Source organism: Corallococcus terminator (genome assembly GCF_049194865.1).
GTDB classification, from domain to species: domain Bacteria; phylum Myxococcota; class Myxococcia; order Myxococcales; family Myxococcaceae; genus Myxococcus; species Myxococcus terminator_A.
Genome location: NZ_JBLZWL010000136.1, coordinates 169,576 through 226,409, shown reverse-complemented (window position 1 = coordinate 226,409; position 56,834 = coordinate 169,576). Strand labels below are relative to the sequence as shown.

Annotated in this window: 49 protein-coding genes (2 of these 49 only partly in view); 25 read left to right on the top strand and 24 right to left on the bottom strand. The window is 69.2% G+C overall.

The features are described 5' to 3' along the window. Both ACN469_RS40700 and ACN469_RS40695 read right to left on the bottom strand, forming a co-directional pair. Positions 1–1,804: the 5' portion of a glutamine amidotransferase gene (locus tag ACN469_RS40700; protein ID WP_498777294.1), read on the bottom strand. It extends 476 nt beyond the left edge of the window; the window shows 1,804 of its 2,280 coding nt (coding positions 1–1,804); its start codon is at positions 1,802–1,804; its stop codon lies off the left edge, out of view. Between the two features lie 27 nt (positions 1,805–1,831). Further along, complete coding sequence (locus ACN469_RS40695) at positions 1,832–2,590, bottom strand: DUF4159 domain-containing protein (protein WP_498777293.1); 759 nt, start codon at positions 2,588–2,590, stop codon at positions 1,832–1,834. Between the two features lie 57 nt (positions 2,591–2,647). Here ACN469_RS40695 and ACN469_RS40690 point away from each other — a divergent pair, with 57 nt between their 5' ends. From ACN469_RS40690 to ACN469_RS40675, 4 genes are all read left to right on the top strand, one after another. Continuing rightward, positions 2,648–2,911 carry a molecular chaperone DnaJ gene (locus ACN469_RS40690; RefSeq protein WP_498777291.1) on the top strand — a complete coding sequence of 88 codons (264 nt, stop codon included), beginning with the start codon at positions 2,648–2,650 and terminating at the stop codon, positions 2,909–2,911. Between the two features lie 73 nt (positions 2,912–2,984). After that, positions 2,985–3,695: a hypothetical protein gene (locus ACN469_RS40685; RefSeq protein ID WP_498777289.1), complete on the top strand. Its 711-nt coding sequence runs from the start codon at positions 2,985–2,987 to the stop codon at positions 3,693–3,695. A gap of 94 nt (positions 3,696–3,789) precedes the next feature. Then, the gene (locus ACN469_RS40680) at positions 3,790–5,247 is read left to right on the top strand and encodes a DUF6250 domain-containing protein (RefSeq protein ID WP_498777287.1); all 1,458 of its coding nucleotides are present in this window, start codon (positions 3,790–3,792) and stop codon (positions 5,245–5,247) included. Between the two features lie 20 nt (positions 5,248–5,267). Further along, positions 5,268–6,836: a beta-ketoacyl synthase N-terminal-like domain-containing protein gene (locus ACN469_RS40675; protein WP_498777286.1), complete on the top strand. Its 1,569-nt coding sequence runs from the start codon at positions 5,268–5,270 to the stop codon at positions 6,834–6,836. A gap of 7 nt (positions 6,837–6,843) precedes the next feature. On the opposite strand, the gene ACN469_RS40670 is transcribed toward ACN469_RS40675, so the two are convergent. Further along, complete coding sequence (locus tag ACN469_RS40670) at positions 6,844–7,452, bottom strand: hypothetical protein (protein WP_498777284.1); 609 nt, start codon at positions 7,450–7,452, stop codon at positions 6,844–6,846. A 36-nt stretch (positions 7,453–7,488) separates the two neighbouring features. Continuing rightward, positions 7,489–8,601, bottom strand: a complete 1,113-nt coding sequence (locus ACN469_RS40665) for an RNA polymerase factor sigma-32 (RefSeq protein ID WP_498777282.1) — start codon at positions 8,599–8,601, stop codon at positions 7,489–7,491. A 68-nt stretch (positions 8,602–8,669) separates the two neighbouring features. On the opposite strand from ACN469_RS40665, the gene ACN469_RS40660 reads away from it, so the two are divergent. Then, positions 8,670–11,114, top strand: coding sequence for a DEAD/DEAH box helicase (locus ACN469_RS40660; protein WP_498777280.1), 2,445 nt, complete (start codon positions 8,670–8,672; stop codon positions 11,112–11,114). Between the two features lie 51 nt (positions 11,115–11,165). Here the strand turns inward: ACN469_RS40660 and ACN469_RS40655 are convergent, their stop codons facing one another. Then, positions 11,166–11,663 (bottom strand): helix-turn-helix domain-containing protein, encoded by a 498-nt coding sequence (locus tag ACN469_RS40655; RefSeq protein ID WP_498777278.1) that lies wholly within the window; start codon positions 11,661–11,663, stop codon positions 11,166–11,168. A 96-nt stretch (positions 11,664–11,759) separates the two neighbouring features. Between ACN469_RS40655 and ACN469_RS40650 the strand changes: the two genes are divergently transcribed. The 4 genes from ACN469_RS40650 (at position 11,760) to ACN469_RS40635 (ending at position 21,324) form a co-directional block, all read left to right on the top strand. Beyond that, complete coding sequence (locus ACN469_RS40650; RefSeq protein ID WP_498777276.1) at positions 11,760–12,989, top strand: Glu/Leu/Phe/Val family dehydrogenase; 1,230 nt, start codon at positions 11,760–11,762, stop codon at positions 12,987–12,989. An 11-nt stretch (positions 12,990–13,000) separates the two neighbouring features. Next, positions 13,001–14,335, top strand: coding sequence for a threonine ammonia-lyase (gene ilvA, locus ACN469_RS40645; protein ID WP_498777274.1), 1,335 nt, complete (start codon positions 13,001–13,003; stop codon positions 14,333–14,335). A gap of 45 nt (positions 14,336–14,380) precedes the next feature. Beyond that, entirely contained in the window at positions 14,381–15,805 is a 1,425-nt protein-coding gene (locus tag ACN469_RS40640) for a peptidase MA family metallohydrolase (protein WP_498777272.1), read from the top strand. Between the two features lie 140 nt (positions 15,806–15,945). After that, complete coding sequence (locus tag ACN469_RS40635; RefSeq protein WP_498777270.1) at positions 15,946–21,324, top strand: DUF6982 domain-containing protein; 5,379 nt, start codon at positions 15,946–15,948, stop codon at positions 21,322–21,324. A 101-nt stretch (positions 21,325–21,425) separates the two neighbouring features. On the opposite strand, the gene ACN469_RS40630 is transcribed toward ACN469_RS40635, so the two are convergent. Then, positions 21,426–22,046: a YceI family protein gene (locus ACN469_RS40630; protein WP_498777268.1), complete on the bottom strand. Its 621-nt coding sequence runs from the start codon at positions 22,044–22,046 to the stop codon at positions 21,426–21,428. Positions 22,047–22,075: 29 nt separating this feature from the next. Further along, complete coding sequence (locus tag ACN469_RS40625) at positions 22,076–22,945, bottom strand: dioxygenase family protein (RefSeq protein ID WP_498777266.1); 870 nt, start codon at positions 22,943–22,945, stop codon at positions 22,076–22,078. Between the two features lie 143 nt (positions 22,946–23,088). Between ACN469_RS40625 and ACN469_RS40620 the strand changes: the two genes are divergently transcribed. Continuing rightward, positions 23,089–24,729: a sigma 54-interacting transcriptional regulator gene (locus ACN469_RS40620; RefSeq protein WP_498777264.1), complete on the top strand. Its 1,641-nt coding sequence runs from the start codon at positions 23,089–23,091 to the stop codon at positions 24,727–24,729. A gap of 15 nt (positions 24,730–24,744) precedes the next feature. Here ACN469_RS40620 and ACN469_RS40615 read toward each other — a convergent pair whose 3' ends face one another. The 7 genes from ACN469_RS40615 to ACN469_RS40585 form a co-directional block, all read right to left on the bottom strand. Continuing rightward, a complete protein-coding gene (locus ACN469_RS40615; RefSeq protein ID WP_498777262.1) occupies positions 24,745–25,485 on the bottom strand; it encodes a DUF1751 domain-containing protein in 741 nt (246 codons plus the stop codon). Between the two features lie 144 nt (positions 25,486–25,629). After that, positions 25,630–25,830: a hypothetical protein gene (locus tag ACN469_RS40610; protein WP_498777260.1), complete on the bottom strand. Its 201-nt coding sequence runs from the start codon at positions 25,828–25,830 to the stop codon at positions 25,630–25,632. A 229-nt stretch (positions 25,831–26,059) separates the two neighbouring features. Next, complete coding sequence (locus ACN469_RS40605; protein ID WP_498777332.1) at positions 26,060–26,275, bottom strand: hypothetical protein; 216 nt, start codon at positions 26,273–26,275, stop codon at positions 26,060–26,062. 32 nt (positions 26,276–26,307) lie between these two features. Further along, positions 26,308–27,504 carry an acetyl-CoA C-acetyltransferase gene (locus tag ACN469_RS40600; protein WP_498777258.1) on the bottom strand — a complete coding sequence of 399 codons (1,197 nt, stop codon included), beginning with the start codon at positions 27,502–27,504 and terminating at the stop codon, positions 26,308–26,310. A 65-nt stretch (positions 27,505–27,569) separates the two neighbouring features. Further along, positions 27,570–28,217 (bottom strand): hypothetical protein, encoded by a 648-nt coding sequence (locus ACN469_RS40595; RefSeq protein ID WP_498777256.1) that lies wholly within the window; start codon positions 28,215–28,217, stop codon positions 27,570–27,572. Positions 28,218–28,304: 87 nt separating this feature from the next. Further along, the gene (locus ACN469_RS40590; RefSeq protein ID WP_498777254.1) at positions 28,305–28,961 is read right to left on the bottom strand and encodes a 2-hydroxychromene-2-carboxylate isomerase; all 657 of its coding nucleotides are present in this window, start codon (positions 28,959–28,961) and stop codon (positions 28,305–28,307) included. Positions 28,962–29,146: 185 nt separating this feature from the next. Next, complete coding sequence (locus tag ACN469_RS40585; RefSeq protein WP_498777330.1) at positions 29,147–32,722, bottom strand: protein kinase domain-containing protein; 3,576 nt, start codon at positions 32,720–32,722, stop codon at positions 29,147–29,149. Positions 32,723–33,146: 424 nt separating this feature from the next. On the opposite strand from ACN469_RS40585, the gene ACN469_RS40580 reads away from it, so the two are divergent. Further along, positions 33,147–33,563, top strand: coding sequence for a response regulator (locus ACN469_RS40580; protein WP_498777252.1), 417 nt, complete (start codon positions 33,147–33,149; stop codon positions 33,561–33,563). 6 nt (positions 33,564–33,569) lie between these two features. On the opposite strand, the gene uraH is transcribed toward ACN469_RS40580, so the two are convergent. Genes uraH through ACN469_RS40555 form a run of 5 tightly spaced genes read right to left on the bottom strand, consistent with a single transcriptional unit; the run spans position 33,570 to position 38,270 of the window. Beyond that, positions 33,570–33,914, bottom strand: coding sequence for a hydroxyisourate hydrolase (gene uraH / locus ACN469_RS40575; RefSeq protein ID WP_498777250.1), 345 nt, complete (start codon positions 33,912–33,914; stop codon positions 33,570–33,572). Beyond that, complete coding sequence (uraD, locus tag ACN469_RS40570; protein ID WP_498777248.1) at positions 33,911–34,420, bottom strand: 2-oxo-4-hydroxy-4-carboxy-5-ureidoimidazoline decarboxylase; 510 nt, start codon at positions 34,418–34,420, stop codon at positions 33,911–33,913. The genes uraH and uraD overlap by 4 nt, the downstream gene beginning before the upstream one ends. Then, complete coding sequence (alc, locus tag ACN469_RS40565) at positions 34,417–35,439, bottom strand: allantoicase (RefSeq protein ID WP_498777246.1); 1,023 nt, start codon at positions 35,437–35,439, stop codon at positions 34,417–34,419. Before alc ends, uraD begins: the two co-directional genes overlap by 4 nt. Positions 35,440–35,460: 21 nt before the next feature. Further along, positions 35,461–36,828 (bottom strand): allantoinase AllB, encoded by a 1,368-nt coding sequence (allB, locus tag ACN469_RS40560; protein WP_498777244.1) that lies wholly within the window; start codon positions 36,826–36,828, stop codon positions 35,461–35,463. After that, positions 36,825–38,270, bottom strand: a complete 1,446-nt coding sequence (locus ACN469_RS40555; RefSeq protein ID WP_498777242.1) for an FAD/NAD(P)-binding protein — start codon at positions 38,268–38,270, stop codon at positions 36,825–36,827. The genes allB and ACN469_RS40555 overlap by 4 nt, the downstream gene beginning before the upstream one ends. A 211-nt stretch (positions 38,271–38,481) precedes the next feature. Here ACN469_RS40555 and pruA point away from each other — a divergent pair, with 211 nt between their 5' ends. Beyond that, entirely contained in the window at positions 38,482–40,137 is a 1,656-nt protein-coding gene (pruA, locus tag ACN469_RS40550) for an L-glutamate gamma-semialdehyde dehydrogenase (RefSeq protein ID WP_498777240.1), read from the top strand. Between the two features lie 6 nt (positions 40,138–40,143). Next, positions 40,144–40,992, top strand: coding sequence for an aldose epimerase family protein (locus ACN469_RS40545; protein ID WP_498777238.1), 849 nt, complete (start codon positions 40,144–40,146; stop codon positions 40,990–40,992). A 27-nt stretch (positions 40,993–41,019) separates the two neighbouring features. On the opposite strand, the gene ACN469_RS40540 is transcribed toward ACN469_RS40545, so the two are convergent. Both ACN469_RS40540 and ACN469_RS40535 read right to left on the bottom strand, forming a co-directional pair. Further along, positions 41,020–41,862 (bottom strand): alpha/beta fold hydrolase, encoded by an 843-nt coding sequence (locus ACN469_RS40540; RefSeq protein WP_498777236.1) that lies wholly within the window; start codon positions 41,860–41,862, stop codon positions 41,020–41,022. Between the two features lie 46 nt (positions 41,863–41,908). Next, the gene (locus ACN469_RS40535; protein ID WP_498777234.1) at positions 41,909–42,841 is read right to left on the bottom strand and encodes a LysR family transcriptional regulator; all 933 of its coding nucleotides are present in this window, start codon (positions 42,839–42,841) and stop codon (positions 41,909–41,911) included. Positions 42,842–42,922: 81 nt separating this feature from the next. Here ACN469_RS40535 and ACN469_RS40530 point away from each other — a divergent pair, with 81 nt between their 5' ends. The 10 genes from ACN469_RS40530 (at position 42,923) to ACN469_RS40485 (ending at position 52,087) form a co-directional block, all read left to right on the top strand. Then, positions 42,923–44,158 (top strand): acyl-CoA dehydrogenase family protein, encoded by a 1,236-nt coding sequence (locus ACN469_RS40530; RefSeq protein ID WP_498777328.1) that lies wholly within the window; start codon positions 42,923–42,925, stop codon positions 44,156–44,158. Positions 44,159–44,164: 6 nt separating this feature from the next. Further along, positions 44,165–45,250 (top strand): phosphotransferase family protein, encoded by a 1,086-nt coding sequence (locus ACN469_RS40525; RefSeq protein WP_498777232.1) that lies wholly within the window; start codon positions 44,165–44,167, stop codon positions 45,248–45,250. After that, on the top strand, positions 45,250–45,942 hold the full coding sequence (locus ACN469_RS40520) for a histidine phosphatase family protein (protein WP_498777230.1): 693 nt from the start codon (positions 45,250–45,252) through the stop codon (positions 45,940–45,942). Before ACN469_RS40525 ends, ACN469_RS40520 begins: the two co-directional genes overlap by 1 nt. Positions 45,943–45,953: 11 nt before the next feature. Continuing rightward, on the top strand, positions 45,954–46,700 hold the full coding sequence (locus ACN469_RS40515; RefSeq protein WP_498777228.1) for an SDR family oxidoreductase: 747 nt from the start codon (positions 45,954–45,956) through the stop codon (positions 46,698–46,700). Between the two features lie 128 nt (positions 46,701–46,828). Next, the gene (locus ACN469_RS40510; RefSeq protein WP_498777226.1) at positions 46,829–48,130 is read left to right on the top strand and encodes a TIGR02270 family protein; all 1,302 of its coding nucleotides are present in this window, start codon (positions 46,829–46,831) and stop codon (positions 48,128–48,130) included. 16 nt (positions 48,131–48,146) lie between these two features. Continuing rightward, the gene (locus tag ACN469_RS40505; protein ID WP_498777224.1) at positions 48,147–48,611 is read left to right on the top strand and encodes a DUF4150 domain-containing protein; all 465 of its coding nucleotides are present in this window, start codon (positions 48,147–48,149) and stop codon (positions 48,609–48,611) included. Positions 48,612–48,645: 34 nt separating this feature from the next. Further along, a complete protein-coding gene (locus ACN469_RS40500) occupies positions 48,646–49,584 on the top strand; it encodes a hypothetical protein (RefSeq protein WP_498777222.1) in 939 nt (312 codons plus the stop codon). Further along, positions 49,581–50,180 (top strand): imm11 family protein, encoded by a 600-nt coding sequence (locus ACN469_RS40495; protein ID WP_498777220.1) that lies wholly within the window; start codon positions 49,581–49,583, stop codon positions 50,178–50,180. Before ACN469_RS40500 ends, ACN469_RS40495 begins: the two co-directional genes overlap by 4 nt. Then, a complete protein-coding gene (locus ACN469_RS40490) occupies positions 50,177–50,965 on the top strand; it encodes an Imm49 family immunity protein (RefSeq protein WP_498777218.1) in 789 nt (262 codons plus the stop codon). Before ACN469_RS40495 ends, ACN469_RS40490 begins: the two co-directional genes overlap by 4 nt. Positions 50,966–50,974: 9 nt before the next feature. Next, the gene (locus tag ACN469_RS40485) at positions 50,975–52,087 is read left to right on the top strand and encodes a hypothetical protein (RefSeq protein WP_498777216.1); all 1,113 of its coding nucleotides are present in this window, start codon (positions 50,975–50,977) and stop codon (positions 52,085–52,087) included. A gap of 9 nt (positions 52,088–52,096) precedes the next feature. Here ACN469_RS40485 and ACN469_RS40480 read toward each other — a convergent pair whose 3' ends face one another. Further along, positions 52,097–52,975 carry a bifunctional transcriptional activator/DNA repair enzyme AdaA gene (locus ACN469_RS40480; RefSeq protein ID WP_498777214.1) on the bottom strand — a complete coding sequence of 293 codons (879 nt, stop codon included), beginning with the start codon at positions 52,973–52,975 and terminating at the stop codon, positions 52,097–52,099. 165 nt (positions 52,976–53,140) lie between these two features. On the opposite strand from ACN469_RS40480, the gene ACN469_RS40475 reads away from it, so the two are divergent. Then, positions 53,141–53,773: a glutathione S-transferase family protein gene (locus ACN469_RS40475; protein ID WP_498777213.1), complete on the top strand. Its 633-nt coding sequence runs from the start codon at positions 53,141–53,143 to the stop codon at positions 53,771–53,773. 397 nt (positions 53,774–54,170) lie between these two features. Further along, a complete protein-coding gene (locus ACN469_RS40470) occupies positions 54,171–55,484 on the top strand; it encodes an alpha/beta fold hydrolase (RefSeq protein ID WP_498777212.1) in 1,314 nt (437 codons plus the stop codon). A 10-nt stretch (positions 55,485–55,494) separates the two neighbouring features. Here the strand turns inward: ACN469_RS40470 and ACN469_RS40465 are convergent, their stop codons facing one another. Then, positions 55,495–56,586 carry a potassium channel family protein gene (locus tag ACN469_RS40465; protein ID WP_498777211.1) on the bottom strand — a complete coding sequence of 364 codons (1,092 nt, stop codon included), beginning with the start codon at positions 56,584–56,586 and terminating at the stop codon, positions 55,495–55,497. A gap of 11 nt (positions 56,587–56,597) precedes the next feature. After that, positions 56,598–56,834, bottom strand: the 3' end of a protein-coding gene (gene tatC, locus ACN469_RS40460) for a twin-arginine translocase subunit TatC (RefSeq protein ID WP_498777209.1). 969 nt of this gene lie beyond the right edge of the window; only the last 237 of its 1,206 coding nucleotides appear in the window; its start codon lies off the right edge, out of view — the gene reads right to left on this strand; the stop codon is at positions 56,598–56,600.

Below are 56,834 nucleotides of genomic sequence, written 5' to 3'. Positions count from 1 at the left end.
CCTGCACCACCACGGCCACCGGGCGCCCCGGCTCCACCGATGGCGGGTCCGCCGTCACCTTCAACGTCGTCAGGTCCGGGTCTCTCACCAGCCACCGCAGCGCATTGCCCCAGAAGCGGTCATACGCGCGGCTGGGCGAGCCATCCCGGTGCGCGGCGAAGGCCCAGTACCACGACGCATCCGTGGCCATCACGAGCGCCCGGCCCCGGCCGTAGTCCCAGACGGCCACGAGCGGCGCGTTCTTCCCGTTCGCCGTGAGATGCGGATGCTCCAGCAACACGGTGGCGCCAGGGCGCGCATACGTGAGGTTGGCGCCCGGAATCGGCGGCAGCTCGCCCCACGCGGCCTCGGTGCTGGAGGCGCCGGAGCCGATGGCCGTCACCGGGTGGCGCAGGCCCTCCGGCGTCAGGCGCGCGGTGAAGGGCTCCACGTTGGCGGGGCCCGCGGCGGCCACGGGCAAGGCCTCCATCAGCGTGGGCATGGTGGCGCGGCCCTCACCCAGCACGCTGTCGCCGCCAATCATCACGAAGGCGCCGCCGTTGTGGATGTAGCGCTCCAGGTTGCGCTCGTACTCGGCGATGGAGAGCGACGGGTCCGCGTGCCCGAAGTTCTGGAAGATGACGACGTCGAAGGTGTCCAGCTTCGTGTCGAAAATCTCCTCCATGGGGAATGGGATGAGGGACAGCTCGCGCTCGTTCACCACGCCCGGGTCATCCGACAGCGTGCGCAGGATGTAGAACGAGATGAGGTCCACGTTGGCGTCCTGCTTCAGCAGGCCGCGAAGGTAGCGCTCGTCCCAGGACGGCCGGCCCACCACCAGCAGCACGCGCACGCGGTCCCGGATGACCTTCAGCGTGAAGGAGCGGCTGTTGTTGTCCGCCACCGCCTCGTCCGGGAAGGTGGGCACCGTCACCGTGTAGACGAAGCGACCCGTCTGGTCCGGCGTGAAGGTGAAGGACACCGGCTTCACGTCGTCGTTGGTCTCCAGGCGCACCGTCTTGCTCGCCACCGTCTTGCCCTCCTGGCTGAGCACGACGGGGATCTCCTTGCCCCGGAAGCCGCGGCCATGAATCTCCGCCTCCACGGTGAGCGAGTTGCGCACGAAGGCGAAGTCATCCACCTTCAGTCCCTCAATCGCCAGGTCCTTCAGCGCCTCCTGGCCCACGGTGAAGGTGGAGACGGGCACGCCCAGGTCCGCCAGCGCCGCGCGCGCACGGCCCACCACGCCCGCCTTCAGCTCCGTGTTGTCCGCGCCGTCGCTGAACAGCAGCACGCCGGACAGCTTGCGAGCGCCCTGCCCCGCGCCCGCCGCCGCACGCAGCGCGGCCAGCAAGTCGGTGGAGCCCGCGCGAGGCGGCTCCTTGGCCAGCGACGCGGGCGTCACCGGCGCCAGCTCCGGGTCGAACCCGTACATCTCCACCGTGAAGCGGTCCTGCAGTCCCGCGAGCGCCGGCGCGGCCTTCTCCAGGAACGTGGCCACCTCCGCGGCGCGCGTGGGGCCTCCGGGCTCCGACGGGAAACCCATGGACGCGGAGCGGTCCACCAGCACCGCGACGCGGTTCTTCATCCGCGCCACCTGTAGATGCCGGATGCCGGGCTCCAGCAGGAAGAAGAGCGCGGCCACGCCCGCGCCCACGCGCAGCGCCCACAACAGGACGCGACGTCCACGCGAGGGCTCGCGCCGCACGCCCCAGGCGGCCAGCGCCACTCCCAAGAGCAGCCCGAGCGCGAGGAACACCAGCGCCCACGAAGGCAGGGGAGAGAGGCTGACGAGCTTCCAGGCGTTGAAGGTGGGGGAATTCATCCAGGCTCTTGGCGTACCGCCGCTGCTTCAGCGCCGCTTGTTGAGGATGAGCTGCAGGTGGACGGCGTCGTCCTTGTAGTCCAGGCAGAGGGCGTACATGCAGACGTTGATGCCCAGCCGCACCGCCAGCTCCCGCTGCGGCTCGCCGCCGGGGCTCACGTCGAACTCGTAGTCCCCGGACTCGTTGCGGCTCCAGGCCCCGGCCACGTCGTTCTGCGAGTAGAGCACCGCCGCGCGCTTGCCCAGGTTGGCCGCCATCATGTGCGGCTTGTTGAGCAGCCGGCCCGGCGCCGCGTCCAGCAGGAAGAAGGACTTGTACACCACGTGTCCGGAGGGCACCTCCGCCAGCGGGCTCTGCGGCAGCACGCGCGCCATCTCCCGACGGAAGCTGGCGTCGAAGCCGTCCCCGTCGCTGCCGTCGTTGGCGTCCGCCAGCATGAAGCCGCCGTACGTCAGGTAGCGCCGCAGGTTGGCGACCTCCGCGTCGTTGAGCGGGGGAAAACCTCCGTCCCCGCCGAAGTAGAGGAAGGGGTACTCGAAGAGGTCGGGGCTGCTCAACGCGAAGGGCCGAGCGTCCGGCACCACTTCGACGGAGGTGCGCCGCTGCAGCTCCCAGGCGATTCGCCGCAGGCCGGACAGCCGCGCGTCCCACCGGCCCCCGTGCTTCGCCACCGCGGGGATGAAGCGATTCTTCTCGCCGAACGCATGCGCACGCCCCGCCAGCAGCGGAGCAAGCGCGGCGGAGCCGAGCAGGAGATTTCGACGGGTCAGACGCCGCGCGGACATAGAGCGCATCTATATACCGTCGACGGGTGCTCGCATTCCCCGGTATAGAGCCGGCCCATGGCAAAAGGCGGACAGACGCCCGAGCAGCCCGGCTCCCCCGAGGTCCGGGCGGCCTGGGCTCGCAAGGAGGCGGGGGACGTCGCCGGAGCACGGCGCGACGCCGAGCGTCTGCTGGCGGGCACTCCCACCCCCGAGGACCGGGCCGAGGCCGAGGAGCTGCTGCGCCGCACCTCCACCCCGAAGGCCCTCTACGGCTTCGCCCTGCTCGCCGCCGCCGTCTTTGTCGTCCTGCTGCTATTGGCCTTGACCCGCTACGCTTAAGCTACGCCGTCGGCGCCCTCGCGCCCCTTCGGGGGACAACGTCGGGTGCGCCGCAATGCAAGGAGTTGGAGCCATGGAAGGCCTCCTCCAGGCCCTCAAGGCCTATCAGGAGCTCAACCCGTCGGGCTGGGTCGGCATCTACCGCCTGCTGCCCATGTGGGCGGGCATCGTCTGCTGTGTCACCGGGGTGACGCTGCTGCTGGTGGGCGGAGGCCCCCGGGTGTTCCGGGTGCTGGCCGGGCCCATCGGCGCGCTCCTGGGGCTGGTGTGGACGGGCGCCGTCACCACGAAGCTGGGCCTGCCGGACCTGGACCCGCGCGCGCCCTCCATCGTCGCGGCGGTGCTCCTGGCGCTGGGCTTCCTCTTCCCTCCCGCAATCACCTTCGTGGGCCTGGGCGTGCCGCTGGGCCTGTTGGCCGGGCAGATCGCCGGGCCGCAGGACTTCCTGCTCGGCTTCGCGCCGGGGTTCATCATCGGCGGGCTGGTGGGCGCGCTGTTGCACCGGGTGGTCAGCGCGGTGGTGGCCTCCGCGGTGGGCGGGTGGGTGCTCGTCATCGGCGCGCTGGCGGCGCTGCACCAGTTCGGCGGGCTGGTGGCCGCCGTGGCCAGCAGGCCCTGGGGCGTCATCATCGCCGCCGGACTGTTCGCCATCGCCGGCGCCGTCTATCAGCTCGCCATGCGCTCCTCGCCCGAAGAGGCGGAGAAGCAGCGCGCGGAGAAGGAGCGCCTCAAGCTCCGGCAGGCGGAGCAGCGGGCGCTCGAGAAACGTTGGGGGGTCAAGTAGACGACCTCCTCCGGGAGCCGGCCGCGCTTTACCTCCAGCGTCGTGGCGCGTACATTCCGCCGCCTTTCCCCCTCAGAAAACCCCCAAAGGATTGATGGGCCAGGTCAGGCGCAAGGAGTCGGAGAAGAAGCAGGAGTCCTCCTCGGAGCCCGCCCCCCGGCAGGAGCCTGGCGCTAGCAGCGCCTGGGTGAAGCCGGAGGGGATGTCGCGCCGAGGCTGGGCCGTGCTCGCCGCGCTGATTCTGGTCATCCAGTTCCCGCTCATCCACTACGCCCTGTTCCGCGGTGACGCGGACGTGACGGCGACAGTGCCCTACACCCAGGACTTCGCGGACCCGGGCGTGGTGAAGCGGGACTTCTTCTCAGCGGGTGGCTACTGGCGGGTGATTCAGGGCGAGCTCCTGGCGCCGGGCGTGAAGAACAACCCGCTGTGGCTCCAGGCGCCGCTGCCGGACGACGTGGCCATCGAGTTCGACGTGCGCTCGGAGCTGCCCGAGGGTGACATCCGGGTGGAGGTCTTCGGCAACGGCGTGGACCCCAGCTCCGGGTACATCCTGGTGCAGGGCGGGTTCAACAACTCCATGTCCGTGCTCGGCCGGCTCGACATGGGCGCCCCCAACCTCGACTCGCTCAAGCGCCGCGCGGCGCGCAAGGCCGGGGCCCAGGGCGACAAGGCGGACGAGGCGGCCGGTGACATCGCCACCGTGTTCAAGGACGACACCCGTGTCCGCGTGGAAGCGCGCGGCACGCCGGTGCAGGCCGGCCGCACGTACCACTGGCGCATCGAGCGCCGCGGCACGCTGTTGCGCTGGAGCATCGACGGAGAGCCCTTCCTGGAGTTCGATGACCCGCTTCCCCTCAAGGGCAAGGGGCATGACCGGCTGGGCCTGTCCGGCTTCGAGTCGCAGATCTTCTACGACAACCTGCGCGTGGACTCGCCGGACCGGCTGCCCGCCCGCGTCGCCCCCGCCGCGCCCGTGATTCCCCCTGGCCCGTACGCGGATGACTTCAACCGCGACACGCTGGGAGACGCGTGGAACGTCACCAACCCCTCCGCCACGAAGCTGGTGGACGGCGCGCTGGTGGTGGAGATGCTCCACAACCGCCCGGTGTGGCTGAAGCGGCCCATCCCCCGCGACGCGACGATTGAGTTCGACGCGTGGACGGACAGCGCGGACGGCGACATCAAAATCGAGGCGTGGGGTGACGGTCGCTCCTTCTACGCCGGAGACCTGCGCCTGCAGTACACGGCGACGGGCTACGTGTTCATCTTCGGCGGCTGGCGCAACACGCAGTCCGCCATCGCCCGCCTCAGCGAGCACACGCCAGACCGGGTGACGCGCGACGGAGCCTCCGTGGTGCCCGGCAAGCGCCACCACTTCAAGCTCACCCGGCGCGCGGGCACCCTCTCCTGGGAGCTGGACGGGCAGCCCTTCCTCACCCTCCAGGACGCCTCGCCCCTGGAAGGGCCGCGCAATCAGTACTTCGGCTTCTCCGGCTGGAAGAGCCGGGTCCACTTCGACAATTTGAAGATCGCGCCGCTCGCCCCCTAGCGGCCAAGGAAAGTCACACCGTGCGCAGAGTTGGCATCTTCGGCTGGGGCGTCGTCGCCCCCCGGTCCAGGAACATCGAGGCGTTCGAGAGGAACCTCACGTCCTCCGAGAGCTGGCTGTCCCCTTTCAACGGCTTCGGGCCGGACAACTTCCTCGTCGGCACGCCCGACTTCCAGCTGTCCGACTACAAGCCCTGGATTGACGAGCGCTTCCCGGCCAACCGCTTCTCGCAGTTGGAGCGGAAGATGGGCCAGCCGACGCAGTTCGCCATCGGCGCGTTCATCCAGTCGCTCGCGCAGAACCCCGGGCTGGAGCAGGAGCTGCAGGCCCTGGGGCCCCGCGCGCACGTCTACGTGGGCACGGGCCTGGGCGACCTGCCCACCATCCAGTCCATCTCGTTGGATTTGTACCGCGCCCAGCGCCGGTGGGACCGCTTCTGGTCCGCGCCGGAGCGCAACGCGGTGCTGCGCAAGTGGCTGGAGACGCGCGAGCCCCTGACGGGCCTGCCGCCGGAGCCGTCGTCGGTGGAAGAGGGCATCCGCGACGAGGCCGAGGACGCGTGGTGGCACTTCTGGACGGGCCACTCCACGGAGCTGCGCGAGTATCTGTCGGAGCTGCGCGAAATCGAAGCCATCGGCGTGCCGGACGGCGCCGACGTGGAGTCCGCGAAGCTGGCCGTCATCAAGGAGAAGCGCACCCGCAACGCCCGGCTGCAGAAGAAGTGGATGTCGCCGGAGCCGCCCTGGAACGCCGTCTCCTCCAACGTGCTGTGGAACATCCACAACACGCCCGCCTCGCAGATTTCGATGCTGGGGCAAATCACCGGCATGACGTTCGCGCCCGTCGCCGCGTGCTCGTCCTTCGGCTACGGGCTGAAGCTGGCCATGAACTCGCTGCAGTTGGGCGAGGCGAAGGCCGTGGTCATGGGCATGACGGACGCGGCGCCCAACCCGCTCGTCGTGGGCGGCTTCTACAACGCCCGCGTCATCTCCGCCGACGCCGCCATCTCCAAGCCCCTCACCGCGCTGCGCGGCACGCACATCGCGGGAGGCGCGGTGGTCTGGGTGCTGGGCGACTACGACTACTTCACGTCCAAGGGCTTCAAGCCGCTGGGCATGGAGCCCGTCTCCGTGGGCGTCACCGCGGACGCGGACCACATCATCACGCCGTCCAAGGAAGGCCCCACGCTGGCCATCCGCGAGGCGCTGGCCGCCGCGGGTTGCTCGGCTTCCGACGTGGGGAGCTGGGATTTGCACGCCACCGCCACGCCGGGTGACTACCTGGAGGTGCAGAACCTGCGGGACGTGCTGCCCGAGTCGGTGCTCATCACCGCGCGCAAGGGCACGTTCGGCCACGGCATGTCCGCGGGCGGCGGCTGGGAGCTGACCGCGCAGTACCTGGGCTACGGACGCGGGCAGGTGTTCCCCACCCCGCTGAAGAAGACGGAGCTCAACCAGCAGATTTCGCGCGTCCACGGCCGCTTCGTGTTCGACGAGGCCGTGGCGGCGCCCGCCGGCTGCGCGGGCAAGCTGTCCATGGGCGTGGGCGGCATCAACGCCTGCATCATCTCCCGCCCCTGGAAGAAGTAGCGCGGGCTCAGGGGTGGGCGCTCACCGCGTCCGCCTCCAGCTTCGCGGCCGAGGTCGGGTCGATTCGCTGGAGCAACAGCAGCTCCAGCTCCAAGTCCCGCGCGTAGCTCTGCTGCGTGGGCAGCATGCCGCTGGTGGTGGAGTCCAGACGGGCCTGGGCCTGCTCCTCCTGGGCGCGCTGCGAGCCGCCGGTGGCGATGCGCTGGTCCACGTTGCCCACGCCAATGGACTGGGACACCCGGTTGCCCCGCATCACCCGGAGGATGGCGCCTCCGTTGGCGAGCGTGAGGCCCTCCACCAGGAAGCGCGAGGACGAGGTGGGCCCCAGCGTGCCGCCCCCGGCGTCACGCCACTCCGTCTCCAGCACGAACTGGCCCTGCGTCTCCTTCCAGGAGTAGCCCTGCTCCTTGAGCAGCGCCTTCACCTCCGGCCAGAGGTCCGGCAGCGTCCGGGCGTAGACGTGGTCCGCGGCCTTGTCGCGCAGGTAGTTCTGCCGGAGTGAGCGAGCACAACCGGCGAGCGTCAGCAGCGCGGCGGCGACGAGGCACACGCTCGAGGCGCGGAAGAAGCGGCCCATGAACAACCCCCAGGTGGAAGCAGTGGCGAGCGGGAGCATACCGCTCCCCGCTCCCGCCGCGCGCTCCCGCCCCCGTCAGCCCTTGGGGGTGGCCACCAAATCGAAGTCGGGGATGTGTTCCCGCATGAACTCGCGCATCCGCTGGATGAGCGCCGCCTCGATTTGCCGCGCGCGCTCCCGGCTGACGCCGTACTTGTCGCCGATGTCCTGGAGCGTCAGCGGCTCGTCGGAGGTGAGCCGGTTCTCGAAGATGAAGCGCTCCTTGCCCTCCAGCGTCCGGGAGAACTCGGAGAGCTTCTCGCGGAAGAGGGCCTTGAGCTGCTCGGCGCCCAGCCGCTCGTCGGCGGGGATGGCGCCCGAGGGCAGGTAGCGGTCCGCGCGCGTGCCCCGCGAGCCCTCGTCGTCCCCGCCCAGCGGCGCGTCGATGGACAGCTCGTCATGGCCGAGCCGCTGGTCCATCTCCACCACGTCCTGCTCGGTGACGTTGAGCCGCTCCGCCAGCAGCTTGGGGCTGGCCTCGAAGCCCTGGGCCACGAGCTTGTCCTGCTCCTGGCGCAGCTTGAAGAAGAGCTTCCGCTGGGCCTCGGTCGTCCCCAGCTTCACCATCTTCCAGTTGTCCATGATGTAGCGAAGGATGTACGCCCGAATCCACCAGGCCGCGTAGCTGCTCAGCTTCACGCCCCGCTCCGGGTCGTACTTCTTCACCGCCTGCATCAACCCGATGTTCCCCTCCTGGACCAGGTCCAACAGGGAAAGCGGGTTGCGGTGGTACTCGTGGGCCAGCTTCACCACCAGCCGCAGGTTGGAGGCCACCAGCCGGTAGGCGGTGCGCACATCGCCCGTGTCGCGGTAGTGGCGCGACAGCTCCAGCTCCTCCTCGCGCGTCAGCAGGGGGTGGCGATGCACCTCCGCCATGTAGGCCTGGAGGGGGTCCCGGTTGGAGAGCGCTGCTTCGCTCGACTTGACGAGGGCCCGGGCCGGCACGGGCCTGGAGACCTCCACCTCGGGCTCCGCCTCGGCCAGCTCCGCCTCGTCCGGCTCCAAGGAATCCGGGTCTGGCGCTGTCTGGGCCCCTGGTTCCTCCACCTCCGCCTCGACGACCTCCGCCTGGGCGGGCGCGCTGCCCGCCGCCCGCTTCGCACGGGGCCGGGAAGCCGCTCCTTTGGTTCTTTTCCCTCCACTCGCCATGGGCGCTCCATACCCCAAAGTGCCGCGATTGTTGCCAGAGGGTAATGCAGGGGCTATGCCCCTGCTTGATGAGCGACATCCAAGAGCCCACCGAGCCGGGCACCCCGGCCACCGACGAAGCACCGACGCGTCCCGCCGAATACATCGCGGACATCGGCTTCGACGAAATGAATCTGTCCGAGCCCCTCCGCCGCGCGCTGGCGGAGCGCGGCTACACCCATCCCACCCCTGTCCAGGCCCGGGCGTTCCGGCCTGTGATGGAGGGCAAGGACCTGATTGTCCGCAGCAAGACTGGCACTGGCAAGACGGCCGCGTTCGGCCTGCCGTTGTTGGAGAAGATTCCCGCGGACGAGAAGCGCGTGCGCGCCCTCATCCTCTGCCCCACGCGCGAGCTGGCGATGCAGGTGGCGGACGAGCTGAGGTCCCTGGGCAAGAACAAGGGCGTGAAGGTGGCGGCCATCTACGGCGGCGCCTCCATGAAGCAGCAGGAGGACGCGTTCGAGGAGGGCACGCCCATCATCGTCGGCACGCCCGGCCGCGTGTTCGACCACATCAACCGGGGCAACCTGAAGCTGGACGGGTGCGACCACGCGGTGCTGGACGAAGCCGACGAGATGCTCAACCAGGGCTTCTACGAGGAAGTCACCCGCATCCTCGACCGTCTTCCGAAGGCCCGCCAGGTGCTGCTCTTCAGCGCCACCGTGCCCACGGACATCCAGAACCTCATCGCCCGGTACACGACGAACGCGGAGACGCTGCTGTTGTCCGGCGACGTCTTCACGGTGGAGCACATCCACCACGTCCGCTACGACGTGTCGGACGCCTTCCCCAAGCCGCGCAACCTCATCTACATCCTGGAGAAGGAGGAGCCGCCCAACGCCATCATCTTCTGCAACACGCGGGATGACACGGCGCTGGTGACGGCGGTGCTCAACCGCAACGGCTTCGACGCGGAGCTGCTCAACGGAGACCTGCCGCAGAAGGAGCGCGAGCGGGTGATGGGCAAGGTGAAGCGCGGCGAGGTGGCCTTCATGGTCGCCACGGATATCGCGGCGCGCGGCATCGACATCTCCGGCCTCGAGTACGTCATCAACTACTCGCTGCCCGAGGACCCGGCCGTGTACCTGCACCGCGTCGGCCGCACCGGCCGCATCGGCAACAAGGGCACCGCCATCAACCTCTTCTCCGGGCGCGAGCTGGCGACGTACACAGTGCTGGAGAAGAAGTACGGCATCAAGTTCGAGCGGCAGGAGATGCCCGCGCCCGAGGAGGCGATGCGTCTTTGGACGGAGCGCCACGTGCGCGAAATCCAGGAGGCCTCCGGCTCCTCCATCTTCGAGGGCTTCCTGCCCCTGGCCGCGCAGCTGAAGAACAAGCCGAACGCGGACGACCTGGTCGCCTTCCTGCTCAAGTACTTCTTCAGCCGCATGCGCATGGAGAAGGCCCAGCAGGCCCAGGAGACCGAGGGCCGCGAGCCCGTTCCCGCGCGCAAGACCGAGAGCCGGAGCGAGGGCCGTGGACGCGGGCGCGACGAGAAGCGCGAGCGGGGCGGTGAGCGTCGCGAGCGGAGTGGTGAGGACCGGCGTGAGCGGGGCGAGAAGCCCATGGCCCGCCCGGAGCACCCGGACCGCGAGCGCCGTCCGCGTCGTGACGAGCCCCGTCGGGAGCGGGACCTGGGCGCGAGCCGAGGCGCCGCGGCGCTGGAGGCGGGCCCTGGCGAGGTGAAGCTGTGGGTCAACCTGGGAACGGCGGACGGCCTGGGGCCGGGCAGCATCGCCACGGCCCTGGAAGACGCCGGCGCGCCGCTGGGGAAGATGGTGCGCGCGGAGCTGCGCCCCACCTTCGCGTACGTCTTCGTCGCGGAGGACGACTCCCCGGGGTTCGAGACGCTCAACGGCAAGCAGCACGGCACCAAGACGCTGCGCGTGGAGAAGAGCAAGCCGCGCACCGAGCGCGAGCCCGGCACCCGCCCGCCCCCGTCCCCCGACGCGGGCCCCGGCGAGGTGAAGCTGTGGACCAACCTGGGCAGCGATGACGGCATGGACGAGGCGAAGCTGCCCGCCGCGCTGGAGGCCGCGGGTGCGCCCGCCGGCAAGGTGCTCAAGGCGCTCCTGCGTCCCACCTACGGCTACGCCTACGTGTCGGAAGAGGATGCTCCGGCGTTCGAGGCGCTCAACGGCAAGCTGCACGGCGACAAGCCGCTGAAGCTGGAGCGGCACCGTCCGCGCGGCTCGCGCGAGGAGCGTCGTCCCCGCAGCGAGGCGCTGCCGGACCTGCCGGGCCAGGTGCGCCTGTGGGTGGGCCTGGGCAGGCAAGATGGCCTGGATGAGGCGGGCGTCACCGCCGCGCTCGAGGCCGCCGGCGCTCCCGCTGGCAAGGTGGTGCGGATGGACCTGCGCCCCACCTACGCGTACGTCTTCGTCACGGACGAGGACGCCGCCGGGTTCGAGACCACGCACGGCAAGCAGCACGGTGAGCGCACGCTGAAGGTCGAGCGCGCTCGCAAGAAGTAAATCAGGGGGTGCTCCCCGGGAGGCGCGTGCTTCCCGGGGGCCCGCTTCCGCTCAGGTGCCCGACTGTTGCGCGGCCTTCCTGCGTCGGGCCCGGTGGTAGTGGGCGGTGCACAGGCCTCGGGCCAGCACCGGCCGCTCGCAGGTGGGCTCACCGCAGCGCGGGGGCTCCGGCCTGTGGGGCCTCGCCGCGAGCGGGCCCGCGCTGAACATCATCTCCGCCACTTCCAGCAGCCGGTCCACGTCCTGGCGCGACAGCCGACGGGCCCGGACGAAGCCCTCCAAGCGGTGGGCGCCCGCGTCGTCCACGTCATCCAGCCGGAGCAGCTCCCACAAGGGCAGCTCCAGCGCGACGGCCACCTGGAGGAGCGTCTCGTAGCTGGGGCCGCGCTCGCCGCGCTCCAGCAGTGACGCGAAGGACACGGAGATGCCACACCGGGCGGCGAAGTCCTCCTGGGTGAGGCCCCGGCGTTCTCGAAGCGCGCGAATTCTCCGGGCCAGGCCCTGCAGGTGTCCGTTCACCGTGGAAGCATCCGCAGGGCCGGGAGACATGGCAGTTTCCTATGGTAGCGCACCCCTTCTGTTAAGGTCTTTCGCGCGGGGCGGGACCTCTTGGACCCACCGCAGCCACCAGGAGCACTGCGAAACATGAGCGCCGTCGAGGGTACCAACTACTTCTTCCGCAAGGCCGCGCGGATCATGGACGTGGGCACCCCCATCGAAACGCTGCTCGCCACGCCGCTGCGCGAGGTGAAGGTCCAGGTCTCCATCGAGATGGACTCCGGCGAGATTCGCACCTTCCTCGGGTACCGGATTCAGCACGACAACAGCCGGGGCCCCATGAAGGGCGGCCTGCGCTACCACCCGGGCCTGGACCAGGACGAGGCCGCGTCACTCGCGTCGCTGATGACGTGGAAGACGGCCGTGGTGAACGTCCCCTACGGCGGCGCCAAGGGCGGCATCGCCTGCGACCCGTCCCAGCTCAGCATCAAGGAGCTGGAGCGGCTGACGCGAAAGTTCGTCGACCAGATTCAAGACGTCATCGGCCCCACGCGTGACATCCCCGCGCCCGACATCAACACCAATCCCCAGGTGATGGCGTGGATCATGGACCAGTACTCGCGCTACCACGGCCACTCGCCCGCCGTCGTCACGGGCAAGCCGCTGGAGCTGTACGGCTCCAAGGGCCGCGAGGCGGCCACCGGGCGGGGCCTGCTGTACGTGTGCCGCGAAATCCTGCGTGACTTGGGCCTGCCGGTGAAGGGCACGCGCTTCGCGATTCAGGGCTTCGGCAACGTGGGCAGCCACACCGCGCAGCTCCTCTGGGAGGACGGTGGCGTGGTGGTGGCGGTGTCGGACGTGCTGGGCGGCGTGCGCAACCCGCAGGGCCTGGACGTCCCCTCCCTCTTCGAGCACGTCAAGCGCACCGGCACGGTGACGGGCTTCGGCGGCGGCACGGCGTGCAGCAACGAGGACGTGCTCGCGGCGGACTGCGAGGTGCTCATCCCCGCGGCGATTGGCCACGTGCTCACCCGTGACAACGCGAACGCGGTGCGCGCGCGCCTCATCATCGAAGGCGCCAACGGCCCCACCCAGCCGGAGGCGGACGAGGTCTTCGAGAAGCGCGGCATCTTCGTGGTGCCGGACGTGCTCGCCAGCTCCGGTGGCGTCACGGTGAGCTACTTCGAGTGGGTGCAGAACCTCCAGCACCTGTCCTGGGAAGAGGACCGCGTCAACGCGGAGCTGGAGAAGACGATGAAGGAGGCCTACGAGCGCGTGGCGCAGATTGCCCGCTCGAGGAAGGTCTCCATGCGGACGGCGGCCTACATCCTCGCCATCGGCCGGGTGGGCAAGGCCACCGTGCTGCGCGGCATCTGACGCGCTCGGGCGTGCCCGTCCGGGTGGCTGCCGGGCGAGCCTGCCGCATCGCGGCAACCCGGGAGGGCGGGCACCGAGGCGCCGACTGTCCCTTCCGCCCGGGGCGCGCTTCCGCTACACGCGCGCCCATGGTCACCCTCCAGGACATCCTCGCCGCGCGGGAGCGTCTGCGCGACGCCATCCGCCCCACGCCCTGCCCCGCCTCGGACTACTTCACCGAGCGGACGGAGTGCGCGGCGGTGTACTTCAAGCTGGAGAACCTCCAGCGCACGGGCGCCTTCAAGGAGCGCGGCGCGCTCAACAAGCTGCTGACGCTGACGGAGGAGGAGAAGAAGCGCGGGGTCATCGCCGCGTCCGCCGGCAACCACGCGCAGGGCCTCGCCTACCACGCGCGTCGGCTGGGGGTGAAGGCCACCATCGTCATGCCGGAGCGCACGCCGCTCATCAAGGTGTCGCGCACGCGGGATGACTATGGCGCGCGGGTGGTGCTCAAGGGCGCCAACTACGACGAGGCCTACGCGGAGGCGCTGCGAATCCAGCAGGAGGAAGGGCTCGTCTTCGTGCACCCGTTCAATGACGTGCATGTCATCGCGGGCCAGGGGACGCTGGGGTTGGAGCTCCTGGAGCAGTGGCCGGACGTGGAGGTGGTGCTGGTGCCCATTGGCGGAGGCGGGCTCATCTCCGGCGTGGCGTGCGCGCTGAAGGAGAGCAAGCCGGGCATCATCGTTGTGGGCGTGCAGACGTCGACCATCGACAGCATGAAGGCGTCCATTGAAGCGGGGAAGCTGGTGGAGCTGCCCGCGGCGGGGACCACCATCGCGGATGGCATCGCCGTGAAGAAGGTGGGGGAGCTCACCTTCCCCATGGTGCGCAAGTACGTGGACGCGGTGGTGTCGGTGGACGAGGAGGAGATCGCCGCCGCCATCCTCACGCTGCTGGAGCAGGAGAAGAGCGTGGTGGAGGGCGCGGGCGCGGTGGGCGTGGCGGCGGTGCTCAACGGCCACGTCCCGCAGGCGAAGGGCAAGCGCACCGCCATCATCCTGAGCGGCGGCAACATCGACATGAACGTCATCAGCCGCATCATCGAGCGCGGCCTGGTGAAGGCCGGTCGCCTGGTCCAGCTCGAGGTGCGGCTGCCGGACCGGCCTGGGATGCTCGCGCGGCTGACGTCGCGCATCGCGGACCTGCGAGCCAACGTGGTGGACCTCCACCACGAGCGCGCCTTCTCCAAGGCGGGGCTGGGCGAGGCCATGGTGGAAGTGACGCTGGAGACGACGGGCCCTGCCCACATCCGCGAGCTGGAGCAAGCCCTGGAGGAGCTTGGCTGGCAGGTGGCCCGCAAGTAGCGGGGGTCTTGCGCGAACGCGGCGGGGCTCGGCCATACTGGGGGCATGCGTTCCCTGTTCGTCGCGCTCCTGCTCGCCGCCTCGCCGCAAACGCCCGCCCAGAAGGCGAAAGAGCTCTCCGGCCAGAAAGCCTGGGAGGAGCTGTACCTGGCCTTCTCTTCCGGCGACGCGAAGGCGGTTCCCGACGAGCAGCGGGCCACGGTGTCCGGCGCGCTCGCCAAGGGCTGCCAGGCGCTGCTGACGGACGACACGGTGATGGCGTACTCCATGGGGGAGCGCGCCGTCCTGTATGAAGAGTCCGCACCGGCCCTGCGCTGCCTGGCGACCGCCGCGCGAAAGACGGAGCAGCGCGCCGCGGCCGAGGCCACCCTGGTGAAGGGCGTGACGCGCTTCCCGAAGGACGGTGCCTTCCCGCTGGAGCTCGGCAAGCTGCTGCTGGAGGAGCAGGACTTCGTGGGCGCTCAGGCGGCGTTCGAGAAGGTTCCTCCCCGCGCGAAGGAGTCGGCCGAGGCCAAGAAACTGCTCCAGAAGGCCCGCCAGCAGACACTTCAGGAAGACTCGGCCCGGTCCGAGGCCACGCGCATCTCCCGGCGCCTCGGAAACGCTCCCTCGCAGACACGTCCCGCGAGCGCGATGGGTGGAGACGAGGCCTCCGTGGTGTCACTCGAGACGCGACCGGGGATGAGCTTCCGGGGGCCCAAGCTCGGCTTCGAGTCCGGGGTGGACTCCCGGGGCATGCGGGTGCGCGCCAACAGCCGGTTCATCATCAGCTACTTCAACAATGATCGCGACTTCGGCGAGCGCGCTGACTACGAGGGCCGCATCGTCGAGATACTCAACGATTCCTACCACTTCACCCGAGGCGTGCTGGGCGAGGCGCGGGAGTCCGCCGTGTCCGTGGTGCTCTACACCGGCGAGGAGTTCGGCAGGATATTCGGTATCCCCGTGGCGATGGCGGTGGCTGGCAGGTATGCCCAGAACTCCATCGCCATCAACCATGCCAAGCAGCTGACACGGCAGACCAAGGCGACCATCGTCCACGAATACGTCCACGCCACGGTCGCCGACATCTGCGGCGGGGGCGACGGCGACATGATCCACCTGCCCATCTGGTTCAACGAAGGGCTGGCCATGTTCGTGGAGTGGAAGTACCTGGATGTCCCTGGCCCCAACCTGGAGATGGTGGATCAGATGCGGACGATGCTCGCCTCCCCAGCCGGTGGGCTCATCAGCGTCAAGGAGATGATGGTCGTCGCTCCGATCAGCACCCCCGACCCCCCCATCGCCTATGCCGTCTCCGGACTCGCGGTCCAGGAGCTGATGCGCCGGGAGGGCGCCCACCGCCTGCTGACCCTCACTCGGGATGTGTGCAAGCGAGGGGTGTCGTTCGAGAAGGCGCTGCGGACCCACTATGGAATGACCCTGGGGGAGCTCGATTTGGAGATCGAGAAGGTCGTCCGCAAGGGGTAGCTGCCGGGCAAGCTTGGTCCATTTGGTTTACCCCTCCCCGGGAGTCTCCTACACTCGCAGCCCCCCCATTTGCGCTGCGACGGTAACCGGGCAGTCCGCCGTCCGCAGCAAGGTGACGGATGTCGGACACGCGTGCGGCAATGAGAGAATTTCGCTTCCTCGACGAGAAGCGGAAGCTGGGCAGCCTGTCTCCCGTGGAGGAGGCGCGCTGGGGTGAGCTGCGTGGCCTCCTCGGCGTCCAGGACACCCCCGCGTCCGACGCTTCCACCTGGCAGCAGCCGGAGGCGGCCCCTCAGGGCTACTACGGCGCTGATGGCCAGTGGTACGCCTACCCCGCCGGCTATGACGCCCAGCAGCCCCAGGGCTACTACGGCGACGACGGCCAGTGGTACGCCTACCCCGCCGGCTACGACGCTCAGCAGCCCCAGGGCTACTACGGCGACGACGGCCAGTGGTACGCCTACCCCGCCGGCTACGACCCGAATCAGGCCTACGACCCGAATCAGGCCTATGCGCAGCAGGGCCATGATCCAAACCAGGCCTATGCCCAGCAGGGCTACGACCCGAACCAGGCCTATGCCCAGCAGGGCTACGACCCGAACCAGGCCTATGCCCAGCAGGGCTACGACCCGAACCAGGCCTATGCCCAGCAGGGCTACGACCCGAATCAGGCCTATGCCCAGCAGCAGGGCTACGACCCGAATCAGGCCTATGCCCAGCAGCAGGGCTACGACCCGAACCAGGCCTGGCCCGCGGCGACTCCGGAAGCCCCGGTCGCCGACCCCGCGCAGCAGGCCTATTACGCGGGCTACGAGGAGCCGGCCCAGGCGCCCTACACCCCGCCTCCGGCCGCGGAGCCGGAGAACCTGGCCCTCAGCACGGATGACATCGACATCCCCGCCCTGAGCGAGCCCGCGCCGTGGATGGCCCCGAGCCCCACGCCCCCCGCTGGCGCTTCCCCCGTGGCCACGTCCGAGTCCTCCTCGTTCGAGGACGTGCTGGAGGTCTCGGAGACGGATGTCTCCACCACGGAGGCGTACGAAGACGCCACCGCGCTCCAGGACGAGACTTCGTCAACGAGCCCCCCGGAAGATTTCGAACAGGGCGCGGCACAGCAGTTGAGCGCGGAAGAAGACTTCGGAGAGCTCGACACGCACGTGGAGCCCGAGGCCGCGCGGCATGAGCCGGAGACCTCGCTCGAGTCGTCCTTCGCGGACCTCTCGCTGGAGGTCGAAACGGCCTCCGACGATTCAGTCTCCGCCGTGCTCGAAGCCCAGACGTCCGAGGAGGCCACCCTCACGGCCTCCGAGTCCGAAGTGGAAGTCCCTTCTTCGGAAGTCGAGCTGCTCGACGCGACCGCCGACAGCGAGCCGATGCTGGCCGAGGACCACTCGCCCACGTCGCTCGATGCGGCCTGGGACTCCGCGCCGCTGGCCGTGGACCCGCTGGAGTCGTCCGCGACGGACCTCGCTGACGCGAATGATGTCATCGACGTCGGCGCGATGGAGAGCGCCGAGCCCATGTCGCTTGAAGCGAGCGATGTGACGGAGGTGCCTTCGACGGGCGACGGTGCCGCGCACGACGCGGTCGCGGAACCGGACTTCACCGAAGCGGACACAGGCACGCTGAGCGACGCGGCCTACGAGTCGTCCGAAGAGCCGAGCGCGGGCGACTCCGCCTTCGCGACCCAGGAGGCGGACCCCCACTCCGTCGGCGCGGAAATCTCGCTCGATGCGTCCGACATGGTCGAGCCCGCGTCGGCGGCGGAGTTCACGGAGACGGCACCGGAGGCATATGCCGAGGAGCTGTCGCTCGACGCCACGGAGACGCCCTCCAGCGGTTGGGAGTCCACGGCGGCAGCGGACTCCGACGTCACCGCGTCGCCTACCTCCGAGGAGCTCGCTCTTGACGCCAGTGAGGTGAGCGCTGACGCCACGTCCGAGAGCTTCCACTCCGGCGAGTCGGCGGGCGCCGAGGTGTCGGTCCTGGAGATGGAGTCCGCTCCCGAGGGGAGCTTGAGCGCCGAACCGCTCGAGGAGACTGCGGTTCACGACGAGCCGCCCACCTTCGAGGTGGGAGACCTGGGCGTGGAGGCGGAAGCCGCGTCTTCGGTGGAGTCGCCTTTCAGCGTGGAGACCGTGCCTTCGCTGGAGCTGCGCTCCGTGCAGGTCGGGCCTGATCTCCAGGCCGACACGATTGAGGTCGACACCCACGCGGCGTCCTCCTTCACGGGGACGTCGTTCGGTGACACGGCTTCAACCGATGGATTCGACCTGAGCGGCAGTCCCGAGGAGGCCGTACCGCTCGCGACCGCGGGCGAGTTCCTGGAGCCCGCGCAGTACTCGACTTCGAACGAGCGAGGCCTGGACCTTCCGGCCGACACTTCCGAGGGCGAGTGGGACGCGCAGTCGGGTGAGCTGGAGCCCCTCGCGAGCAGTGCGAGCCTCGCTTCGGAGCCGGCCGCGCCCGTCGAGTCGCAGCCTGAGTGGGCTTCCACGGAGGTCACGTCGGAGTGGAACGAGACGGCCGCCGAGTCCCCCACGCCGGGCTCCGATGTCATCGAGCTTCAGCCCGAGTGGGCAGCGGCCTCCACCGAGGCCGCGCCAGACAACGCCGAGCCGGCGTGGGCGGCGACGACGGAGCACGCGCCCGAGGCCGCCCAGTCGGAGTGGTCCGCGGCCGCGCCGCAAGCCGAGTGGACCCCGGAGTCCACGGGCGAAGCCGCGCAGCCCGAGTGGTCCACGTCGACGAGTGACGCGAGCATCTCCGCGCAGCTCGAGTGGCCCACGACGGAGACTCCCGGCGAACACGCGGCCTCGGCGGAAGCACAGACCGAGTGGACAGCCACCGCGGAGATTGCACCCGACGCGGTGCAGACCGAATGGTCCGCGTCCACGGTGGACACCGCTGCACAGCCCGAATGGGCGACCACCGAGGAGCTTCCCGCCGACGCGGTCCAGGCTGAGTGGTCCGCGGGCGAAGCCGCCCCCGCGCAACCTGAGTGGGGCGCCTCCGAAGAACTCCCTGCTGACGCCGTCCAGGCCGAGTGGTCCGCATCCACCGGTGACGCAGCCACCACCACGGAGTGGGCTGCCACGACGGAAGAGATTGCTCCCGACGCCGTCCAGACTGAATGGTCGGCCACATCCACGAGTGACGGAGCCACCGCCGCGCAGCCCGAATGGGCCGCGATGGAGGAGCTAGCGCCAGACGCGGTCCAAGCGGAGTGGTCCACTGAGTCCACGGCCACCGCCCCTCAGCCCGAGTGGGCAGCGACCGAAGAGCTCGCACCCGACGCCGTGCAGACGGAGTGGTCCGCGTCCACGACGGACGCCGCTGCCACTCCTGCGCAGCCCGAATGGGCGACCACCGAGGAGCTTCCCGCCGACGCGGTCCAGGCTGAGTGGTCGGCAACCTCGGATGATGCGGCGACCGGCACCGCTGCACAGCCCGAGTGGGCAGCCACCGAGGAACTCCCCGCCGACGCTGTCCAGGCCGAGTGGTCCACGGGCGAAGCCGCCCCCGCACAGCCCGAATGGGCCGCCACCGAGGAACTCCCCGCCGACGCCGTCCAGGCCGAGTGGTCCACGGGCGAAGCCGCCCCCGCGCAGCCCGAGTGGGCCGCCTCCGAAGAACTCCCCGCCGACGCCGTCCAGGCCGAGTGGTCCACGGGCGAAGCCGCCCCCGCGCAGCCCGAGTGGGCCGCCGCCGAGGAACTCCCCGCCGACGCCGTCCAGGCCGAATGGTCCGCATCCACCGTCGACGCAGCGACCGACACCGCCGCGCAGCCTGAGTGGGCCGCCACCGAGGAGCTTCCCGCCGACGCCGTCCAGGCCGAGTGGGCCACCACTCCGGACGAAGCCGCCACCGCCACCGCTCAGCCCGAATGGGCGGCGACGGAAGAGGTTGCTCCCGACGCCGTCCAGGCCGAGTGGGCCACCTCCGAGGAACTCCCCGCCGACGCCGTCCAGGCCGAGTGGTCGACGGACGAAGCTGCCACCGCGCAGCCCGAATGGGCCGCCACCGAGGAACTCCCCGCCGACGCCGTCCAGACCGAGTGGTCGACGAGCGAAGCCGCCACCGCGCAGCCCGAATGGGCCGCCACCGAGGAACTCCCCGCCGACGCCGTCCAGACCGCGTGGTCGACGAGCGAAGCCGCCACCGCGCAGCCCGAGTGGTCCGCGACGACGGAAGAGCTTGCCCCCGAAGCCGCGCAGCCCGAGTGGTCCGCGACGACGGAAGAGCCTGCCCCCGAAGCCGTGCAGGCCGAGTGGTCCTCCCCCACGGAGACAGTAGCCACCGCGCAGCCTGAGTGGGCCGCCACCGAGGAACTCCCCGCCGACGCCGCCCAGGCCGAGTGGTCCTCCTCCACGGCCGAGCAGGCCGCCGCTCCCGAGTGGGGCGCGCCCGCCAACACGCAGACGGAGTCCACCTGGGACACGGCCGAAGCGGCGCCCGCCGAGCCGCAACCCGAGTGGGTGCCCGAGGAGCCCGAGCCCACCGCCGAGTGGTCCGAGCAGCAGCCCGCCGCCCAGACCGAGTGGAGCGCGTCTTCCGACTCCGCCACGGCCACGTGGGACGGTGAGCCCACGGCCCACCACGAGGAAGCCGCGCCCCAGCAGGGCGAGTGGAGCGAAGCGCCCGTCGACGTGGAGCCCATGGTCGAGCTGTCCTCCGAGGACTCCCTCCCCGCCGAGCCCGTCCAGACCGAGGACGTGTCCTGGTCCGAGGAGTCCCCCACCCCGCCGAGCGCCCCCTGGCAGGCCCAGGACAATCAGCCGTTCGGCGCCACGGTGACCGACTTCTCCACCGCCGAGCCCGAGTTCGACTCCACGCCCGCGCCGTTCGAGACGGAGGAAGTCCCCGTCGAGCTCGAGCAGGAGCAGGAGCTGGCGGAAATCGAGCTGGTGGAAGAGGCCGTCGAGCCTCCGGAAGTCTCATCTCCGCTCGCCGCCACCGCCGTGGCCGCCGCCGCGATGAGCGCCGCGCTCAGGAGCCCCGCTCCCGCGGCCCACCCGAGCCCCTACTCGGCCACCGCACGCGCCCCGCTGGCAACGCCGTCCCTGGCCGAGCGCCCGCAGTCGCTCGCCGCATCACGGGAGCCGCTCTTCGCGGTCGTCCCGCCGATGCACTCCGACTCCATCACCTCGTTCATCGAGGGTGAGCATCGCGTCATCATCCACACCGTCGAGGGACAGGTGAAGCGCGGCACCATCCGCGACGCGGACCTGCTCGACGAGGTCATCTCCCTGGAGCAGCAGAGCGGCTACGCGCCGGAGCAGATTCCCGGCAAGCGCGTGAAGGCCATCTTCTTCATGCTCGCCGCAGGTGCACGTCAGCCGCAGGCCGAGGGTCAGAAGATTCGCGTCACCTTCAACGACGGACGCCAGGTCGCCGGCTTCTCGCAGGACTTCAAGGGGACGACGCCCGGCTTCTTCGTCATCCCCGCGGACCAGCGCACCAACACCGCCCGCATCTTCATCTACCGCTCCAGCGTGCAGGCCGTCGCCGAAGGCTGAGCCACGAGAGCAGGGCCCTCAAAGCCCGCCTGAAACGAAAGAGGGGCCCCCACCACCGTGGGAGCCCCTCTTTCATTCAGCGTCGATGAACGAACCGACGATTACTTCTTCGCCGGGGCAGGAGCCGCGGCGTCGGCCTTCTTGGTCAGGGCCAGGTCCAGGTTCACGGTGACTTCCTCACCGACCGCCACGCCGCCCGTCTCCAGCGCCTGGTTGTACGCGAGGCCGAAGTCCTTGCGGTTCAGCTTGGTGGTGGCCTCCACGCCCGTGCGGGTGTTGCCCCAGGGGTCCTTCGACTCCTTCGACGGGCCCGTGACGTCCAGGACGACGGGCTTGGTGACGCCGTGCATGGTCAGGTTGCCGGTGACCTTCAGCTTGCCCTCGCCCGCCTTCTCCACCTTCGTCGACTTGAAGGTGATGGTGGGGAACTTCGCCGTGTCGAAGAAGTCCGGCGCCTTCAGGTGCTCGTCGCGCTTGGCGTTGTTCGTGTTGATGGTCGTCGCGTCGATGGTCGCCTCGACGGTGGACTTGGTGACGTCCTTGTCGTCCAGGTTGACGGCGCCCTTCACGTTGCCGAACGAGCCCTTCACGTTCGTCACCATCATGTGCTTCACGGAAAACTCGGCGCCGGAGTGGGCCGAGTCAATCTCCCACGTGGTCGCCATGGCGAGGGACGGCAGGGCCACCAGCAGGGCAATCGCGCTCTTCAGGGTCGTCTTCATAGGGGTGTGCTCCTCGATGAACTACGGGTTCAGGCGCGCAGCGCGAAGCTGCGCATGGACAAGGTTCCGTGATGGAAGCCCTCGAAAACTGAAGTGAGACGGTCTTCGGGGAGGGCAGCTCCGAGGACGAAGTACAGCGGCAACAAATGCTCGGCTCTCGGATGCGCGAGCTGCGCATTCGGTGCATCCAACCATGACTGGAGGCCCACGAAGTCCCGCGCCTCCAGCTTCTGCGCCACCCAGGTGTCGAAGGCCTGTGCCCACGGCTCCGGGGACGCATCCTTCTGATGGAAATTCACGCGGCGCAGGTTGTGGACGATGCCACCACTTCCCATCAACAGCACGCCTTGCGCGCGCAAGGGGCGCAACGCCTCGCCCATCTTCACCACGTCCGCCGCGCTCGCGCCCAGCGGCATCGACACCTGCACCACCGGCAACGTTGCCTGTGGAAACGTATGAAGCAGCGGTACCCACGCACCGTGGTCCAACCCGCGCTCCGAATCCGCGACGGCCTTCAGCCCCGCCGCGCCCAGCCGGGCCACCACGTCGGAGGCCACGTCCGGCGCACCCGGCGCCGCGTACCTCAACCGGTACAACGCGTCCGGGAAGCCGAAGAAGTCGTAGACGAGCGGAGGCTTCGCGCTCGCGGTGACGCGCACCTCGCCGGGCGTCTCCCAGTGCGCGGACACCACGACGATGGCCCGCGCCGTCGCCGCGCCGTCGCCAAAGGTCTTCAGCGCGCGCGGATACGCGTCCGCGTCCAGCGCCACCATGGGCGAGCCGTGCGACACGAAGAGCGCCGGAGCCCGCCCGCCCTTCGAGCCAGCGCCCAGGACGCCCGACACGCCGGCCGCCGCCGCGCCCTGCAAGACCTCCCGCCTGTCCAGTCCGTCTCCCATGATGGACGCCTTCTACTGCAACCCCAGGACCAGGGCCCAGCTCATTCCAACCCCTTGAAATGACGACCTCCCAACATCCTTTCGTGCACGGGGCCTCTCAAAACGATAGAGAGAGACATCACTTTGGAAGGGAGCAGGACACGGTGCCGGGGCCATTCGACGCGTTGGAGCTGGGGGAGCTGCTGTCCTTCGAGCCGGGGGGCGGACTCATCCACTTCGCGGGGCAGCGGGTGCTGCTCATGGACCCGGTGGCGCTGGGGCTGTTGCGCAAGGAGTTGGTGAATCTGATGGGGATGACGGCCGCGCGCGGCATCTTCACGCGGCTGGGCTACGCGCACGGCTGGCGCACGGCGGAGGCGATGAAGGGCGCGGTGCCGTGGAAGGACGAGTCGCTGTGGCGTCGCGCGGGCGGGCGGCTGCACACGCTTCAGGGCCAGGTGCGGGTGGAGCGGGTGGAGCGAAAGCCCGAGGAGGGCCCTGAGCCCTTCGCCGAGGCGCAGTGGCGCGACTCGTATGAAGCCGAGCAGCACCTGCTGCACCTGGGGCGCGCGGACCATCCGGTGTGCTGGAGCCTCACCGGCTTCGCCTCCGGCTACATGAGCTACGTCAACGGGCGGGAAATCTACTGCACGGAGATTCGCTGCGTGGGACAGGGGGACGCGGCGTGCCACATCGTCGGCCGTCCCTCCGAGGAGTGGAGCACCGAGTGCAAGGAGGTGCTGCGCTTCTACGAGACGCAGTGCATGGAGGGCGTGCTGGGTCAGGTGACGGACGCGCTGAAGCAGGCGGAGCGCAAGCTGCGCGCGAAGCGACAGTCCCTGGCGCGCGCGGGCGTGACGGAGGACCCCGCGGGTATGGTGGCGCGCGCGGAGGCCATGCTGCGCGTCATCAACCTGGGGCGCCGCGCGGCGAAAGTCGACTCCACGGTGCTCGTCACCGGTGAGAGCGGCGTGGGCAAGGAGCGCATCGCCCGCCTCATCCACGACGAGTCCACGCGCGCGCACAAGGCCTTCATCGCCGTCAACTGCGCGGCCGTCACGGAGAGCCTGCTGGAGAGCGAGCTGTTCGGCCACGCGCGCGGCGCCTTCACCGGCGCGACGCATGACAGGCCCGGACTCTTCGAGGCGGCGCACGGCGGCACCCTCTTCCTCGACGAGGTGGGCGAGGTACCGGCGTCCATGCAGGCCAAGCTGTTGCGCGCGCTTCAGGAGAAGGAAGTCCGGCGCGTGGGCGAGAACACCAGCCGCAAGGTGGACGTGCGCGTGGTGGCCGCCACCAACCGCGACTTGAGCGAGGAGGTGCGCACGGGCCGCTTCCGCCAGGACCTCTACTACCGCCTGCGCGTCATCGAGCTGCGCATCCCCCCGCTGCGCGAGCGGCGCGAGGACATCCTCCCCCTGGCCCGGCTGCTGCTCGCCGAGGCAGCGGAGCGTCTGGGCCGCAAGGTGTCAGGACTCGCCCCCGACGCGGCGGACCAGCTCCTGCGCTACGAGTGGCCGGGCAACGTGCGCGAGCTGGGCAACGCGCTGGAGCGGGCGGTGGCCTTGTGTGAAGGCCCCCGAGTGGAGCGGGATGACCTGCCGGAGGAAGTGCGCGCCGCGCCGCCCAGCCTCATCCCCGCCGGCAACCCGCGCCGGCTGGAGGACATGGAGAAGGACTACATCCTCGCGGTGCTGGCGCAGAACTCGGGCAACCGGGCGCGCACCGCCGAGCAGCTCGACATCGGCGTGGCCACGCTCTACCGGAAGCTGAAGCAGTACGGCCACCCGGAGGCGGCCCACTAGACGCGCGGCAGCGCCTCAGTTGAGGAACTGGTCCCTGTCCGGCCGGTCCTTGTTCTTGGGCACCACGTTCAAGTGCTTGGACCTACCCTTCAGCTGGCGCTGCAGGCGCCAGTGCTGCAGGTGCAGCATCAACCGCTTGGGGCTGGCGCCGCGCACGTAGGCGAACACCAGCACCAGCGCGATGACGTGCGGCAGCTGACTGGCCAGGCCCGCCGTGAGGATGCGCAGCACGACGAAGCCCGCGCCAATGCCGGCGAACGCGTTGCCCGACAGGGGGATGCCCCAGAAGTTCGTCTGCCCGCGCCCCATCGACAGGCCGTAGGCGACCCACAGCACCGAGCCCATCACCCAGCCGCCCTGGTAGCCCATGGGCAGCGGCATGAAGAGGCCCACCACGCCGAGCACGTAGCCCGCGAGCGCCGTGCACCCCACCGCGACGAGCAAGAGCCGCTTCGAGCCCCAGGAGCTCTCCAGCGAGCCGCCGATGCTCCACAGCAGCAGCGCCCCGAAGAGGATGCTGATGGGCTCGCTCTCGATGAAGGCGTAGGTGAAGGGCTGCCAGAGGAAGAGGCTGCCGAAGACGGTGTTGGGCGACAGCAGCAGCAAGATGCTCCGCGTGGAGCCCTGGTAGCCCAGCAGCAGGTACAGCACGGACCCCGCGACCAGCCCCACCGCCAGCTTGGACGACATGGACTCCAGACCGGGCAGGCCAAAACCGCCCCCTCCGCCCCTGCCGCCGAACCGCATCGGTCGCATTCAATCCTCCACTACGGGCTCAACAGCCGACCAAAGGTGGTGGAACCCTCGTCGCTTCGCAACCCCAAACGACGAAGGGCGCCCCACCCGGTCCCGGGAGAGAGCGCCCTCGCACATCGACTCCGCGCGTTGCTGGCCGACGAATCAGGCCTTCGCGCGGTAGAAAAGCGTGATGGTCAGACAGTGGAACTCCTTGTCCGAGGACTGGGTCACCACCTTGTCCACCAAGTCGACGTTGTTCAAATTCTCCTTGAGCCACTTGGTGATGTTCTCACCCATGTTCTCGCGATCACGCGCGAGCGTGGTGGAGAACACCTTGACTCCCGTGAAGCTCGTAACGCCCATTCCAACCCTCGGTCTCAAATCTCAAGCTGAGATTCTGGACGTTTACCCTGAGACGATTCCGCTATCAAGAAACGGGCCCGATTTACCGGCCTCGGGCGAGTCCAGGCCACCCAGGCCCGGTCCCACGTCCAGGGGCACATCTCCCACAGTTGCGCAGCCAACACCCGCGTGCCGCGGGCCAGGGGCCCTCGCGCCCACTGACGCAAGGCCCCAGGCGCCACGCCGCCGCTCACCGCCCCGCGGTGGCCCTGCGGCCCTGACAGGACACCTCGTCCTTGCAGGCCGGGCCAATGCCTTCCGGGTGGGCGGTGAGCGGCGTCTTGTCGCTCTCCTCCACGCCGCACACCACGCACTTGCGCTTGCGGTTGCGACGCTCCGCGCGGCGCTGCTCGGCGATGGCCTTGGCCCGCTCGCGGGCCGTCTTCGCGTCCACCTCGTTGCTCATCTCGCGTCCCGGTTGGAAGTCGTGTGCAGGCATCAGAGCGCCTCGACCAGCACCGCGATGCCCTGGCCGCCGCCAATGCAGGCGGAGCCGATACCATAGCGTCCACCGCGCCGCTTGAGCTCATAGACGAGCGTGGTGGTGATGCGCGCGCCGGAGGCGCCCAGCGGGTGGCCCACGGCGATGGCGCCGCCGTTGACGTTGGTCTGCTCGCGCGGCAGGCCCAGCTCCTTCTCCACCGCCAGGTACTGCGGCGCGAAGGCCTCGTTCACCTCGAACAGGTCCACGTCGGACAGCTTCGCCTGCGCGCGCTCCAGCAGCTGGCGGATGGCGGGCGCGGGGCCGATGCCCATGATTTTCGGGTCACACCCGGACACGCCCCAGTTCACCAGCCGGGCGATGGGCTTCAGGCCGTGCTTCTCCACGAAGCCGCGCGTGGCCATCACCATGCTGCCCGCGCCGTCGCAGATGCCGCTGGCGGCGCCCGCGTGCACCACGCCGTCCTTCTTGAAGACCTTGGGCAGCTTGCGCAGCCCCTCCACCGTCGTCTCCGGACGGTTGTGCTCGTCCTTGGCGAAGACGGTGTCGCCCTTCTTGCCCTTGAGCGTGACGGGCGCGATTTCGTCCTGGAAGCGGCCCGCCTCCTGCGCGGCGGCGAAGCGCTTCTGGGTGAGCACCGCGTACTCGTCCACCTGCTCCTGCGTGAGCGAGTAGTCCACCGCGAGCTGCTCGGCCGTCATCGCCATGGGCTGGCCGGTGTAGCTGTCCGTCAGCGCAGTCCAGAGCATGTCCTCCAGGCTGCCCTTGCCCAGCGGCAGGCCCCAGCGCGCGCCCCGGATGACGTGGGGCGCCTGGCTCATGGACTCGGTGCCGCCGGCGAGCACGCAGCTCGCCTGCTCGGTGAGCATCAGCTCCGCGGCGGTGGTGAAGGCCTGGAAGCCGGAGCCACACAGCCGGTTGACGCCCAGGGCGGGCACGGAGATGGGGACACCCGTCCGCAGGCCCACGTGGCGGGGCAGGTAGATGGCATCCGCGCTCGTCTGCACCACGTTGCCGTACACGACGTGCTGCACCAACTCCGGCGACACCTTCGCCTGGGCGAAGGCGGCCTTCGCCGATTCCACGGCGAGGTCGGTGGCGCTGAGGTCCTTGAGGCTGCCGCCGTAGGTCCCGAACGGGGTGCGCTTGCCGGAAAGAAAGAAGATTTCCTCGGTCTTGGACACGCTCTTCATGGTGCTCGTCTACCTACTCTCAAGGGGCGCGCGGTGCACGCGCGCAGTGACGGAATGGCGGGGTTTCAGGACGCGCGCCGCCCCAGGAAGGCGCTGGCGACGATGGCAAGCGCCATCACCGTCCACAACAGCCCTTGCAGGTTCTGCCGGCGTATCTCCTTCCGGCCGAGCCCGCGGTACCAGGAACGCCCGGCCTCCACCCGGCCTTCCCAGGAGAAGTCCCCGGCCGGGGTGACGCCCTCCATGCGGCGCAGGTGGGCGCGCAGCAGGCGCTCAGGCGAAGCGTCCGCCAGTGAACCGCTGCGGTACACCCCTGGGACGTCCAGGGCGGGGCGGCGATAACCGGCGGTGATGACGAAGCCTTCCGGCGCCAGGGGGGTGAGGAAGTAGAGCCGGGGCTCGCCGTCAGCCGCCTGGTAGATGGTGGCGAAGACCCGCTCGACGGGGTGGGCCCAGTCATAGGAGAGCGTCGCGCGCTGGAGGCGTGGCTTCTCCTCGTGACTGCCGAGCGCCACGAAACCCACTCCCTGGAGTTCGATGGCCAGCTGGGCCAGCTCCAAGGGGATGTCCATCTGGTCCGCCGGGGCCTCCGGCTCGACGCGGACGCTGTGGGGGAACAGGAAGAGGATGGCGCGCCAGAAGTTGAGCGCCAGCAGGACGATGGCGAGCACGAGGCCAGCGACGACGATGCCCAGCTCGGCGAGAACGTTCATGCGGTGAGCACCTGGGAATGTGGCGGGCGACCGGCGGCCCATCCACCCCAGGCACCCTAGCGGAAACCGGCGCTCCCAGGGCCCCCTTCAGCGTCGGGACGCGGTGGCCGGCAAGTCCTTCCACCGGGCCAGGTCCACGGCCGCCAGCGGGTCCTCACCCCGGAGGAAGCGCTCCAGGTGACCCAGCGAGTCCACGCCGAAGAACAGCTCCCCGTCCGCGAAGATGGTGGGCACGCCGAACGCGCCCGCGGCGATGGCCTCCTCCGTGTTGCGGCGCAGGCGGTCCTTGATGTCCTGCCGCTGGGCGGCGGCGAGCAGTGAGGGCGCGTCCAGCCCGGCGGCCTGGATGGCCACGGCCACCTGCTCGGGCGTCTCGGCGCCCTTCCCGCCTCCCCAGACCTCCGCGTAGAGGGCGGACACCAGCCGGCCGCGCGCCTCCAGGTCGTCCACCGCGGCCGTCACGCGCAGGGGGAGCAGCGGGACGAAGGGGTGCGTGGGGGGGGGCCCGAAGGGCACGCCCAGCTCGTGAGCGATGCGGAAGGTGTGCTTGAAGACGTAGCCGCGCTTGGCGGGGACCTCGGCGGGGCCGATGTTGCCGGTGGCGTTGAGCACGCCCGCGAGCAGCACCGGCACGGGCTCCACGACACGGCCGTGGCGCGCGGCGAGCGCGGGCATCCGCGTCCACGCGAGATAGGCGTAGGGAGACAGATAATCGAAACAGAAGCGCAGGGGTGCGAGGGCCATGGGCCGCAGTCTAGCGCCCTCAAGCGCCACGTTCGTGGTGGAGCCTCGCGGACGAAGGGACCGACCGCCCAGGAGCACCGCGGGGGCCCCGCCCACCTCGCCTCGGCGACCACCGAGGACTCCTCGTCGAGCGCCTTGCCGGGTGCCTGTTCCGCCGAGGTGCCGCGCCCCGTCGAGGGCACCTCTCAGGCGCTCTGCCGGGACTCCGCGCTGCGCTGGAGCGCGCCCCGCAGCGACGTCGCCTGCGCCAGGAGATTCGACGCACGCGCCTCGGTGAAGGCCGTCTCCGCCGCTCCCAGCTCGACCACCGCCGCCTCGGCCGAGGAGGCCCGCTCCGCGAGCGCCAGGTGCACCAGCCCCGCCTGCAACACGTTGCCCGTCAGCTCCGCCAGCGCGAGCGCGCGACGCAGGTGCACGAGCCCCGCTTCGCCGGGCAGCAGCGAAGCCAGTGCGCGACGCGCCAGCATCTCATCCCAGGGATTCGCCAGCACCGGGTCCACCGCGCGGGAGAGCGCCAGCTGCGCCGCCTCGTGCGCGGCCTCCAGATGTCCCTGCTCCCGCTCGAAGCGGGACTGGTACACGCACAGCAGCGTCTCCATCCGGATGCCGCCCTCGCGCGCCGCCGCCAGGGCCCGGGGCAGGGACTGCCGCGCCGCCGCCGCGTCCTCGAACAACACGTCCCGACACGCCTGATACGTCTGCACGTGGCACTGCAGCCACCGGTCCTCCGGGAGCACCCGCGCCAGCGACTCCGCGCGCGCCACCACGGCGGCCACGTGCTCGTGCTCGCCGCGCTCCAGGTAGTAGGGCGGCGTGAAGATGGCCAGGTTGCGCTCCATCAGCCGGGGGTTGCCCAGCCTGCGCACCAGGTCCGTCTTCTCGGTGAAGGCCGGGACGAAGGCCGCGCCGTCCCCCGTGAAGGCCGCGCGAGTCACCACCGAGAACAGGTGGAACGCGCGCACGTCGGTGAAGCCGTGGGCCTCCGCCACCGCGTAGCCATCCCGCGTCGCCTGGGCATCCAGCGGCTCGCCGCGCAGCGCCAGGTTCATGTTCATCATGTAGCCGCCCATGCCCAGCGCCCAGGCCAGGCGTCGCGGCAGTCGGCCCATCACCTCGCGCATCCCGCGCAGCCGGGAGAGCTGCTCGAACTGCGCCTCCACCACGCCCGCCGAGCGGCCCGTGTACGCGCTGAGCACCGCCGGAGCCAGCAACGTGCCCGCCCGGTACGGCGACACCTCGGGCTGCTCCTCGCGCACGCGCTCCAGCAACACGTCCAGGTCCTTCGTCCGCCCGACGATGGCCATCGCCATGGCCTGGAGGATGCGCAGCTCCGCCTGCTTCCAGAAGATGTCCTCGGGCGACGACTGCGCGTCCGCCGCGCGCTCGCGGAACAGCTCCCGCAGCCGCGCGGGCCTCTCGTCCTCCGGCGCCGCGCACGCCGCGTCCAGCTGCGCCAGCGCAATCCTGCGGCCCTCGGCCAGGTCCACCGTGGCCGCCCAGTGCGCGAAGAGCTTTTCCGAGAAGGCCAGGGAGCTGGGCGGGTCGCTCGCGTAGCCCACCTCCACCAGCGTCACCCAGATGCGCAGCAGCAGCCTGTCACGGCCAGGGAAGTCCGGCGCGGCCTCCAGCAGCGTCGACGCCTCCTTCAACAGCAGCGTCGCCTCCAGCAGCGCCTGCGCCTCCATGGCCGCGCGGCCCGCGTCCAGCAACGGGCCAATGGCCAGCTCCGGCTCCGACGAGCGCAGGTAGTGCCAGCCCACCGTGCGCGACAGGTCCGGCCGCTGGTAGTAGAGCGTCTGGAGCGCCAGCGCCACCCGCGCATGCGCCGCCCGCCGCTCGTCGTCCTGCGTGCTGTCGTAGATGGCCTGGTGCACGGTGTCGTGCGTGAAGACGTACCGGCCCTCCTCCTCCTGGAGGAACTGTCGCTCGACGATGCCGTCCAGCACGGCGAACAGCTCCGACTCCGGCAGCTCCGCCAGCGCCCGCACCATGGGCAGCTCCAGGCTCCGCCCCGCCGGCGCCAACCTGCGCAGGAGCGACACCTGCTCCACCGGCGCGGACGACAGTCGCTCGAGCACCGCGGCATGGATGCTCTCTGGCAAAGGCCGCGTGTCCAGCCCCTCCTCCGCCGTCCACCGACCGCCCACGCGCGTCAGCGCGCCCTCCTCCACCAGCGCGCGCAGACACTCGGTGGCGAAGAAGGCGTTGCCTCCCGTCGTCGCGTGCAGCCGCGCCACGAAGCCCTCGGGGACCTCCAGGCCCGGCAGCGCCAGCCCCACCAGCGTGCCCACGTGCTCGGCGGCCAGCGGCTCCAGGTCCATGCGCCAGGTGAGCTTCTCGTCCACCGTCTGGAACGCGAGGCTCAGCCGGCTCAGCTCACCCGAGCGGAACGTGCCCACCACCATGCCTCTCGTGCCCTGCAGCGCGCGAATCAGCACGTTGAGCACCTCCAGCGAGGCGGTGTCCGCCCAGTGGAGGTCCTCGAAGCACAGCACGAACGTCATCCGCTTGCCGAGCGACTGGACCCACTCCGCCAGCGCTCCGAAGAACCCCAGCTTCTCCTCGCCGGGCACCTGCGCCACGCCCGCGGACTCGGCCGACAGCGAGGGCAGCAGCCGCGATAGCCTGGGTGACAGCCGCTCCATCACCTCGGCGGGCGTGTGCGGCATCAGCGCGCGCAGCGCCTGGGCAATCGGCGTCAGCGGCGCCTGGCCCTCCGCCCGGCACTGCCCGCGTCCGAAGGGCAGCTCCGCGAGCTTCGCCTGCAGCTCGAACTCCTGGAGCAGCCGCGTCTTGCCCACGCCCGCGGGCGCGCCCAGGAGCACCGCGCGCGACTGGCCCCAGTCCGCCTCGGCCAGCCCGTTCATCAGCGCCTCCAGCTCCGCCGCGCGCCCGACGACCTCCGGCACGTGCAGGTAGCTGGAGCGCGCCGACAGCGGCTCCTCTGGCATCGGCTCACCGCTGGCGTGGCAGAGCGCCTCCATCAGCTCGCTCGCATCCTGGAAGCGCTCACGCGGGTCCTTGGCGAGCAGCAGCAGGATGATCTCCTCCAGCTGCGGGTCCACCGGCCCCAGCGTGGAGGGACGAGGCGGCGGACGCGTCAGGTGGTCCGCCAGCAGCGCCGCCGGGGTGTTGCGCTTGAAGGGCAGCCGGCGCGTCACCAGGTAGTACGCCATGACGCCCAGCGAGTAGAGGTCCGCGCGCCCGTCGATGCTCGCGCCGCGCTGCCACTCGGGGGCCAGGTACTCCAGCGTGCCCTTGAGTTTGCCAGGGCTCGGGGTGCCCAGCTGGTGCATCACCCCGAAGTCCATGAGCTTCACCGCGCCGGAGCTGGTGATGCGCACGTTGCTCGCCTTGATGTCGCAGTGCACGTACAGGCGCGAGTGGATGAACGCGAGCATCTGCGCCATCTGCAGCAGCACACGGTACAGCGTGCGCGTGTCCAGCGGCGCCTCGCGCGCCAGCGTGCTCAGGTCCTGCCCGTCCACCACCTCCATGGTGATGAAGCGGTTGCCGGCCTCCGTCATGCCCCAGTCGAACACCTTCAGCGTGCCGGGGTGCTGGAGCTTCTTCATCGCGAAGAACTCGTGCCGGAACATCAGCACCAGCTCCTCCGTCTTCCCGGCCGTCAGCCCCGCGGGGACCTGCATCTCCTTGAGCGCCACCCGCCGCTTCTCGTGCAGGTCCTCCGCCAGCCAGATGCGGCCCATGCCGCCCTCGCCCAGCAGGCCCTCCACCCGGTAGCGCCCCGTCACCACCATCCCCACTTCCAGCGAGCGGCGCACTCCGGCGGCGTCTCCCGGCAGGGTGACGGGCGTGCGGATGCGGTCCCCCCACGAACTCGGAGGAGGGCTGCGCTCATCTAGAACGGTTGTCTTCTCTTCGTCGCTCACGAAGGTGGGACCGGAAGGTCGGCAGAATCCAGAAGTCGATGGAATATCACGTTTCCATGTATCGGACACACCCCGTTGGGGTGAAGCAAACCCATGGCCTCGTCTGGCAGGCGACACCCACACGACGGACGGGCATGAAGCATGGTGGAGACCTGGCCACTCCCTGCCCCTTTGTACCTGGGTCTAGGGTGGGGGAGGACCCCTTGCTACGGCGGGCGCCGAGCGGGGATGCTCCATACCGAGGCCGCCACCCATTGGGCGCGTCACCTTCCACCGGAGGAGCCCGAGCATCGTGAAGCCCAAGGTCCTCATCGTCGAAAACTCCTGGACGATGCGCGAGACACTGCGCCTCCTGCTGTCCGGTGACTTCGACTGCACCGTGGCGGCGAACGGCGAGGCGGGGCTGGCCCAGGCCCTGAGCCAACCGCCGGATCTGCTGCTCTCGGATGTGAACATGGAGGGCATGGACGGCTACGAGCTGTGCCGTCGCTGCCGCCAGGAGCCCACGCTCCAGCACATCCCCGTCGTCTTCGTCAGTGGCTACGCGCCCCGCTCGGACAGCGACCCGAGCCTGCCCGTGCCCGACGCGTATCTCGTCAAGCCCGTGAAGCCAGCGCAGCTCATCGCCGAAATCAACGCCCTGCTCCAGCGAGGAAGCAGCCCGCCTCCCCCGGCGGCGCCCTCCCCGCAGCCCACCAACAAGGCCTGAAGCCCCTCAGCTCCCCCGGTACGTCGAGTAGCCGAAGGGGCTGAGCAGCAAGGGCACGTGGTAGTGCTCGTCGGGCGCGGCCAGCTCGAACACCACCGACACCGACGGGTAGAAGCCCTTCACGCCGAGGCCCCGGAAGTACGTCCCGGTGTCGAAGGACATCCGGTACACGCCGGGCTCGACGCGCGCGCCGGCCGGCAGGAAGTCGCGCACGCGGCCATCGTCATTGGTGACGCCGCGAGCCAGCTCCTTCCACTCGCCCGCGGCCACCTGAATCTCCAAGGCAATGGGAACACCGGAGGCCGGACGGCCGCGGTTCGTATCGAGGACATGGGTGGAAAGAGTGCTCATGACGCCAGCAGCTTCTCCAATCGGATGCGGGTGATTTTGGCCTGCTCTCCAGCGGCGATGCGCAGCTCCTCATCCGTCGCGTTGTCCAGGCGCGCGCGCAGCAGCCCCAGCATCTCCTCCGCGCTCTTGCCCGTGGCGCAGACGAGGAAGATGAAGCCGAAGCGCTGCTCGTAGGCCTTGTTGCCGTCGGCCAGTCCCTGGAGCACCGCCTCCGCGGCGCCGCTCACCCCGCCCTGCTCCTGCGAGGACCAGGTGGCGGTGGACGCGAACTTCGCGCGCAGCGAGTCCACGCCGCCGATACGCGGGTGGTGCTTGAAGGCCTCGTGCCAGTCGTCCGGCCCCGTCTGCTCCCAGAGCCACCCGGCCTCCGCCAACACGTGCTCCACGTCACGGTAGGGCCGCGCGCGCACCATGGCCTCCACCCACCGCGAGGAGCCACAGCAGCGCAAGAGCTCCTCCTTGGCCGCCTCGGGAGCCAGCGTGTTGAGTCGGGTCAGCGCGCTCATGCCGGCCGCCCGTGGACGCGCAGCCGGCTGACACCACCGTCGGGGAAGATTTTCAGCCGCACGTGGGTGAAGGGGCCCTTCGCCTTCAGCTCGGACTCGAAATAGTGACGGTGGTCCGCCTGGAGCTTCGTGCGCGGCAACAGCTCCGTCCACGCGAGGTCATGCGCGTTGGCGAAGTCCACCACCTGCTCGCGCAGGTAGATGCCCTCCAGGGACGCGCTCTCCGGGAAGTTGCCCTTGTAGTGCGCGGTGTCCACCTCCACTCGCTCCACCGAGCCGGGGACGGCCAGCTTCACCACAATCCAGTCGAAGCCCGGCAGCAGGCGCTTGCGGCGCGTCTCCCAGCCCTCGCCCATGTTGGCGGCGCGGCCCGGCAGGATGAGGTTGTCCTTGGGCCCGAAGAAGGCGTCGTTGCACGCGGACACCGTGCCGCCATTCTCCGCCGCCGCCAGGTCCACCGAACCATTCGCGTGCGTCAGCCGCGTCAGGTCCGGCCTCACCTCTCCGTGGACGCGGAAGCGCGCCACGCCACCGTCCGGGTAGATGTTGAGGCGCAGGTGCGTCCAGCGCTGCTCGCTGAGGATGGGGAAGAGGTTGCGCGAGCCGCCCTGGAGCCGGAGCTGCGGGAGGATGCGCGTCCACTTCGCGTCCACCAGCGACTCGGCGGAGGGAGCGCCTTCGACCTCCAGCGCATCCACGGAAGCGTACTCGGGGAAGTTGCCCACGAAGTGGTTGGTGTCGACGTCCACGCCGCGCAGCACTCCGGGCAGGCCGAGCTGGAGGATGCACCAGTCGTGGCCGGGCACGCGCTTGCGGCGCGACTCCCAGCCGTCCATCCACTTGCCCTGCTCGGTGTACTTGTCGGGGATGAAGACGCCTCGGCCGGGCTTGAGGAGGTTCTCCTTGCCGGCGAAGAACTCGTCACTGGCCAGCAAGGCCTTGCCGCCCACCTTCTCCGCGGCCAAATCGATGAGCTCGGTGAAGCCGACGCGCAGCTTCCCCTCTTCCGGTGCATGCATGGTGTGTACTCTCCAAAAGCTTCAAGCGGCGACGCGCGCCGAGGACGGGCGGCGCACCCAGGTTCCACTCGGGCGAGGGAACGGCTGCCCACGCTCGTAGATTTTCATCCCGCGAAGGAACGTCGTCTCCACCACGCCCGAGAGCGTGCGGCCCGCGTACGGCGTCAGCGGGTGACGGTGCTGGAGCCGCGTGGGCTCCACGGTGAAGGTGGCCTCGGGGTCGAACACCACCAGGTCCGCGTCGGCGCCCGGCGCCAGTGTCCCCTTCGTGCCGTGCAGTCCCACCAGTCGGGCCGGGGCTTCACACATCCAGCGGACCAGCGTCTCCAGGCCGTGGCCACGCTTGCGAGCCTCCGTCCACACGGCCGACAGGCTCAGCTGGAGCGAGGCGATGCCGCCCCACGCCGCGCCGAAGTCACCGCGCTCCAAGAGCTTCAGCGCCGGCGTGCAGGGCGAGTGGTCCGACACGACCAGCTCGATGTCGCCCCGCGCCAGCCCGGCCCAGAGCCGCTCGCGATTCTCAGCCTCGCGGATGGGTGGCGCGCACTTGAAGTGCGTCGCGCCGTCTTCAATCTCCTCGGCGGTGAAGCTGAGGTAGTGCGGACACGTCTCCACCGAGACATTCAGTCCCTCCCGGCGCGCGTCCGCCAGCAACGGCAGCGCATCCGCCGACGACAGATGGACGATGTGGACCCGGCAGCGGTGCTGTCGCGCCAGCTCCACCATCATCCGGATGGCGTCCTGCTCCCAGCGGCGAGGCCGGGACTCCAGATAGGCGCGGTACGTGCGCGGGCCGCCCGCGTCCGCCGCGTCCAGGGGTGACTCCAGCTCCGCGTGGACGATGAGCGGAATGCCACGCCGCGCGAGAATCGGCATCGCCACGTCGAGCACCGCGCGGTCCGCCGGGGGAAATTCGTCCACGCCGGAGGGACACAAGAAGCACTTGAAGCCCGCGACGCCCGCGTCGATGAGCGCCTCCAGCTCATCCGCGTTGCCCGGAATCACGCCGGCCCAGAAGCCGTGGTCCACCTGACTGGACTCGCGGGCCGCGCTCGCCTTGAGCTTCAGCGCCTCCAGCGTGGTGGTGGGCGGCAGCGAGTTGAGCGGCATGTCGACGACGGTGGTGATGCCTCCGGCCGCCGCCGCGCGCGTGGCCGTCTCGAAGCCCTCCCACTCCGTGCGGCCGGGCTCGTTGATGTGCGCGTGGCAGTCCACCACGCCGGGCATCACCACGTGATTGCCCACGTCCGCCACTGTCAGGGCCCCGAGGGCCTCACCGGGCCCCGCCACCTTCACCACCCGCCCGTCCTTCACCACCACCACCGCCTCGCGCAACCCGCCCGCCGCGAGGACGCGACGGCTGCGCAGCCCGAACTCACCACTGCTCATGGCTCGAATTCCTTCTCGTCGAAGCACTCCAGGGCGCTGAAGAACGCGTCCCGGTCATCCACGTAGAGCTGCCGCGTCACGCCCGCCGTCAGTCGAGGCAGGCTGTACTTCATGCCAGAGATGCTCGCGCCACCGAAGCCCAGCGAGAGCAGACACCCGAAGGTGTAGTTGAAAATGGACGCCAGATGCGGCGCGCGCCCTGGGTGCTTCTCCTGCAACTCGAAGCCGGGCCCCAGGTACGGATGGCGCAACAGGTCGGTGTGCGACTGACCCGAGGGCGGAGTGAAGCGGTCCTTCCAGAGCGCGATGTCCTGATGCAGGTTCGCCAGCTCCGGGCGCAGCGAGAGGTCCGTCACCGTGCCGCTGCCGACGATGAGCTTGTCGAAGGTGTAGTGCCCCCGCGGCGTGGTGATGCGCACCCGTCCGTCCACGGCCTCGGCGCCCACCCACGGGCTCTCCGCGTGCAGGTGGAACTGCGGATATGCGCGCGCTCGGCGGTACGTGTCGGCGGGAGGCAGCTGCCCCATCTCGAAGATACGGTGGATGAAGCGCCACTTGTCCGCGTCCGGCAGGTCCGCGTGGTGCTTGAGGAAGCCGACGAACTCCGCCCAGCGGTACGGGTTCACCGTCGGCAGCGTCTTGCGCCGGTAGAACAGGCGCACCTCGCCCGCGCCGTGCTCCAGCGCGACGGAGGCGTTGTCGAAGGCGGAGGCCCCCGCGCCGAGCACGCCCAGGCTGCGCCCTCGGAGCGCCTCGAAGTCGATGTCCTCGCGCGTCTGCGCGTACAGCTCGCGCGGCAGCCCCGCCACCACCGCCGGGACTTCCCAGCGCCCCGAGCCGTCGATGCCCGTGGCCAGCACGATTTTGCGAGCGTGGATGACCTCGCTCGTTCCGTTGCGCAGGTCCTCCAGCGGAACCTGGAAGCAGTCGTCCTCCGCGCTCCAGGTCAGCGCGCCCGCGCGCGAGCGGCAGCGCACGGGGATGCCCAGCGTGCGTCGGTACCAGCCGAGGAAGTCCGCCCACAGCTCCTTGGGGATGCGCTCCAGGGACGTCCAGGCGGCCTCGCCATACTGGGACTCGAACCAGGACTGGAAGCAGAGGTTGGGCAGGTTGTGGTCGGGGCCGGTGAGGTGCTTGGGCGTGCGCAGCGTGTGCATGCGCGCGAAGGTCTTCCACGGCCCGGCGAGGTCCTGCTCTCCGTCATCGACGACGAGCAGGTTCGTCACCTTCTCGCGCATCAGCCCGAAGGCGGCGGTGAGGCCGCTCTGCCCTCCTCCGATGATGAGGACATCCAGCACGGGCTGTCCGGCGCGGGTGCGGCGGGGGAGCACCCAGGAGCGGCGGGGATACTCCAGCCGCTCGAGGTCCTTCCGGAGCGCCTCTTCCAGGGCGATGAGGCCTGGGACGGGCGGCATCACGGGGCTCGGGGGCGGGATGCGCATGCCCCATCGTAACCGCGCGCTGTGTCGCCCGGTCAATGTGCCCCCCTCGCGCGGTATGAGCCTCCGGGCGGGGTGGTGGGAAATACCCGGCCGGTCCAGGGGTTGACAGCGGGTGTCCGGGCGCTGACGAGGGCCCGCTTCCATGCTTCCCCGGTGGAGCCGGTTGGTTCATGCTCCCCCGCCCTTTTCGCCCTGTCCCGAGGTCCACCGCGTGATCAACGCCTTCCCCCGCGTCCCGGCTCCCCGCAACGAGCCCATCCTGCCCTACGCGCCCGGTGCTCCCGAGCGCCGCGAGCTCCAGGCCGCGCTCAAGCGCATGGCCGGTGAGCAGATCGACATCCCGCTCATCATCGGTGGCAAGCAGGTGCGCAGCGGCAAGACGGACACCGTCCGCATGCCGCACCGTCACTCGCACGTGCTGGCCACGCTGCACGAGGCGGACGCCAGCCATGTCGAGCAGGCCATCCAGGCCGCCCTGGCCGTGAAGGAGGACTGGGCGCGGATGTCGTTCGCCTCGCGCGCCGCCATCTTCCTGCGCGCCGCGGAGCTGCTCGCCACGCGCTACCGCCCGCTCATCAACGCGTCCACCATGCTGGGTCAGTCCAAGACGGCCCACCAGGCGGAGATCGATGCGGCGTGCGAGGCCATCGACTTCCTGCGCTACAACGTCCACTTCGCCGAGCAGATTCTGGCCATCCAGCCGGAGTCCTCGCCGCAGACGTGGAACATGCTGGACTACCGTCCTCTGGACGGCTTCGTGTTCGCGGTGGCGCCGTTCAACTTCACGTCCATCGCGATGAACCTCTGCACCGCGCCCGCCATCATGGGCAACGTGGTGCTGTTCAAGCCGTCCTCCACGGCGGCGCTGAGCGCCTGGTACTTCATGGAGCTGTTGCGCGAGGCGGGCCTGCCCGACGGCGTCATCAACATGCTCAACGGCGACGGGCCCACCGTGGGCAACCCGACGCTGGCCAGCCCCCACCTGGGCGGCATCCACTTCACCGGCTCCACGCCGACGTTCAACTCCATGTGGAAGACGGTGGGAGAGAACATCGGCAGGTACAAGCAGTACCCCCGGCTGGTGGGTGAGACGGGCGGCAAGGACTTCATCGTCGCGCACGCGTCGGCGGCGGACGACGTGGACGCGCTCGCGGTGGCCATCGTCCGTGGCGGCTTCGAGTACCAGGGACAGAAGTGCTCGGCGGCCAGCCGCGTCTACGTCCCCGAGTCCCTGTGGCCCCAGCTCAAGTCCCGCCTCCAGGCGCTCATCGGCGACATCCGCATGGGCGACGTGACGGACTTCCGTAACTTCATGGGCGCGGTCATCGACGAGAAGTCCTTCAAGAAGGTCTCCTCGTACATCGACCTGGCGAAGCAGGACGGCGAGGCCAGCATCGTCGCGGGCGGCGAGGCGGACCGGAAGGAGGGCTGGTTCGTGAAGCCCACGTTGGTGCAGCTCACCAACCCGCGTCACCGCATCCTGCGCGAGGAGATCTTCGCGCCGCTGGTGGGCGTGTACGTGTATCCCGACGCGAAGTACGTGGAGACGCTGCGCGAGGTGGACCAGAGCGCGACGTACGCGCTGACGGGCGCCATCTTCGGCCGTGACAGGAAGGCCATCGACACGGCGATGAGCGAGCTGCGTCACGCGGCGGGCAACATCTACATCAACGACAAGCCCACGGGCGCGGTGGTGGGCCAGCAGCCCTTCGGCGGCTCCAGGGCGTCGGGCACCAACGACAAGGCGGGCTCGCTGCTCAACCTCCTCCGGTGGACCAGCCCTCGCACGGTGAAGGAGAACTTCGCCCCGCCCGTGAAGGTGCCGTATCCGTTCATGGACAGCGACCCCCACGATGGGGGTATCTAGGCTCGTATGAGCCGAGCGTTCCCCGGTATCGCCGGGTTGGAGACGTACGCGTTGAAGAGTGACGACTGCCGCGTGGAGGTCATCCCTTCACGCGGCGCACTCGTCACGAGCATCCTGGTGGGCGACGAAGAGGTGCTCTACCTCGACGAGTCCACGGTAGCGGACCCGGCGAAGAACGTGCGCGGTGGGATTCCCGTGCTGTTCCCCAACGCCGGGCCCCTGCCGGGTGACACGTATCCGGCGCATCGACACGCCTACAGCCTGCCGCAGCATGGCTTCGCGCGACGCATGGCGTGGGCAGTGCGGCAGGCGGAGGACTCGCTCCTGGTGCTGGGGCTGAAGTCCACCGAGGAGACGCTGCGCATCTATCCCTGGCAGTTCGATGCGCAGCTCACGTTCTCCCTCATGGGTCGGAGGCTGACGCTCGACTTCGACATCCAGAACCCTGACGTCCACCCCCTCCCCGTCCACCTGGGCTTCCACCCATATTTCCGGGTGCCAGACGCGGCAAAGGCGGCGGCGACAGTGGAGACGGACGCGACGCACGCGTGGGACAACCGCGCGAAGCTCGAGGTGCCCTTCAACGGACTCGACCTGACGGCCGACGAGGTGGACCTGCACTTGAGGGACCACTCACGTACGGAGACGCGGCTGCTCCGGGGCCCGGGCCTGCGGCCCATCCACCTGTCGTGGAGCCCTGAGTTCCGGGTGATGGTGGTGTGGACGCTGAAGGGGAAAGACTTCGTCTGCGTGGAGCCGTGGACCGCCGCCGCGGGCGCCCTGGCCACCGGCGAGGGGCTGCTGTACGTGCAGCCCGAGGAGCGGCTGTCGCTCGCGTTCGATATCGAGGTGTGACGCGGGCCCGAGGGAGACCTCGGGTGCTCACGGACGTGGCGTCATCCGGGAGGCGAACTCGCGCATGGCGGAGGCCACGGCCTCCGGACGTTCCACCCAGGGAAAGTGCGCCGCGCCCTCCACCGTTCGATGGAGGATGTGCGGCCCCTGGAAGGTGGGCTGCGCCCAAGGCGTCTGCTGGACGATGCGGTCCTCGGCGCCGCTGATGATGAGCGTGGGCAGGGAGCGCGGCCACCACGTGTGGACGTACGTCTCATCGAAGGCGCGGTCGGACCAGTCGACCGCCGCGCGGTTGTAGGGCATCCGCCGCAGCAGCTCGCGCCCCGTGTCGACGCTCTCGGCCGTGAAGTTCCACTCCGCCGAGGCCACCGCGATGTCGCGGAGTCGCTCGTTCGTGCGCTCGGCGTCATAGCGCTGGGTCGCCGCGTCGACTTCGGGCAGGGGATGCCGTTGGGTCATCGCGAAGAACGGCGCACGCCAGCCCGCATCCGGTGCCGTGCTCACGAGCACCATCCCCACGAGGAGCGTCTCCAGCTCCGGCACGGACAGCAGATACATGCCGCCAGTGGAGTGCCCCAAGTAGACGCAGTTCGGAAGCGCGCGGGCGGCCTCGACGAGAACACGGGGCCACACGTCGAAGGGGACCTCCGGGGCGCCCGGGGGCGAGACGTTCGACCCATCTCCCGGCAGGTCCACCATCCAGCACGTGCCGGGAACATCCAGTATGTCCACCAGCCCGAACAGGCTCTCCGAGCCAATCCCCGGCCCACCCGGGAGCAGCAGCCAGTTGAAGGCGCCTGGGCGAGAGCTCCGCTGGCGAAGCCGAACGCCGGACGGGGTGAAGAACTCTGTCGTGGACGACACGTGCATGGGCTGAACCTAGACCAACGCTCTCGGAACACGACAGTGGGATGCGCTATCTCCTCCGGCCGCCCATCAGCCCCTTCGCCAGGGATTGAAGCTCCGAGCGCAACCACTGGCTGCGCGGCTCGCTGTCCTCAGCTCGATGCCAGTACAGGTGCAGCTCCAGTCGGGGCAGCGCGAGCGGCATCGGCAACAGGTGGTTGTCGAGCTCCGTGTTGATCTCCTCCGCGCGGCGCCGAGGCATCGTCAGCATCAGGTCCGAGCCCGACACGATGCGGCAGGCCGTCTCGTAGTGCCGGCAGCGCACCGTCACCTCGCGCTGATACCCCAGACGACTGAGCACCAGGTCCTCCACCGCCAGCCCCGTGCGCCGTGACGACACCGTGACGTGCCGCGCTCCCATGTACGCCGCCACATCCAGCCGCCTGCGCTTGCGACTCACCACGCAGAATGCATCGTGAGTGAAGGCCGTGTGCCGCAGCTCCGCGCTCGTGGGTTGCTCCACGTCGATGGCCAGGTCCAGCCGTCCCGAAGCGAGGTCCCGCTCCAGCCGTGTCCGCTCCAGCCGCACGCTGCTGATGCGCGCCTCCGGACTGCGCTCCCGGAGCCGAGCGACGAGCCGAGGGACGATGGACGGCTCCAGCATGTCGCTCATCGCCAGCGTGAAGGTGCCCACGTCCCGCACGGGCTCGAAGCCCCGCGTGTGGTGCACGGCCTGCTGCAACAGGGCCAGCGCCTCACGAATCTCCGGTGCGAGTCGCTCGGCCAGCGGCGTGGGTGCCACTCCGCGTCCCTCCCGGACGAACAACGGAGACCCCAGTTGCTCGCGCAGGCGGGTCAGCGCATGGCTCACCGCCGACTGGCTGAGGAACAGGACCTCGGCCGCGCGCGTCAGGTTGCGCTCTCGATAGACGACGTCGAACACCCTGAAGAGGTTGAGGTCGGGGGCCCCCTGCCGCCGGGCCACATCATGAACTGCGCTCATGACGACACATGACCAACATTCAGTGGATTCAACAAGAGGCGGGTGCCAAGGATGGACGCCTCTCGTGGAGGAGGCATCACCGTGGACTTCGAGCCCAGCGCCAGAGCGAAGGACTACCTGGAGCGCGTGAAGCGGTTCATGCGCGAGCACATCGAGCCCGCCGAGGAGCGCTACTACCAAGAGGTCATGGAAGCCTCCCGGGGCGGCGACTGGAAGACGTGGCCGGTGTCCTCCGTCATGGAAGACCTCAAGGCCCGCGCCAAGGCGCAGGGGCTGTGGAACCTCTTCCTCCCGGACGAGAAGCTCGCCCCGGGCCTCACCACGCTCGAATACGCCCCCATCGCCGAGGAGACCGGGCGCAGCCTGATGGCCCCCGAGGTCTTCAACTGCAACGCCCCCGACACCGGCAACATGGAGGTGCTGTGGAAGTACGGCACCCCCGCCCAGCAGGAGCGCTGGCTCAAGCCGCTGCTCGCGGGTGAGATCCGCTCGGTGTTCTGCATGACGGAGCCGGGCGTGGCCTCGTCGGACGCCACCAACATGGAGGCCACCGCCGTCGTCGAGGGCGACGAGGTCATCCTCAACGGGACCAAGTGGTGGTCCACCGGCCTGGGGCACCCCAACGCCAAGGTCACCATCTTCATGGCGCGCACGCCTGACGCCGGGGGCGACCGTCATCACCAGCACTCCATGGTGCTCGCGCCCCTGGACGCGCCGGGCGTCACCATCAAGCGCATGCTGCCCGTCTTCGGCGAGTACGACGCGCCCCACGGCCACGGCGAGGTGCGCTTCGACAACGTGCGCGTGCCGCTCTCCAACGTCATCGGCGGCCCGGGCATGGGCTTCGAGATTGCCCAGGGTCGATTGGGTCCCGGCCGCATCCACCACTGCATGCGCTGCGTGGGCGCGGCGGAGCGGGCGCTGGAGTTGATGATTGACCGGGGCATGAACCGCACCGCCTTCGGCAAGCCCATCATGAACCTGGGCGGCAACCGCGAGCGCGTGGCCGAGGCCCGCATCGCCATCGACCAGGCCCGCCTGCTCACGCTCTACGCCGCGTGGAAGATGGACCAGGTGGGCCCCATCGGCGCGATGACGGAGATCTCCGCCATCAAGGTCGTCGCCCCGAGCATGCTCCAGCGCATCGTCGACGACGCCATCCAGCTTCACGGCGGCGCGGGCGTCTCCAACGACACGGTGCTCGCGGGCTTCTTCGGGCAGGCGCGCACGCTGCGGCTCGCGGACGGCCCGGACGAGGTGCACAAGGGCGTCATCGCCCGCATCGAGCTGGCCAAGCGCGGCTTCTCCAGGAAGTGACCCACCATGGCCACCCACGCCACGCCTTCCACTTCGCTCGACACGCCCGGCTCCATCCGCGCCGGTGAGGAGTTGAACGTCGCCGCTGTCGATGCCTGGCTCAAGCAGCAGGTATCGACACTCGAGGGCTCGCCCACGGTGACGCAGTTCTCGGGCGGCGCGTCCAACTGGACCTACCGCCTCAAGTACCCGAACCGCGACCTCATCCTTCGCCGTCCGCCGTCAGGAACGAAGGCGAAGTCCGCGCACGACATGTCGCGCGAGTACCGCGTGCAGAAGGCCCTCAAGCCCGCCTACCCGTGGGTGCCGGAGATGGTGGGGCTGTGCCAGGACCCCGCCGTCATCGGCGCGGACTTCTACGTCATGGAGCGCATCGAGGGCATCATCCCGCGCGCCAACATGCCCCGGGGCATGAACCTCGGCCCCGCGGAGACTCGCAAGCTCTGCCTCAATGTCGTCGACCGGCTGCTGGAACTGCATGCCGTGGACGCCCAGGCCGTGGGACTGTCGTCGCTCGGCAAGGGGGCCGGCTACCCGAGGCGCCAGGTGGAGGGCTGGTCGGACCGCTACGAGAAGGCCCGGACATGGAACGTGCCGAGCTTCAAGTACGTGCGCGCCTGGCTCAAGGACCACATCCCCGACGATGTCGCCACCTGCGTCATCCACAATGACTGGCGCTTCGACAACGTGGTGTTGGACCCGGGAGACCCGACGCACGTCATCGGAGTGCTCGACTGGGAGATGGCCACGCTGGGCGACCCGCTGATGGACCTGGGCAGCGCGCTGGCCTACTGGGTCCAGGCCGATGACGACTTCTTCATGCGCGCCACGCGACGCCAACCCACGCATGTGCCCGGCATGCTGCGCCGCCAGGAGGTTGTCGAGTACTACCTCCAGCGCTCCGGCCTGAAGCCCGCCAACTGGACCTTCTACGAGGTCTTCGGAATCTTCCGGCTCGCCGGCATCATCCAGCAGATCTACTACCGCTATCACCACAAGCAGACGCGCAACCCGGCGTTCAAGAACTTCTGGTCGCTGGTGACGTACTTCGACTGGCGCTGCAGGCGCCTCATCCGGAAGGGTGGTCGCTGATGGGCGTGGTGTACCTCATCCGCCATGGACAGGCGTCCTTCGGCGCGGAGAACTATGACCAGCTCTCCGAGACAGGCTTCATCCAGGCACGAGTGCTCGGCGAGGCGCTCAAGACGCGGTTGACCACCGTGGATGCGGTCGTCGCCGGCACGCTCGTTCGACATCGGCAGACGGCGGAGACGTGCCTCACGGCGATGGGCACGAGCCTGTTGCCCACGCGCACTCCGGGCTTCAACGAGTTCGACCATGACGAGCTCGTGGCCCGGCACACGCCCCGCTACGCGAATCACGCGGCATTGGCGGAGGACCTGCTGGGCGCGAAGGACCCGCGACGCGCGTTCCAGGAGCTGTTCACCCAGGCGGTGGCGCGATGGGTCGCCGGGAAACACGACGCGGAGTACGCGGAGCCCTGGACGGTGTTCCGGGAGCGCTGTGTGCGAGCATTGGACGCGCTCATCCAGGGCCTGGGGCCATCGAAGACGGCGCTGGTGTTCACCTCGGGCGGCCCCGTCACGGCCATCTGCCAGCACCTGCTCCAGATTCCAGACGAGCACGCGTTCCGGTTGAACTGGACGCTCGCCAACTGTGGCGTCACCAAGGTCATCTACAGTGACCGGGGCCGCTACATGTCCACGCTCAACGAGCACACCCACTTCGAGGGCTCCCAGAGCGCTCTCATCACCTACCGCTGAGGACCATGGCCATGCGCAAGAACATCCTGATTACCGGCGCGAGCTCGGGACTGGGTGAGGGCATGGCCCGCGAGTTCGCGGCGCGAGGGAGAAACCTCGCGCTGTGTGCTCGGCGCACGGACAGGTTGGAGGCGCTGCGTTCGGAGCTGCTGGCCAAGCATCCGGACCTGCACATCTCCGTGCGCGCGCTGGATGTGAATGAGCACGAGCAGGTGTTCGAGGTCTTCGAGGCGTTCGCCAAGGACCTGGGCAGCCTGGACCGCATCATCATCAACGCGGGCATCGGCGTGGGGAAACGGATTGGCACCGGCAACTTCGCCACCAACGCGAAGACTGCGCAGACGAACTTCGTGGCCGCTGTCGCGCAGTGCGAGGCGGCCGTGGGAATCTTGCGCAAGCAGGGCCAGGGGCACCTCGTCACCATCTCGTCGATGAGCGCGATGCGGGGGTTGCCTCGACATCTCACGGTGTACGCGGCGACGAAGGCGGGCCTCGCGACGCTGACGGAGGGCATCCGCGCGGAGCTGATGAACACGCCCATCAAGGTGTCGACGGTTTATCCCGGCTACATCCACACGGAGCTGAACGCCGGGGCAAAGAACCTGCCGTTCGCCGTGGACTCCGCGACGGGCTCACGCGCGTTGGTGAAGGCGATTGAGCGCGAGCCGGTGCATGCCTACGTCCCCGGCTGGCCGTGGACCGTGGTGGGGTTCTTCCTGCGCAACCTGCCGCTCAAGCTCGTCGCGCGGATGTCCTGAGCGGACGAAGTTCCTCTGGGAGGGGTCAGTCCGCCCCTCGGAAATCCCGTAGATGGCAGACAACCACACGCCCCGCGTCACAGTCGTGAGGTACCCCTTGGAACTCGGCCACCCTATCGTGGCCAGACATGTGGGATCGGCCGGATGAACAGCTGCGCTGGGACGTGCTCGAAACCCATCTGGAAGAAGCCTGCTTCCTGTGGACGCAATGGGAAGGCAACCTGTCGTCGCCGCGCCACACCCTGGCGGACGTCGCGGGAGGCAACGAACTCCGACTGAGGGCGCACCTGCGAGCCCTCGTGCTCGGTGGTCCACGCGTAGCCGAGCGACTTCTGATTCCCGCGCTGGGAGAGGAGGACCCCGAGAAGCTCCTCGTCGCGAGCCACACGCTCCTCGCCATGGACGGGTACGCCGACCTCGTGGTGCGGGCCTTCCAGGAAGCACCGGATGAACAGCGCGGCGCCATGGCACGTGCCCTGTCGCTCAGCGAGCGCCCTGGCTTGTCGAAGCAGCTCCTGCCACTGCTCGCGGTGGATGACCCGGACCTGCAAGCCACGCTGCTCGAAGTGCTGTCCTTTCGCCGGGGACTTCCTCCCGAGCCCCTCCTCTGGCTGAGTCAGCACGAAGTGCCCAGGGTTCAAGCGGCTGCGCTCCGCGCTGCCTGTGTGATGAATCTTCCGGAAGACCCTCGGCTCCTTCGAAAGGCCCTCGGTTCGCCCAGCGCCGCTGTCCGCGCCGCGGGCCTGCACTGGGGACTGGTCCGCAACAGCCGCGAGGCGTTCCTGGCGTGTCTCGATTGGAGCGATGCACGGGACGAAGCCGGCGACCTCGCCCGCCTGGTGATGTCGATGGGAGGTGAGCCCGCGCAGCTGACGCGGGTGCTGCGGTTGCTGGATGTCTCGACGCTTCGCCGAGAGGCGCTGTGGGCCGTGGGCTTCAGCGGCAAGGTCGTAGCGGCGGAGGCCTGCCTCCCTTGGCTGAGAGACCCGAAGCTCGCGGGCGTCGCGGCCGAGGCTTTTTGCGGCATCACCGGGCTCGCCCTCACGGAGCAGTTCCGCAAGGAGCGCGAGGAAGAGCCCGACCTCGATGAAGGAGCCGACGACGAGGAGTCCCTGGACGCCGCACTGGAGCTGCCACGCCCCGAGGCCATCGAGACGTGGTGGGCCGAGGCGCGCCCTCGCTTCGGGAAGGATGCGCGGTACCTTGAGGGACGCCTGTTCACGGCGGAAACCCTGGTGGAGTCCTTGAGCAGCGCCGCGACGCGACGGCGCGCATCCATGGCGCTGGAGCTGGCCATCCGGACCCAAGGGCGACACAGGGTGGAGGTGCTCGACTTCTCGCACCTCCAGACGCACCAGTTGATGCTGCTTCGGTCGCTTGGGGGCCGCGCCCTCTGGACCAGTCCCTTCCTGACGCAGATGAGTCACTGATCACACGAGGTGTCACATGGGTACGAGTGTCGGCGTCAACAAGCTCTCGGTCGTCCACAAGGACACGGGCGGAACCACCATCGCGATGCCTGACGTGTGCAAGACCCCGAGCCCCGCGGGGCCCGTTCCCATCCCCTATCCCAACGTCGCGAAGTCCTCCGACACGGCGAAGGGGAGCAAGAGCGTCTCCGTGGAGGGCAACCCCATCTGCCTGAAAGACTCCCACTTCAGCACGAGCACCGGCGACGAGGCAGGCACGGCGGGCGGAGGAGTGGCGTCCAGCAAGACGAAGGGCAAGGCGGAGTTCGTCAACTACTCCTTCGACGTGAAGGTCGAAGGCAAGAATGTGGCGCGCGCGCTCGACCTCATGCTTCACAACGACAAGAACACCCCACCCGTTCCCCTCATCCAGCCGCCCGTGGTCGCCATGGGCCAGGAGGAAGAGGCTCCGCCCTGCCTGTGCTGCGACGAGCCGGCGTAGAGCCCTTGCACCCCTTGAGCACGCCGAGGCCCTCGTGGCAAAGAACAAGCACCTGACCGAAGCCGACACGCAACTGCACAAGCGCATCCCCAATGCCTTGGACGATGGCGCCTGCCTCACCGGGCACGAGTCCAAGTACACCGAAAAGAACAGTTGCTCCTACCGCTACCAGGTCGTCGAGCACTCGCGAGCGAATGGAGGGCGCGCCGCCCTCTACAAGTTAGGAGACGAGAGCTTCGGGCAACTGTCACGGGACAATGTGCTGGGCCTCATCCAGACGTCCCGCTACCGCACGACCAAGGGCCCCAGTCGAACCAACCCCTCCGGGAAGTACCCCCGGGACAGCAAGTACGGAGACCAACTTCGTGTCCCGCGCCCAGGAGACTGGGATGTCGACGGCCCTCACCGTACAGGCGCCCTGGGCGCCTCGGGACTGCCCATCGACCCGGGGATGAACTTCACGAACTCCTACTGGCCCTACTGGAACAACGCGCATCACATGATTCCGCAGGGCACCTTCAACACGCAGATCGAGAACTCAGGTCCCAGAACCGCGCTCCTCATCCGTGCAGGTCTGCTCAAGGCGAAATACAACATCAACCGATTCAACAACATGCTGCTGCTGCCGATGGACACAGAGGTGGGCAAGCTCCTGAACCTGCCCCGGCATCTGACGCTGGATGATGGGTCGACGGAGTTCGACGACAATCCCAAGTTCAACCACACCCTCTACAACGCCAAAGTGACGTCTCGACTCGATAGCATCATCAGTGACTACAAAGAGGAGGTTGAGAAGATAACGACCCAGGACGAGAAATGTGCCATTGCCGAAGTAGGCCCGCTCTCCAAGGTCAAGCTCTACTCCCTCTCCATCTACTGCTATGAGTCCATCAAGCTGTTGGGACTTCGCAACCCGGGTGGCCCGCTCGTCGATCTCCCCGGCCTGACCCTCTCCAGTCCAACGAGCCTATGAACTACTTCTCGCTGAATCTGGTTCCAGTTGTCGACCTTTCCTACTGTATGCTCGGGGAGCTTCCTATCAGCCTGCGCGACCTGAGCTTTCGAATGTCTCGAGGCATCGCCATGGGGGCGGACTACCCTCCAGAGCCACAGTGGCGCATGAGTGACGAGTATGGTGGCCTCAAGCTGCCTTCCCTCGTGGCCAACACCAACAACATGCTCGTGCTCGAGCGGCCTCTGAAGGACATCATCGAAGCCACCGGCGTCGCAGTGGAGTGCCTCCCCTTCGTGCTGCTCAACCACAAGGGGCGGGTGGCCAGTCGCGACTACTTCATCATCAACCCCCTGGGGAATCGGGACTGCCTCAACCTCGAGGCCAGCGAGATTGAGTGGATGGAGGACGAGGTCGTGGAGCTTCGCAAGCCCGTCCTGGACCCGGAGAAGCTCAAGGATGCTCCAGACATCTTCCGAATCAAGCAAGACCGCGAGCAGATTGTCATCAGCCACAAGCTGGCCGACGCGCTCAAGCAAGCGAAGCCAACGAACATCTATATCTTCGACCTGACCCAAACGCCTTCCACGAAGTCCACGGACAAGTCGACCGCATGAGCGCCCCACTCTGGTTGAACCGAAAGGACCTGGGGATTTCGCTCGGGAAAGGGCTTCCGTTTGTCACGGAGCGGAGGGCCACATTCAAGCAAGCCCTCATCTTCTGCGGGTACTACCGGCAGATGGGCATCGCGGAGTTGCTCCTCTCAGCACAGCCCGAGCGACTCTTCGAAAACCTCTCCAAGAGTGCTCGCGCGTTCGCCTTCTACCTGGAGGCCGCGCCTCACGAGCATCAGGCCACCAGTCGCGCCGAGCCGTTCTTCGATGCCGTCGCCTGCGTCGACGTGCCCGCGGCCCGGAGCATCGCCAAGGGCTCACGGGCTACCTGGAATCCCGACGAGGAATATGAAGAAGACTTCCTCTACATGCGCCTGTTGATGGATGGCTTCGTGCTGGATGCGGAGCGCGCCCATCTCGACCAGCTCCTTGCTCGATTCGAACAAGTGCTCGTCGGTGGAGACCCCGATGTCCGGCTGGAGCTGTGCCGCGCCCTGGTTCAGGGAGACCAGAAACTCTTCGATGAGTCCCTTGAGAGGATGCTGGGCGAACATCGACGGAAGATCGAACGCAAGCTCGGTGCAGGGCATGCGTCCCCGAACGCCGCCGCGACCGTTCATCACCTCTGGGTGGAACTCCTGGCTCTGTTGCGCTTCGCGCAGCAGTCGAAGCTGAAGGTGGCTCGGAACTACCCCTTTGCCCCCTCCACGGCGCGGCGAACAGAACCACTTCCCACCCCAGCCCCCGACGCCTGGCGGGACATCCCCTCGTACCTTGAGCTGGAGTAGGAATCCCCCATGCACCTGACCGTGACAGGACTCGGGATGGTGACCTCGGTGGGCTATGGCCGCACCGGAAGCTGCGCGGCCATTCGTGCCGGGCTGACACGCGCATGCGAACTGCCAGGAGTCCTGGTGTCCAGCGGGGACGGCGACATCGTCCCAGCGCGAGGCCATCCCATCACGGGCTTCGCCGAGGGATTCTTCCAACAGGGCGCCTGGGTCCGCCTCGCCGCAGGTGCGCTGGAGGATCTTCTCAACGAGGCAACGAACTCGCCATCCGCTCACGAGCGGTGGGAGCAGACGGCTCTGATTGCTTTGGTCCCCATGCTGGACCCGAAGCGGTTCATGTGGGGCATCCACCAGCAGCCGGACGCCCTGACGGAACACTTCCTCGAGCCCCTCCAGCATCTGCTCAAGCTCGCCTTACCTCTCACCCGAATGGAGGCGGTGACCTCGGGACATGCCAGTTTCGCGGAGGGGCTTCAGCGCGCGGCGACGCTGCTGGGTTCCCACCGGGAGGTGAGCCGGGTGGTGCTCGTGGGAGCCGATTCGTATCTGGATGGGCTCACGCTCCAATGGCTGGCCCAGCACCGTCGATTGAAGAGTGCCGAGGCGCCCACGGGGCTGCTCCCAGGTCAGGCAGGGGCCTGCGTCGTCGTGGAGGCAGCGCACCCGCGTGACACGAACGGTGGATGCCACATCGTCTCGGTCGCGGTGAAGTCACCACCTGCCAGTGATGTCTCCAGCCTGGCGAAGCGCGGACGATTGCTGGCGGAGGCCATCCAGGAGGTCCTCGCCGCGGATGACGCAGGGCTCCCCTTTCGGGGAGAGCTGGTGCTCGACCTCAATGGCGAGGAATGGAAGGCGCACGTCTGGGGCAACGCGCAGGTCCTGCTCGGGCAGCAGCTCGACTTCGACGCGTGCAGCGTCCTGGCACCGAGTGAGTCGATTGGCGAGGTGGGCGCCGCCAGTGGCGTCGTGGGAACAGGACTGGCGGTCAACGGGCTGATGTCCCCTGACTCCACGCATGAGCGCGCCCTGGTCTGTGGGATTGCGGATTCAGGGAAGGTCTCCGCCATCCTGGTGCGTGGACCGAAGCGGGCCGCGCGCGCCATGAGTCGCTCGTAGCGCCCCTATCTACCCCGCCTGGGCATCGCGCACGTCGCCATCCTCGTTCTCCGCCCCATACCGCAAAGACTCCCACGCGAGCATCACCTGCTTGCGCGCGGGCCCCCAGCGGTAGTCCCCGAAGACGCCCGTCTTCCTCAACACGCGGTGACAGGGAATCAGCAACGCCACGGAGTTGCCCCCCACCGCCGTGCCCACCGCGCGCACCGCCTTCGGCTTGCCGATGGCCTTCGCCAGGTCCTCGTACGTCGCCACCTCTCCCGGTGCCACTCGCAGCAACGCCTGCCACACCTGCACCTGGAACGGCGTTCCCTTCACCAACACCGACAGCGGCGTGCGCTCACTCGGCGGTGCCTCCGGGAAGATGCGCTCCACCCACGGCGCCGTCTCCCGCTCGGACTCCACGAAGGTCGCCTTGGGCCACTGCGCCCTCAGCTCCGCCAGCGCCTCCGCCTCCGACGCTCCCGTGAGGAAGTGCAGCCCGCAGATGCCTCGCTCACACACCGCGATCAGGCACTCGCCGAAGGGCGACACATGCACGCCATGGTGCACCGTGAGCCCCTCGCCCCCGAGCTTGAACTCTCCCGGCGTCATCGCCGTCAGCGTGACGAAGAGCTCGTGCAGCCGCCCGCCTCCCGAAAGGCCCACGGCGAACGATGTGTCGAGCACGCTGCGCCGCTCGGCCAGCAGTCGACGCGCCGAGCTGAGCGTATGCACCTGAAGGAATCGCTTCGGGCTGATGCCCGCCCACCGGGTGAAGAGGCGCTGAAAGTGGAAGGGGCTCAGCCCCACGTGAGCCGCGACGTCGTCCAGGGACGGCTGCTCGCGCGCGTGCGCATCGAGATAGAGGATCGCCTGCTCGATTCGGGCGTAGTCGCTGGTCGCCATTCCCGGCTCCTGGCTCAAAGGTGTGTCCACCCCTCGGTATGGTCCCGAGGCCTCGCTCCTTCAACCCGCTTCTTGCGCCCCTCCCCGGCGACGACCGGACCGCAAGGACCGGGTCGCTCGCCTGGAGACAGGCGCCTACGCTGCCCCCACACCCCCAGAGCCCTCATGCGCCTCTACGACTACGCCCCTTCCGCCAACGGCTACAAGCTTCGCCTCCTGCTCTCCTGGCTCGACAGGCCCTATGAGCTGGTCCCCGTGGACATCTTCGCGGGCGAGAGCCGCACCGAGGACTTCCTCCGCCACAAGAACCCCGATGGCCGCATCCCCGTGCTGGAGCCCACCCCGGGCCGCTTCCTCGCCGAATCCAACGCCATCCTCCTCTTCCTCGCCGAGGGCACCCCACTGCTCCCCCAGGACGCCTTCGAGCGCGCCCAGGTCCACCAGTGGCTCTTCTTCGAGCAGAACGCCGTGGAGCCCAACATCGGCACCGCCCGCTTCTGGAAGCTCACCGGCCGCGCCCCTCGCCACCCGGAGACGTTCCTCCTGCGCATCGAAGCGGGCCGCAACGCCCTCAAGTCCCTGGAGCGCCACCTCCAGCACCACACGTTCCTCGTGGGCGAGCGCCCCACCGTCGCCGACATCGGCCTGTATGCCTATGTCCACCTCGCCCCTGACGTGGGCCTGGACCTGGGTGACTTCCCCGCCGTGTCCGCCTGGCTCTCGCGCGTGAAGGCCCGCCCCGGCCACATCGGAGAACTCGCGCCGTACACGGCGAACGCCCACGTCACGAACCCGTGAGAGGGATTCCCGCGCCCTCGTGGAATCCCGTGTCGCGGTGGCGCCGCGAGTGTCACACGGCCCTCACGCCGCGCCCTGGCACCGTGGGTCGGCTTGACTCGCGTGAGGCGAGCGTTTATCCCTGGCGGCGATGACGTCCCTTCTCGCCATGCGTCGAATGTCGATGACAGGTGGGCTCCCGCCCGCCCGTGTCGGCTGACGTCCATCCGACCCTGGCGAGCCACCGAGCCCACCCACCCCGCGAGGGTCGGTGGGCTTCGTCGTCTCTGGCCCTCCTTCAGCGCCCTCGCTCCACCGCTTAGGAGCGCAGCGAAACCGTTCCGCCCGAGCTGAACCTGGTCCCCACCCGGACGCCCCCACGCGCCCGCGACGCCACCCGCTTGCCCGGAGTCTTCCCTTGGCCTCCCTCACCTGCGCGCCCACGCCGCGCCTCTTCGAAGTGACACCGCCGGACCTGACGCTGGAAGCAGGTGCCCGCATTACTCCCCACCTCGTGCGCGGCTGGTGGTGGGGCCCCGAGGACGACCTGCCGTGGCTCCACGCACGCGCTCGACTCCTCCCAGATGAAGAAGCCCAGGGCACCACGCCGCGCGTCGTCCGTCGCACCCTCGCCGAGCAACACCACGCCACCGAGCGCGCCCGCCGTCGAAGCACCACCCGCCCCTCCTCGCGCGTGCCCACCGTGCTCCTCGTGCACGCGCTCACCGGAGACATGCGCGCCGGAGGTGAAGGCGGATGGTGGGAGCCCGTCCTCGGCCCCGGGCGCGCGCTGGACCCGACTCGCGTGCGGCTCTTGTGCTTCAACAACCTCGGCTCCTGCTACGGCACCTCGGGCCCCGCCGATGAAGGCTCCCCCCGCCGCACGGACGACACGCGCTTCAACCCCGCGCCCACGCTCGCCAAGGGCGACCTCCGCCAGGACGAGCAGCACCTCCCCGCCACCGTCACCCCGTGGGACCAGGCACGAAGCATCCTCCTCGCGCTCGACGCGTTGGGCATCCAGGAGGTGGACCTCGTCACCGGCGGCTCATTGGGCGGGATGATTGTCCTCTGCCTCGCCGCGCTCGCCCCGGAGCGCTTCGCGCGCATGACCCCCATCGCCACCGCCGAGGCCGCGTCCCCGTGGGTGGTGGGCCTCAACCACGTCGCGCGACAGGCCCTGCTCCTCGACCCGGGCTTCCCCGAGGCACCGCATCGCGGACTCGAACTGGCCCGACAGCTCGCGATGCTCACCTACCGCGCCGAGCCCGGCCTGGAAGCCAGTCAGCCGCGCCCACCCACGTGGTCCTCCCGCGCGCTCTACCCCGTGCAGAGCTACCTGGAGCACCAGGGGCGCAAGCTGGAGGCCCGCTTCGATGCGCGCGCTTACCTGGCGCAGCTCGGCGCCATGGACCACCACGACCTCTCACGCGCGCCGCACGGCGGCCTGGAGCGCATCCGCGCCAGCGCCCTGTGCGTGGGCATCGACAGGGACCAGCTCTTCTTCCCCGAGCACATGGAGGCCCTGGCCCGGCGCCTGCGCGCGCTCGGACGGCATGCTGAGCACGCGGAGCTGTCCAGCGTGTACGGCCACGACGGCTTCCTCGTCGAGTGGGAGTCGCTCGCGGCCCTGCTCACGCGAGCCCTCGCGCTTCCCTCGGCGCTGGAGCCCCGGAGCCCCGCGCCCGCGTCCACCGGCGCCCCCCGTCCCGTGGCCTTGAGGACGGTGTGACGCCGGGACTTCAGCCCAGCTTGCGCGGCCACACCGGCGTCAGTGGGTCCTGGTGGGACCAGATGGGCGGCTCCGACTCGTTGGCGAAGGCACGCAGGCGGCAGTACTCCGGATACGAGGCCTGGACGGTCAGCACGTCCCCAACGCGGATGATTTCATCCCCCACCGGGTGGAGCTGCTCGTGGCCCGCGCGCAAGAGCGACAGCGCCAGTCCACCGAAGCGGTCCCGGATGGCGGAGACGTTCAGCCCCGGCAGGCCCTCGCGCGCCTCGAAGAGCGACACCACCATCAGGTGCTTGCCCAGGTGGAACGAGTGGACGATGCGCGGGTCCAGGGCCGCCAGCGCCATGGCGGGCGCGGCGAGCGACGAGCTGGACAGGGCCTCGGCCTTGAAGGTGTCGCGCACCTTGCCGCTCAAGTCCTCATCGAACAGCCGGATGACGACGCGGATGTTGGGGTTCAGCTTGCGCGCGTCCAGCGCGATGTTGAGGTTCGCCAGGTCGTCGTCCGTGGCGCAGACAATCGCGGACGCGACCTTCACGTTGGTGCGCGGCAGGCACAGCGGGCTGCGCGTGTCGTCGATGAGCAGCGGCACGTTCTCGTCCCGCAGCGCGGAGACGAAGGCGGCGTCCTCGCGCTTCTCCACCACCACCACGTCCTTGTCCATCTCCCGAAGCTGCGTCACCACGCGGTAACCCACCCGCCCCGCCCCGCACACCACGACGTGGCCCTTCATCGTCTCGGTGACCACTTCAATCCACTCCTTGTCGTTCTTGTGCCGGGCGAAGAAGAGGTAGGCGAAGCGCACGACGCCGTCCGCCACCAGGGCGATTCCCACCGGGGGAATCACCACGTTCAGCAGCTCGATGAACCAGTCATGCACGTACGGCAGCGACGGCTGCCCGTAGAGCAGGAAGTAGACGTGGTGCAGCGCTTCGCCAAAGGAGATGGGCGCCCCATCTGGCCCCCTGAAGCGCCAGTGGAACAACAGCGGCCCCGCGACGAACAGCGCCGCCGCCAGCACCAGGGTGGTGCGGAAGCGGCGCAGCAGCGCGCGCAGATATCGGACGTTGGCCCGGAAGTGCCGGCGGGAGCCCACCATGGTCGCTGACCCTATGACACCGGGGTGATGCCCGTCTCGGCCGCGTTCCGGGCCCGACGCCGCTCCACCAACCACACCAGCAGGACGCCCAGTTCGTAACAGAGCAACATGGGCCCCGCCATCAGCGACAGGTTCACCACGTCTCCCGTCGGGGTGATGATGGCCGCCGCGATGAGGCACACCACGAAGGCGTGGCGCTGGTACTTGAACAGCCACTTCGACCGCACCACGCCCACCACGCCGAGCAG

What these genes read in the sequence shown, in the direction of transcription:
- ACN469_RS40685 (WP_498777289.1), top strand. Translation starts at nt 2,985, where the DNA reads ATGGAAGGCCTCCTCCAGGCCCTCAAGGCCTATCAGGAGCTCAACCCG.
- ACN469_RS40545 (WP_498777238.1), top strand. Translation starts at nt 40,144, where the DNA reads ATGAGCCGAGCGTTCCCCGGTATCGCCGGGTTGGAGACGTACGCGTTG.
- ACN469_RS40535 (WP_498777234.1), bottom strand. Translation starts at nt 42,841, where the DNA reads ATGAGCGCAGTTCATGATGTGGCCCGGCGGCAGGGGGCCCCCGACCTC.
- ACN469_RS40515 (WP_498777228.1), top strand. Translation starts at nt 45,954, where the DNA reads ATGCGCAAGAACATCCTGATTACCGGCGCGAGCTCGGGACTGGGTGAG.
- uraD (WP_498777248.1), bottom strand. Translation starts at nt 34,420, where the DNA reads ATGAGCGCGCTGACCCGACTCAACACGCTGGCTCCCGAGGCGGCCAAG.
- ACN469_RS40480 (WP_498777214.1), bottom strand. Translation starts at nt 52,975, where the DNA reads ATGGCGACCAGCGACTACGCCCGAATCGAGCAGGCGATCCTCTATCTC.
- ACN469_RS40510 (WP_498777226.1), top strand. Translation starts at nt 46,829, where the DNA reads ATGTGGGATCGGCCGGATGAACAGCTGCGCTGGGACGTGCTCGAAACC.
- ACN469_RS40630 (WP_498777268.1), bottom strand. Translation starts at nt 22,046, where the DNA reads ATGAAGACGACCCTGAAGAGCGCGATTGCCCTGCTGGTGGCCCTGCCG.
- ACN469_RS40680 (WP_498777287.1), top strand. Translation starts at nt 3,790, where the DNA reads ATGGGCCAGGTCAGGCGCAAGGAGTCGGAGAAGAAGCAGGAGTCCTCC.
- ACN469_RS40505 (WP_498777224.1), top strand. Translation starts at nt 48,147, where the DNA reads ATGGGTACGAGTGTCGGCGTCAACAAGCTCTCGGTCGTCCACAAGGAC.
- ACN469_RS40495 (WP_498777220.1), top strand. Translation starts at nt 49,581, where the DNA reads ATGAACTACTTCTCGCTGAATCTGGTTCCAGTTGTCGACCTTTCCTAC.
- ACN469_RS40540 (WP_498777236.1), bottom strand. Translation starts at nt 41,862, where the DNA reads ATGCACGTGTCGTCCACGACAGAGTTCTTCACCCCGTCCGGCGTTCGG.
- ACN469_RS40520 (WP_498777230.1), top strand. Translation starts at nt 45,250, where the DNA reads ATGGGCGTGGTGTACCTCATCCGCCATGGACAGGCGTCCTTCGGCGCG.
- ACN469_RS40595 (WP_498777256.1), bottom strand. Translation starts at nt 28,217, where the DNA reads ATGAACGTTCTCGCCGAGCTGGGCATCGTCGTCGCTGGCCTCGTGCTC.
- ACN469_RS40525 (WP_498777232.1), top strand. Translation starts at nt 44,165, where the DNA reads ATGGCCACCCACGCCACGCCTTCCACTTCGCTCGACACGCCCGGCTCC.
- ACN469_RS40690 (WP_498777291.1), top strand. Translation starts at nt 2,648, where the DNA reads ATGGCAAAAGGCGGACAGACGCCCGAGCAGCCCGGCTCCCCCGAGGTC.
- ACN469_RS40625 (WP_498777266.1), bottom strand. Translation starts at nt 22,945, where the DNA reads ATGGGAGACGGACTGGACAGGCGGGAGGTCTTGCAGGGCGCGGCGGCG.
- ACN469_RS40465 (WP_498777211.1), bottom strand. Translation starts at nt 56,586, where the DNA reads ATGGTGGGCTCCCGCCGGCACTTCCGGGCCAACGTCCGATATCTGCGC.
- ACN469_RS40695 (WP_498777293.1), bottom strand. Translation starts at nt 2,590, where the DNA reads ATGTCCGCGCGGCGTCTGACCCGTCGAAATCTCCTGCTCGGCTCCGCC.
- ACN469_RS40660 (WP_498777280.1), top strand. Translation starts at nt 8,670, where the DNA reads ATGAGCGACATCCAAGAGCCCACCGAGCCGGGCACCCCGGCCACCGAC.
- ACN469_RS40665 (WP_498777282.1), bottom strand. Translation starts at nt 8,601, where the DNA reads ATGGCGAGTGGAGGGAAAAGAACCAAAGGAGCGGCTTCCCGGCCCCGT.
- ACN469_RS40600 (WP_498777258.1), bottom strand. Translation starts at nt 27,504, where the DNA reads ATGAAGAGCGTGTCCAAGACCGAGGAAATCTTCTTTCTTTCCGGCAAG.
- uraH (WP_498777250.1), bottom strand. Translation starts at nt 33,914, where the DNA reads ATGAGCACTCTTTCCACCCATGTCCTCGATACGAACCGCGGCCGTCCG.
- ACN469_RS40640 (WP_498777272.1), top strand. Translation starts at nt 14,381, where the DNA reads ATGCGTTCCCTGTTCGTCGCGCTCCTGCTCGCCGCCTCGCCGCAAACG.
- allB (WP_498777244.1), bottom strand. Translation starts at nt 36,828, where the DNA reads ATGAGCAGTGGTGAGTTCGGGCTGCGCAGCCGTCGCGTCCTCGCGGCG.
- ACN469_RS40670 (WP_498777284.1), bottom strand. Translation starts at nt 7,452, where the DNA reads ATGCTCCCGCTCGCCACTGCTTCCACCTGGGGGTTGTTCATGGGCCGC.
- ACN469_RS40650 (WP_498777276.1), top strand. Translation starts at nt 11,760, where the DNA reads ATGAGCGCCGTCGAGGGTACCAACTACTTCTTCCGCAAGGCCGCGCGG.
- ACN469_RS40615 (WP_498777262.1), bottom strand. Translation starts at nt 25,485, where the DNA reads ATGCGACCGATGCGGTTCGGCGGCAGGGGCGGAGGGGGCGGTTTTGGC.
- ACN469_RS40490 (WP_498777218.1), top strand. Translation starts at nt 50,177, where the DNA reads ATGAGCGCCCCACTCTGGTTGAACCGAAAGGACCTGGGGATTTCGCTC.
- ACN469_RS40485 (WP_498777216.1), top strand. Translation starts at nt 50,975, where the DNA reads ATGCACCTGACCGTGACAGGACTCGGGATGGTGACCTCGGTGGGCTAT.
- ACN469_RS40585 (WP_498777330.1), bottom strand. Translation starts at nt 32,722, where the DNA reads ATGGTGGTGACGGGGCGCTACCGGGTGGAGGGCCTGCTGGGCGAGGGC.
- ACN469_RS40610 (WP_498777260.1), bottom strand. Translation starts at nt 25,830, where the DNA reads ATGGGCGTTACGAGCTTCACGGGAGTCAAGGTGTTCTCCACCACGCTC.
- ACN469_RS40475 (WP_498777213.1), top strand. Translation starts at nt 53,141, where the DNA reads ATGCGCCTCTACGACTACGCCCCTTCCGCCAACGGCTACAAGCTTCGC.
- ACN469_RS40590 (WP_498777254.1), bottom strand. Translation starts at nt 28,961, where the DNA reads ATGGCCCTCGCACCCCTGCGCTTCTGTTTCGATTATCTGTCTCCCTAC.
- ACN469_RS40635 (WP_498777270.1), top strand. Translation starts at nt 15,946, where the DNA reads ATGAGAGAATTTCGCTTCCTCGACGAGAAGCGGAAGCTGGGCAGCCTG.
- alc (WP_498777246.1), bottom strand. Translation starts at nt 35,439, where the DNA reads ATGCATGCACCGGAAGAGGGGAAGCTGCGCGTCGGCTTCACCGAGCTC.
- ACN469_RS40555 (WP_498777242.1), bottom strand. Translation starts at nt 38,270, where the DNA reads ATGCGCATCCCGCCCCCGAGCCCCGTGATGCCGCCCGTCCCAGGCCTC.
- ACN469_RS40655 (WP_498777278.1), bottom strand. Translation starts at nt 11,663, where the DNA reads ATGTCTCCCGGCCCTGCGGATGCTTCCACGGTGAACGGACACCTGCAG.
- ACN469_RS40605 (WP_498777332.1), bottom strand. Translation starts at nt 26,275, where the DNA reads ATGAGCAACGAGGTGGACGCGAAGACGGCCCGCGAGCGGGCCAAGGCC.